Source organism: Paenibacillus sp. BK720 (assembly GCF_011761545.1).
Classification (GTDB): Bacteria; Bacillota; Bacilli; order Paenibacillales; family Paenibacillaceae; genus Pristimantibacillus.
In genome coordinates this window covers 584,334-642,004 of record NZ_JAASRQ010000003.1, presented here as the reverse complement: position 1 = coordinate 642,004, position 57,671 = coordinate 584,334, and the positions used below count along the sequence as shown (strand labels likewise).

General features: G+C 53.5%; 42 protein-coding genes (2 of these 42 cut by a window edge). 10 read left to right on the top strand and 32 right to left on the bottom strand.

The window, feature by feature from the left end; translation table 11 throughout:
- From FHT67_RS14890 to FHT67_RS14875, 4 genes are all read right to left on the bottom strand, one after another.
- A protein-coding gene (locus FHT67_RS14890) for a hemoblobin-interacting domain-containing protein (RefSeq protein WP_167199389.1) crosses the window boundary here: on the bottom strand, positions 1–6,945 show its 5' portion. It extends 1,698 nt beyond the left edge of the window; only the first 6,945 of its 8,643 coding nucleotides appear in the window; it begins with the start codon at positions 6,943–6,945; its stop codon lies off the left edge, out of view.
- 149 nt (positions 6,946–7,094) lie between these two features.
- On the bottom strand, positions 7,095–8,864 hold the full coding sequence (locus tag FHT67_RS14885) for an extracellular solute-binding protein (protein WP_243867164.1): 1,770 nt from the start codon (positions 8,862–8,864) through the stop codon (positions 7,095–7,097).
- A gap of 148 nt (positions 8,865–9,012) precedes the next feature.
- Positions 9,013–9,891 (bottom strand): carbohydrate ABC transporter permease, encoded by an 879-nt coding sequence (locus FHT67_RS14880; RefSeq protein ID WP_132310072.1) that lies wholly within the window; start codon positions 9,889–9,891, stop codon positions 9,013–9,015.
- A gap of 18 nt (positions 9,892–9,909) precedes the next feature.
- Positions 9,910–10,875, bottom strand: a complete 966-nt coding sequence (locus FHT67_RS14875; RefSeq protein ID WP_481856706.1) for an ABC transporter permease — start codon at positions 10,873–10,875, stop codon at positions 9,910–9,912.
- Positions 10,876–11,036: 161 nt separating this feature from the next.
- Here FHT67_RS14875 and FHT67_RS14870 point away from each other — a divergent pair, with 161 nt between their 5' ends.
- Positions 11,037–12,764, top strand: a complete 1,728-nt coding sequence (locus FHT67_RS14870) for a sensor histidine kinase (protein WP_167199387.1) — start codon at positions 11,037–11,039, stop codon at positions 12,762–12,764.
- A 70-nt stretch (positions 12,765–12,834) separates the two neighbouring features.
- Positions 12,835–14,460, top strand: coding sequence for a response regulator transcription factor (locus tag FHT67_RS14865; RefSeq protein WP_167199385.1), 1,626 nt, complete (start codon positions 12,835–12,837; stop codon positions 14,458–14,460).
- Positions 14,461–14,522: 62 nt separating this feature from the next.
- Here FHT67_RS14865 and FHT67_RS14860 read toward each other — a convergent pair whose 3' ends face one another.
- From FHT67_RS14860 to FHT67_RS14830, 7 genes are all read right to left on the bottom strand, one after another.
- Entirely contained in the window at positions 14,523–18,947 is a 4,425-nt protein-coding gene (locus FHT67_RS14860; protein ID WP_208403292.1) for an InlB B-repeat-containing protein, read from the bottom strand.
- 261 nt (positions 18,948–19,208) lie between these two features.
- Entirely contained in the window at positions 19,209–20,066 is an 858-nt protein-coding gene (locus FHT67_RS14855; protein ID WP_132310062.1) for an inositol monophosphatase family protein, read from the bottom strand.
- Between the two features lie 177 nt (positions 20,067–20,243).
- Positions 20,244–21,062 carry a sulfite exporter TauE/SafE family protein gene (locus FHT67_RS14850; protein WP_132310361.1) on the bottom strand — a complete coding sequence of 273 codons (819 nt, stop codon included), beginning with the start codon at positions 21,060–21,062 and terminating at the stop codon, positions 20,244–20,246.
- 210 nt (positions 21,063–21,272) lie between these two features.
- Positions 21,273–22,289 (bottom strand): UV DNA damage repair endonuclease UvsE, encoded by a 1,017-nt coding sequence (gene uvsE, locus FHT67_RS14845; protein ID WP_132310359.1) that lies wholly within the window; start codon positions 22,287–22,289, stop codon positions 21,273–21,275.
- A gap of 6 nt (positions 22,290–22,295) precedes the next feature.
- Positions 22,296–22,613, bottom strand: a complete 318-nt coding sequence (locus tag FHT67_RS14840; RefSeq protein WP_132310060.1) for a hypothetical protein — start codon at positions 22,611–22,613, stop codon at positions 22,296–22,298.
- A 45-nt stretch (positions 22,614–22,658) separates the two neighbouring features.
- Positions 22,659–23,786, bottom strand: coding sequence for a D-alanine--D-alanine ligase (locus FHT67_RS14835; protein WP_132310058.1), 1,128 nt, complete (start codon positions 23,784–23,786; stop codon positions 22,659–22,661).
- 24 nt (positions 23,787–23,810) lie between these two features.
- The gene (locus tag FHT67_RS14830) at positions 23,811–25,172 is read right to left on the bottom strand and encodes an amidase domain-containing protein (RefSeq protein WP_167199381.1); all 1,362 of its coding nucleotides are present in this window, start codon (positions 25,170–25,172) and stop codon (positions 23,811–23,813) included.
- Between the two features lie 211 nt (positions 25,173–25,383).
- On the opposite strand from FHT67_RS14830, the gene acnA reads away from it, so the two are divergent.
- Positions 25,384–28,086 carry an aconitate hydratase AcnA gene (acnA, locus tag FHT67_RS14825; RefSeq protein WP_167199379.1) on the top strand — a complete coding sequence of 901 codons (2,703 nt, stop codon included), beginning with the start codon at positions 25,384–25,386 and terminating at the stop codon, positions 28,084–28,086.
- Between the two features lie 292 nt (positions 28,087–28,378).
- Here the strand turns inward: acnA and FHT67_RS14820 are convergent, their stop codons facing one another.
- Positions 28,379–29,122: an IclR family transcriptional regulator gene (locus FHT67_RS14820; protein WP_132310052.1), complete on the bottom strand. Its 744-nt coding sequence runs from the start codon at positions 29,120–29,122 to the stop codon at positions 28,379–28,381.
- Positions 29,123–29,358: 236 nt separating this feature from the next.
- On the opposite strand from FHT67_RS14820, the gene FHT67_RS14815 reads away from it, so the two are divergent.
- Positions 29,359–30,453, top strand: coding sequence for an alpha/beta hydrolase (locus FHT67_RS14815; protein WP_167199377.1), 1,095 nt, complete (start codon positions 29,359–29,361; stop codon positions 30,451–30,453).
- A gap of 98 nt (positions 30,454–30,551) precedes the next feature.
- Here the strand turns inward: FHT67_RS14815 and folE are convergent, their stop codons facing one another.
- The 7 genes from folE to FHT67_RS14780 form a co-directional block, all read right to left on the bottom strand.
- Entirely contained in the window at positions 30,552–31,142 is a 591-nt protein-coding gene (gene folE / locus FHT67_RS14810; RefSeq protein WP_116394087.1) for a GTP cyclohydrolase I FolE, read from the bottom strand.
- A gap of 38 nt (positions 31,143–31,180) precedes the next feature.
- Positions 31,181–31,396 (bottom strand): YneF family protein, encoded by a 216-nt coding sequence (locus tag FHT67_RS14805; protein WP_132310048.1) that lies wholly within the window; start codon positions 31,394–31,396, stop codon positions 31,181–31,183.
- A 110-nt stretch (positions 31,397–31,506) separates the two neighbouring features.
- Positions 31,507–32,694 carry a tRNA epoxyqueuosine(34) reductase QueG gene (gene queG / locus FHT67_RS14800; RefSeq protein ID WP_167199375.1) on the bottom strand — a complete coding sequence of 396 codons (1,188 nt, stop codon included), beginning with the start codon at positions 32,692–32,694 and terminating at the stop codon, positions 31,507–31,509.
- Between the two features lie 27 nt (positions 32,695–32,721).
- Positions 32,722–33,156, bottom strand: a complete 435-nt coding sequence (gene rnhA / locus FHT67_RS14795; RefSeq protein ID WP_132310044.1) for a ribonuclease HI — start codon at positions 33,154–33,156, stop codon at positions 32,722–32,724.
- A 35-nt stretch (positions 33,157–33,191) separates the two neighbouring features.
- The gene (lepB, locus tag FHT67_RS14790) at positions 33,192–33,776 is read right to left on the bottom strand and encodes a signal peptidase I (RefSeq protein WP_132310042.1); all 585 of its coding nucleotides are present in this window, start codon (positions 33,774–33,776) and stop codon (positions 33,192–33,194) included.
- 7 nt (positions 33,777–33,783) lie between these two features.
- Positions 33,784–34,341, bottom strand: a complete 558-nt coding sequence (locus FHT67_RS14785; RefSeq protein WP_167199371.1) for a DUF402 domain-containing protein — start codon at positions 34,339–34,341, stop codon at positions 33,784–33,786.
- Positions 34,342–34,512: 171 nt separating this feature from the next.
- Positions 34,513–34,935 (bottom strand): GNAT family N-acetyltransferase, encoded by a 423-nt coding sequence (locus tag FHT67_RS14780; RefSeq protein WP_015842428.1) that lies wholly within the window; start codon positions 34,933–34,935, stop codon positions 34,513–34,515.
- 355 nt (positions 34,936–35,290) lie between these two features.
- Between FHT67_RS14780 and FHT67_RS14775 the strand changes: the two genes are divergently transcribed.
- Together FHT67_RS14775 and FHT67_RS14765 are read left to right on the top strand one after the other, a co-directional pair.
- Positions 35,291–35,905 (top strand): superoxide dismutase, encoded by a 615-nt coding sequence (locus FHT67_RS14775; protein WP_132310038.1) that lies wholly within the window; start codon positions 35,291–35,293, stop codon positions 35,903–35,905.
- A gap of 576 nt (positions 35,906–36,481) precedes the next feature.
- Entirely contained in the window at positions 36,482–36,823 is a 342-nt protein-coding gene (locus FHT67_RS14765; RefSeq protein WP_165930750.1) for a hypothetical protein, read from the top strand.
- A 653-nt stretch (positions 36,824–37,476) separates the two neighbouring features.
- Here FHT67_RS14765 and FHT67_RS14760 read toward each other — a convergent pair.
- The 5 genes from FHT67_RS14760 to FHT67_RS14740 all read right to left on the bottom strand — a co-directional run bounded on the left by FHT67_RS14760 (position 37,477) and on the right by FHT67_RS14740 (position 43,114).
- Complete coding sequence (locus FHT67_RS14760) at positions 37,477–38,631, bottom strand: S1C family serine protease (protein ID WP_167199369.1); 1,155 nt, start codon at positions 38,629–38,631, stop codon at positions 37,477–37,479.
- Between the two features lie 12 nt (positions 38,632–38,643).
- The gene (locus tag FHT67_RS14755) at positions 38,644–39,894 is read right to left on the bottom strand and encodes an FxLYD domain-containing protein (RefSeq protein WP_167199366.1); all 1,251 of its coding nucleotides are present in this window, start codon (positions 39,892–39,894) and stop codon (positions 38,644–38,646) included.
- A 262-nt stretch (positions 39,895–40,156) separates the two neighbouring features.
- Positions 40,157–41,041 carry a UTP--glucose-1-phosphate uridylyltransferase GalU gene (gene galU / locus FHT67_RS14750; protein ID WP_167199364.1) on the bottom strand — a complete coding sequence of 295 codons (885 nt, stop codon included), beginning with the start codon at positions 41,039–41,041 and terminating at the stop codon, positions 40,157–40,159.
- 19 nt (positions 41,042–41,060) lie between these two features.
- Positions 41,061–42,443 carry a sensor histidine kinase gene (locus FHT67_RS14745; RefSeq protein ID WP_132310030.1) on the bottom strand — a complete coding sequence of 461 codons (1,383 nt, stop codon included), beginning with the start codon at positions 42,441–42,443 and terminating at the stop codon, positions 41,061–41,063.
- Positions 42,440–43,114 (bottom strand): response regulator transcription factor, encoded by a 675-nt coding sequence (locus FHT67_RS14740; RefSeq protein WP_167199361.1) that lies wholly within the window; start codon positions 43,112–43,114, stop codon positions 42,440–42,442. The genes FHT67_RS14745 and FHT67_RS14740 overlap by 4 nt, the downstream gene beginning before the upstream one ends.
- A gap of 153 nt (positions 43,115–43,267) precedes the next feature.
- On the opposite strand from FHT67_RS14740, the gene trxB reads away from it, so the two are divergent.
- Positions 43,268–44,209 carry a thioredoxin-disulfide reductase gene (gene trxB, locus FHT67_RS14735; protein ID WP_116394066.1) on the top strand — a complete coding sequence of 314 codons (942 nt, stop codon included), beginning with the start codon at positions 43,268–43,270 and terminating at the stop codon, positions 44,207–44,209.
- A 185-nt stretch (positions 44,210–44,394) separates the two neighbouring features.
- Positions 44,395–46,146 (top strand): alpha-glycosidase, encoded by a 1,752-nt coding sequence (locus FHT67_RS14730; RefSeq protein WP_167199358.1) that lies wholly within the window; start codon positions 44,395–44,397, stop codon positions 46,144–46,146.
- A gap of 37 nt (positions 46,147–46,183) precedes the next feature.
- On the opposite strand, the gene FHT67_RS14725 is transcribed toward FHT67_RS14730, so the two are convergent.
- The 5 genes from FHT67_RS14725 to FHT67_RS14705 form a co-directional block, all read right to left on the bottom strand.
- Positions 46,184–46,666 carry a hypothetical protein gene (locus FHT67_RS14725; protein WP_132310024.1) on the bottom strand — a complete coding sequence of 161 codons (483 nt, stop codon included), beginning with the start codon at positions 46,664–46,666 and terminating at the stop codon, positions 46,184–46,186.
- A 293-nt stretch (positions 46,667–46,959) separates the two neighbouring features.
- The gene (locus FHT67_RS14720) at positions 46,960–48,615 is read right to left on the bottom strand and encodes an alpha-amylase family glycosyl hydrolase (protein ID WP_167199355.1); all 1,656 of its coding nucleotides are present in this window, start codon (positions 48,613–48,615) and stop codon (positions 46,960–46,962) included.
- A gap of 9 nt (positions 48,616–48,624) precedes the next feature.
- Complete coding sequence (locus FHT67_RS14715) at positions 48,625–49,473, bottom strand: sugar ABC transporter permease (protein WP_132310021.1); 849 nt, start codon at positions 49,471–49,473, stop codon at positions 48,625–48,627.
- Positions 49,470–50,777, bottom strand: a complete 1,308-nt coding sequence (locus FHT67_RS14710; RefSeq protein WP_167199352.1) for a carbohydrate ABC transporter permease — start codon at positions 50,775–50,777, stop codon at positions 49,470–49,472. Before FHT67_RS14710 ends, FHT67_RS14715 begins: the two co-directional genes overlap by 4 nt.
- Positions 50,778–50,860: 83 nt before the next feature.
- Complete coding sequence (locus FHT67_RS14705; RefSeq protein WP_132310018.1) at positions 50,861–52,186, bottom strand: sugar ABC transporter substrate-binding protein; 1,326 nt, start codon at positions 52,184–52,186, stop codon at positions 50,861–50,863.
- A 436-nt stretch (positions 52,187–52,622) separates the two neighbouring features.
- On the opposite strand from FHT67_RS14705, the gene FHT67_RS14700 reads away from it, so the two are divergent.
- The gene (locus FHT67_RS14700; protein ID WP_167199349.1) at positions 52,623–53,657 is read left to right on the top strand and encodes a LacI family DNA-binding transcriptional regulator; all 1,035 of its coding nucleotides are present in this window, start codon (positions 52,623–52,625) and stop codon (positions 53,655–53,657) included.
- A gap of 57 nt (positions 53,658–53,714) precedes the next feature.
- A complete protein-coding gene (locus tag FHT67_RS14695) occupies positions 53,715–54,149 on the top strand; it encodes a Dps family protein (protein WP_132310015.1) in 435 nt (144 codons plus the stop codon).
- Between the two features lie 78 nt (positions 54,150–54,227).
- On the opposite strand, the gene FHT67_RS14690 is transcribed toward FHT67_RS14695, so the two are convergent.
- The 3 genes from FHT67_RS14690 to FHT67_RS14680 form a co-directional block, all read right to left on the bottom strand.
- A complete protein-coding gene (locus FHT67_RS14690) occupies positions 54,228–55,745 on the bottom strand; it encodes an MFS transporter (protein WP_167199346.1) in 1,518 nt (505 codons plus the stop codon).
- Between the two features lie 136 nt (positions 55,746–55,881).
- Positions 55,882–56,511, bottom strand: coding sequence for a fumarylacetoacetate hydrolase family protein (locus FHT67_RS14685; protein WP_132310011.1), 630 nt, complete (start codon positions 56,509–56,511; stop codon positions 55,882–55,884).
- Between the two features lie 58 nt (positions 56,512–56,569).
- Positions 56,570–57,671, bottom strand: partial view of an ABC-F family ATP-binding cassette domain-containing protein gene (locus FHT67_RS14680; protein WP_132310010.1) — the 3' portion only. 848 nt of this gene lie beyond the right edge of the window; 1,102 of the gene's 1,950 nt are visible here — the last part of the coding sequence; its start codon lies off the right edge, out of view; it ends in the stop codon at positions 56,570–56,572.

Below are 57,671 nucleotides of genomic sequence, written 5' to 3'. Positions count from 1 at the left end.
GCTCCATTGCGGGTCCAAACCGCCGTTATAGTTGATTTGGATTGCAGCCTTCTCGTCCTCTACCGAAATCGAAGAGTAGTCATCGGCTCCTTTCCACGATTCCCAGTTAGCCGTACCGTTCGTAAAGCTGCCGTTTAATACAAGGTTGCCATCGCCGGAGAAAACTAGCTGCGTCAGGACAGCATCGCCATACCCGGTCGCGGCTACCTTCACCGGATAGTTGCCGTCAACGGAGAAGACATCCGAATGAAGCGTCAGCATCCCTGCTGCTACTGCGTATTGCGAGACATTGAGAGCCGCACCGTTTACGGACACCGACGTAATAGCGCCTCTCCAGGCAGCGTCATCCGCAAAAGGAATCGCGATCTCTTGGCCGGCGAGATTATCCGTGCTGTCCGCTACCATCGTTGGCGGACGCTTCACCGGCGCATTTTCCACCTCAAGCACAACGTTGTCGATCCAGACGGTACCCACTGCTCCACCCGGCGTTTTGCCGAGCATGATCTTAAGCGCAAGCAGCTCGTCGGCCGTAGGGCGAACGGTAAATGTCATATGCGTCCAGTCCGTGCCGACGGCTTGCACGCCGGAATCCAATCTCCGGACGTACGAGGCGTTTTCCAACGTAGCCTGCAGGTCGCGGGCAACGGAGGCTTTTACGTCAAACTCCAGCGTATAGGTTAGGCCCTTCTTGAAGCTCATGCCGCCTTGAATCAGCATATTGCTGTATGGCTGATTGCCAAGGCTTGTTATGTTGATTTTTGCGGCGCCATCCTCCGTGAAGAACTGTGCAGCCCCGCCATCCTGCGTATTCTGCTCCCAGTTCAGAAGGCCGGCGAAGAAATCGCCATTCTTCAGCGGGAACAGGTCAACGCCCGTGAAGTCGAAGTTGTTATTCGTCGTCCGGATCAGGGAAACGTTGTCGATTGCAACATCCGCGTCATTGCCGCCAAGTCCGAAGACCAGCTGGCCTTCCTCATCCGTAACGCCAATCGGCATCGTAAACGCAAGCTCCTGATTGCCCATTGCCGTGCCGATCGTAAAGTCTTTTGATGCATAGACTGTATGGCCGTCCTTGCTTACGAATGAAACCTTAATGGAACGCTCCGCTTCCCCCGAAGCCTTGAAGTCCAGCTTATAGGAATCGTTTTGAAGCAGATTGATGCCCTTCTGCGTAAGCGTAATGTCCGATGGACTGTCTCCGCCGTTTGCGATGGCGGCTTCAAGCTGTCTTGCCTCTGAGTCAACCGAAGCAACAGCGTTCGCGCCGCCCGAAGTTTCAAAGTTCCAGTAGGTCATACGGTTCATCGATCCAAGATCGAAATTGCCGTTGTACACATGCTGTCCGTTGCCAAGCGGCGCTTTTGCCCCGTTTTGCTCGGATACCGCGTCAACCTCTTCGATCTTAATATTGCCGATCCATACCGTATTGGTATTAAGACCGAGATTAAGCTCCAGCCGCGCGGCAAGATCGGTATCGTTATTCATCAGGAAGCGGTACTCGTAATGCTTCAGATTGGTTGTCAGCGCGGCATCGAAGTTATCCGAATAAGCGCCCCAGCCGTTATCCGCATCGCCGCCGACCTTCAGGCTCATGTTTCTTGGTGCCGATGCTTTGGCGTCAAAGCTGATTTTGTAAGCGTGGCCTTTCGTTATCGTTGCGTACTGAATCAATTGCAGTGCGTAATTCTGGTTGCCCCCGCCGGTAATCGACACTTTGGCGAACTTATCGTCGCCGATGGCGTCTACGACCGCAGAGCCTGCCCCGCCAAAGTCCGGCGTATGCAGGAAGCTCCAGTAGTTCGCGTCAAGCGCCTGCGTGGAGTCCGTAATATCGGTCAAGCCATGCTCGAAGTCCTGGTCCACAATCGCTTTCGCGTTAGCCGGAATCTCGTCCTTCGAATCCGGTTCTACCGGCGTACGGTAAGGACGGCCCGTCAGTTCGTAGGCACGAACATAGTCCACTTCCATTTTCGCCGGCAGATCGCTGTCGGCCGGAAGACGGTTGCCGTCAAATTGACCGCCAACGGCCAGGTTTAGAATAATATAGAACGGTTTATCAAACGGCGCGGGATATGCGTATTTATCCGGCTGATCGGCTCCCCAGCTGTTCCAGTTGTTAACCGTCTGATAGAGATTGCCGTCCACATACCAGCGGATCTCGCCCGGCTCCCACTCTACCGAATAGGTATGATAACCGGAGATCGATTCGCCTTCGGGGAAGTTGTAAGCCGCACCCGTTGCTTTATTGTTCGGAGCATTCTTGCCGTAATGAATCGTTCCGCCGACTTCATGCGGCAGACGGCCTCTCGCTTCCATAATATCCAGCTCGCCGGAAGCGGCCCAGCCGCCGTATTCGCTATCCTTCGGCATCATCCAGAAGGCCGGCCAAATGCCTGTGCCTTCCGGCAGCTTCATCCGGGCTTCGAATTTGCCGTAGGCCTTCGTAAACGTATTGCTGGTCCAGAGACGGCCGGACGTATACGGCTTGCCGTTAAACGTCTCTTTTTTCGCGGTAATAACGAGGTTGCCCGTTGCCGGATCAACGGCGATATTTTGCTTGCGGTAGTATTGCTGCTCGTTATTGCCCCAGTCCGCAACGCCGTATTCGGAGCCGTTGCCTTCCTGGTAGCCCCATTTCGTCAAGTCTACGCCGTTTGTATCGGGAGTGACGGCATCGCCGTTAAACTCGTCGGACCAGACAAGGCTCCACATTTGCTGCGCTTCAATCGTTTGCGTGACTTGACCCAGCTCGTACCCGGATGCCGCAACGACGATAACGTGATCGCCCGCTGCTGCAAATACGCTCGCTTTGATCGTAATGCTGTTTGTTCCCACCGTGTAATCTTCTGCAGCCAGCGCTGTTCCGTCCACGGTGATCGCGTTAATCGAGCTGCTCCAGCCCGGTTGGGAAGCGAACGTCAGCGTAATGTCCTTGCCCAGACTGTTGTCCGACACATCAGGCGTAACGATTGGAGCCGAAGGAAGGCGGATATCGTTCACGAGCGATACCTTTTCTCCCAAGGCTTCCTTGGCGCCCTTCCGCTCGAAGCGGACGTTGTCGATTAAGACGTCATGCGCTGCCAGAACATCGCCGTTCTTGCCGAGCAGGTACTTCAAGCCTACCGTATCATCCTTAGGCATCGTAAACTCGAAGGCGTAGCTCTTCGTTGTTTCGCCTAGCGTTAATTTTTGATTCAGATAACGGGTATAAGTGCCATTTTCCGCAATAACCTCAATGGTTTTGGCTGCGGTTGATCTTGCGTCAAAGGTGACGATATAGGTGTTATCCTTCTTTACCGGAAGCGGCTCTTGGAAGAGCATCACATCCCAAGGATTCGCGCCTGCATTCTCGATATTGATCCTTGCTCTGCCGCCCGTAAAATCAAACGTTCCTTTCGAAGTACCGTCATACACGCCTTGAATATGCTTTGACCAGTTGGCTTCGCCGTCCGTAAAGTAGCCGTTTTTTAATAGGAAGGCTTTCTCGCGGGCGCCTTTGATTTCCACGCGTACGTTGTCCGCGTACACATCATGCGCGCCTGCCGGATTGGTTGCTTGCTTGCCAAGCAGTACTTTAAAGGAGGCTAACGTATCTGCCGTAACGGGCAGCTCATACGTAAACGTCTGATAATCTTCCGTCAGGTGCTCCATCTTCGAAAGCAATCGTCCGCCGGCATTATCCACGACAATCTCCACGTCGCGCTCCGCGGTTGATTTGAGATCCACGGATACAACATAAGTATTGTCCTTCCGGAGAGTAAAATCGTTCTGCATCAGCATGACATCCCAAGGATTGTTGCCAACGCTGCTTACGTTAACCTTCATGCTTCCTGCTTCTTCGTTATAGCCGGTCACTTTATCCCAGCCGTCATAAAAGCCTTGCACATGCAGGTTCCACGATGCTTTGCCGTTCGAGAAGTCGCCGTTCTTCAGCGGGAACTGTTCGGAGAGCGGCAAATCGCCGATACCATTGTTCGTCAGACGGGTCATAACCACATGATCAATGATCACATCCGCATCGCTGCCGCCAAGCATAAACACTAGAATCGCCTTGTCATCTGCTGCTGCCGCAGAGTTGAAGTTCACCGTCTGTACAGCGGATGTTCCGGTCAGGTTGACCTCAATCGGATCGACCACATTCGTGCCGTCCTGCTTCCGAATGCCAACCTTGATTGTACGGTCGGAAGCTGCGCTTGCGTTAAACGTCACTTGATAGTCGTTGCTTGGAATCAAGTTAACGCCTTTTTGAAGCAGGGTAACGGAAGAAGCATCCGCTCCGCCATTCGTAATATTCGCCTTGAATTCGCGGTCTTCCGGATCAACGGAGGCCGTTGCCGCCGCACCGTCCGCCGTATTGAAATGCCAGTAAGTCAGACGGTCCAATCTTCCGAGGTCAAAATTGCCGTTGTATACATGATTGCCGTTAATCGGCTCTTTCGCCGCATCCTCGTTATACGGATCGGGTGCGTCCACTTCCTCCAGCTTCACGTTGCCGATCCAGACGGGGTTCGTATTCAGGCCGATATTTAGCTCAAGGCGAGCCAGAACATCCGTGTCGGCAGCCATCTGGAACGTCATGCTGTACGTCTTGAATTCATCGGTCAAACTAGCCGACAAAACATCGGAATAGGTTGCCCAGCCGCGGTCGGCGCCGCCGCCAATCTTGGCGGACATGGTCCGGTTCGCAGTGGATTTGGCATCAAAGGAAAGCTTGTAGTATCGGCCTTTGCCTACGGTAACATTCTGAATGAGCTGCACGGCATAGTCCTGCGAGCCTCCGGCCGTAATGTCCGCTTTGGCATACGTTTTGCCGCCAATAACGTCGGTTCCGATGGAGCCGTTGCCGTTATAAGTAGGGACATGCACAAAGTTCCATTTTTCCGGATCCAGCGTATCCGCGTCCGTCGCTACCGTCTTAAAGCCATTCGCGAAATTCACGTCATGCACATAGTTGCCGTCAATGGCCGGTTTATGATTGTCGGGCAAAGCCTCTTGTTCAACCTTTGGCTCTTCAAGTCCTTCAGTGGTGTATCCGCCCTTCTTATCGTAGACGCGGACGTAATCGACTTCCATCGTCCTGGCGTTGTCGTCGAGCGGCATCTTGCCTCCGTCGAAGTTGCCGCCAACCGCCAGGTTCAAAATCATATAAAACGGTTTATCAAACGGTGCCGGATAAGCGTATTTCGCCGGCTGGTCGATTCCCCAGCTGTTCCAGTTGTTTTGCGTTTGATAGACTTCGCCGTCAACGAGCCAGCGGATTTCGCCCGGCTCCCATTCAACGGCATAGACATGCTCGCCGCTGAAATCCGTTCCGTTCGGAAAGTTGTATTTGTTGCCTGTGTAGCGGTTGCCCGGGGCGGCTTTGCCGTAATGGATCGTTCCGGAAACCTCGCCCGGCAGTCGGCCGACCGCTTCCATGATATCGATCTCGCCGGAGGATGCCCATGTGCCGTATTCGCTTGCTGCAGGCATCATCCAGAAGGCTGGCCAGAAGCCTTGCCCCTTCGGCAGCTTCAGCTTCGCTTCGAACTTGCCATAGGCTTTGGTAAACGTATTTTGAGTGAAAATTCGGCCGGAAGTATAAGGCTTATTATTGCTGTTCGCTTCCTTTTTCGCCGTAATGACAAGCTTGCCGTCTTCTACCTTCATATTGTCCGCTTCATAGCTTTGCTGTTCGTTATTGCCCCAACCGTCAAGGCCGTATTGCGAGCCCGTGCCAAGCTGATAACCCCACTTGTCGAGGTTTACGCCATTCGTATCGAGGTTGCTGCCGGTTCCGTCAAACTCGTCATTCCAGACCATCTGCCACTCCTCGGTTGGCGTTGGAGTTGGCGACGAAGAAGGTGGATTGCTGCCTCCGCTGCCGCTGTTGCTAGACTGATTATCTACTTGAGATTCGCCTTTGCTAAGCTTATTGCCGTTTAACGTAGAACCGTCCGTTTGATTGTTTAAATGGTCGATATCCGAGTTATTCGTTTCCAGTACCGTCTCGGAATTCAAATTCATCGTTCCGACCTCCGAGCCGTCAACAACGACGCGTACCGGTCCTTCCTTCTTATCCACAACGATATTTGGCGTCTGCACGTTGTTCAGATGGATACTATGCACACCGCCGCCGCTTATAAAGATGGTTCCTTTTACTTCCGTGTTTTTCAGCGTAAAATCGCCTTCGCCAATCCCCGCGGCCAAGTAAAGATTCCCGCCGATTGCCGAGTTCTCGATCGTTACGCCGTCAAGGTTCACCAGCCCGTTGCCCGCCAGCTTCTGATCCTTGTACGTCTGCGCTTTCACGTAAACTTCGCCTGCTAGGCGGCTTAATAGAACAACCGCTTCCGCACGGGTAATGGACTTAAGCGGTTGAACCGTCCCGTCCGGGAAGCCCTTCAAATAGCCCCCGCTTACCAATTGGCCCAGCGGCTCTGCCGCAAATGCGCTAACCTGTGATTTATCCTGAAAGGCTTCGAGCGGATCAGCGCCTGTTACTAACGGCAATTTGAACAGTCCTGCAGCCATTTTTGCCGCCTCTTGTCTTGTAATGGCCTCATTTGGTTTAAAGGTTCCATTCGGATAACCGTTAATAAAGCCTGCTTTCTTCCCGATCGACACCGAATCGGCATACCATGCTTCAGCCCCTACATCCGAGAAGCTGTTCTCTCCTTTTGCCGTAAAACCAAACAAGCTGTTAATCAGCTTCGTAAATTCCGCGCGCGTAATGCCTTGCTCCGGCTTAAACGTTCCGTCCGGGTAGCTGTTAACGATGCCCTTGGAGGTCCAATCCGTTACCTGCCGCGAAGCCCAATGCCCCGCGACATCCGGCGCTGCTGCAGCCGTTGCTGCCGCCGCTGTATCCGATGCCGCAAATACGGCTGAAGGCACGTAACTTACCGCAATAACGACCGACATCGCTAACGACAATAACCTTCTTGTTCTTTTTCTAGTCAACACTGTTTTCCCCTCTCAAGCAAGATGACCAGGGTGACTGCACTAGTTGTGACGTTTTCAGAATTTTCAAAAAAAGGGTAACCGGCAAAAGAAAAGGAACGCCTGGCGTAAATAGGGCGTTCCTTATCCTGTTGCTAGCAGCTATTGCTGGATTACTTCGAAGCCGAAGCGTACCAATCGTTTACTTCTTTCGTTACTTGGTCGCCGCCGGATTTCTTCCAGTTCTCAACCATCGTATCGAACGAATCAAGCGGTGCTTGACCGTAGATGATTTTGGAATACGATTCGTTAACCAGCTTGTTCAGCAATTCGTTTTTGGACTTCATCGTTTCGGTCAGAGGACCTTGGAAGTAGTTCTTCATGCGAATATCTTTTTGATCCATAACGATCTTCATCGCTTCCAGGTTTTCCGGTTTACGAACGGCTTTCGTTTGCTCTTCGTATGGCGTAGTTGGAGCTTCGCCGTTGTATAGCTTAATCATCGTGTCTGCATACAGAGCCGGTTGACGTGCGCCTTCAAAGGTCAGCGAGTAGTAGATTGGCTCCACGAGATGCGTGCGGTCCGCATAGTTCGGGAACAGGTCCGGATATTTTTGCGGATCCTTCGTGATGGTGCCGTCCGGCAGTTTCGCCCAGTCATAGCCTTCCGCGAAGCCGTTTTCGAACTCGCTTCCTTTTTGCGGGTTCGCCCAATTATCGAAGAAGAAGTTGTAGTAACGGAGCAGCGCTTCAGGATGAGCCGCTTTCTTGTTGATCAGCATCCAGCCGTTAACGGACGGGTTGCCGCTTTGGGCACCGATTTTACCGTCTGGACCGGCAGGGATCGGGTAAGCTTTGTATTTCGCGCCAGGAACATTGTTGATCAGATCGCCAAACGGCCAGTCCGGCAGCCAGTTGCGGCCTACGATTGCACCCGCTTGACCTTTCGTGAAGAATTCGGAGCCGGAAGTGTCATCCTTCAAACCGGAGTCTTTCGAGATCCAGCCTTTATCCATCCAGTTTTTCAGCGTTGCCAGAGCTTGCTTCGCAGCAGGATCCACGGAGCCGAAAGCCAGCGTGCCGTCAGCCGCTTTATTCCATTGGCCCGGCATTGTGCCGTAAGCGCCAAACAGCCAGCTTACGTCCGTCATCCAGTTCAGGAAGCCGTTCTTGAAGCCGAGAGCCATGCCGAATGTATCCGGCTTGCCGTTGCCGTCCGGATCCTTGTTTGTGAATGCATCCATGATGGCTTCAAGGTCGGCAACCGTTTTAGGAGCTTGAAGACCTAATTTATCCATCCAATCCTGACGGAGCCAGAGAACCATATCGTCATTGTAAGCGTAGTCGAGAACCGGCAGCGCCATTTTCTCGCCGTCGCGCGTTACCGGAAGGAACGTATCCGGGTTCAGCGCAGCGGCTTTTTTGTACTCCTCGCCCGCATACTTGTCGAACAGCTCGTTCACAGGCATGAATTGACCGGAGTCAATCAGCATGTTAACCGTTTCCATGTCGCCGCGGTACGTAATGACGTCAGGCATTTTCTCGCCGGAGGAGAGCATCAGGCGAAGCTTCGTTTTGTAAGCATCGTTTGTATCCGTTACAACCCAGTCGTATTTCACGTCGATGCCAAGGTTGTCTTTCATATACTTTTGCAAAACGTTGTTTTCCATCGTTTCGCCCGTTTTGAAGAAGTAATTCGTTCCTACGCCTTTAACCGTTGTCAGAGTGATCGGCTCTACGTATTTTTTGCCGTCCCAGCCCGTCTCGTCGACGCCGCTGCCCGCGTTGTCCGTACCCGCATTGTTTGTTGCCGCCGCGTTGCCGGAGTTCGTTGCCGCAGGATCGTTCGACGGCTTATTCCCGTTATTATTATTGTTCGATCCGCATGCCGCAAGACTTGCCGCAAGCACGCCCGTCAACGAAACGAGCATTAGCTTTTTCATTGAATTACGCATTTTTTTCCCCCCGTAAAATGATTATTATAGCATGAGAGCGCTTTATTTACTCTCAAGTAATACTATAGTCTTGGTTATTAATGATAGAAATACCATAATTTTGAGTAACATGCCATTTTGTTATCCTCTTAAATATTTACTCTTTCACCGCGCCAAGGACAATCCCTTTGACGAAAAACCGCTGCAGGAACGGATACACAACCAGAACCGGAAGCATCCCGATAAAGATCTGGGCCGCCTTCACCGTACGCTGGGAAATGTTCTTGAGCTCATTGACGTCCGGGTTCAGCTTGCTGAAGTCCTGCTGTACGATAACCGTCTGCAGGAAGGTTGCGAGCGGATAGTTGCGGTAGTCGTTAATATAGAGCAAAGCGTCAAACCAGGCGTTCCAGTTGCCAACGATGGTGAACAGCGACATCGTCGCGATCGCCGGCATGGCCAGAGGCAGATAGACGCGGAACAGAATCGAGAAATGCCCCGCTCCGTCGATGAAGGCTGCCTCCTCCAGCTCCTTAGGCGTAGCGCGGAAGAAGTTCATCAGGAGAATCATGTTGAATACGGCAACGGAGCCCGGAAGAACAAGCGCCCAAATCGTGTTCATCATATGAAGATTGCGAATGACGATATACAAAGGCACGATCCCGCCGCTGAACCACATCGTAAACACGAAATACCAAGCGTATCTCGAGCGGGCCTTAAAGGCGGTATTATCCTTCGACAAAGCATAGCCGCCCAGCGTAATAACCGCCAGCGTAATGGACGCGCCGAGCGCCGTACGCCCGATCGAGATCCAGAACGCCCGGAGGAAGTTCGGGTTGTTCATCGTTTTCGTATACGACTCGGTATTGAAATCAACCGGCCACATGCCCACCAGATGCGCATTCGCAGGGGCACTGGCGCTAAAGCTGATCGCTAGAATATGAATGATTGGTATAATGCACAGCAGACCCGCCAGACTCAGGAGAACGTAGTTGAAGACGGAGAATGCCCGGTAGCCGAATGTTTTTTGATACATGTACGCTGGTACCCCTTTCTAGAAGATTTTATAATCCGCATATTTTTGAGCGAGCTTGTAGCCGATGATGATAAGCACGAATCCGATCAGGGATTTGAAGATGCCCACGGCCGTTGCCAAGCTGTACTGCCCGTTCAGAATGCCCGTACGGTACACGAACGTATCGATGATATCGCCTTTACTGTAGACAAGCGGATTATACAAGTTGAAGATCTGATCGAAGCCGGCGTTCAGGATATTGCCAAGCGCGAGCGTGCCCACTACGATAACGATCGGCAGAAGCGATGGAATCGTCACGTGCCGCGTCTGCTTCCAGCGCGTCGCGCCGTCTACTTCAGCCGCCTCATACAAGGAAGGATTAACCCCTGCCAATGCGGCAAGGTATACGATTGTGCCGTAGCCAAACTGCTGCCAAATGTCGCTGAGCACAACGACAAACCGGAACCAGTTGCCATCGCCCAGGAACAGAATCGATTCCTTTACGCCAAACCAGTTGTGAAGCACCGAGTTAATGATTCCGTCCGATGCCAGCATGTCATTCAGAATGCCGCCGAGAAATACCCAGGAAATAAAGTAAGGCAGGTAGACCAGCGTCTGCACCGTACGCTTGAACGGATTATAATTCACTTCGTTCAGCAAAAGCGCGAATATAAACGGCACGATAATGCCGCATATAATTTTCAGGCCGGCGATCAGCGCCGTGTTCGTAATAACCTGCTTAATGTCCGGATAATCGAACATGAATTTGAAATGCTCAAGCCCTACCCACTTGGAATGGAAAATGCCATCGTACGGTTTGTAGTCTTGAAAAGCGATAACCAATCCTCCGAGAGGCACGTACACGAATATGAATTGCAGGATGACCGCCGGAAGCAGCATGACATGAAGAGGCCAGGTCCTCTTCAAAAATCCTCTCGTTTTCGATTTGTCGGTCTCCTGCCGCAAGACCTCATTGCCGGCTATCGCCTTTGTCGTTGTCCCCATCCCCATTGTCCTTTCCGCTATTCTATTTGTCGATTGACAGAGTTTCATCATGATGTATAGTAAGTATATCAATCGGGGAATCGCGAAGTCTGCGCCAATGATTTTAGAACGATACCCCATTTTTTTGTTTTTATCGACTTTGATGCGGGGAGACGGACACCATGTCGCTGCGATTGAATACGTTTACAAAAATAGTCGGCATCATCGTTTTGCTGCTTATTCCGATTATCGCGCTCTACTGGTTTTCGAATAAGACAAGCATGGACGTCGTCATGAACGAAGTGGAAATTTCCATGCACAAGGACTTGTCCTACTTTGCCGCCGAGACCGATGAAACCGCGGAGCAGCTGGCGAAGAGCGGCCTTATGATAACCGAAGACATTAACGTCCGTACCCTCGAATTTCTGGAGATAGCCACCCTATACGAACAAACGGATCAGAAGATTCGCATTGCCGACAAGCTTCGGCTCATTAATGCCTCCTCCGATTGGGACACAACGATCAGCATCTATGCGCCGGCCACCAACACCTTCGTTTCAACCGACTTCCATCTGGAATACGATAAGGATCTCGTAGCGAAAAACTATTCCAAGGTCTGGAAATATACCGAGAACGTTGCCCCTTATTATCAGAACAATCCAAGGTTCGTAAGGTTTCTCAGCGAGCCCTACGACAGCACCTCCGGCAATGCGGGAGTTATCGTTGAAGTCAGCTTTGCGGCCGACGAATTAGTAAAAGCGCTTGAACGCTTCAAGGCGGGAAGCAAGGGAGATGTCTTCTTCAGCTCGCCGAATCAGGAGATTCTTGCGGTTAACGGCTCCGATACCGAGCTGCAGAAGAAGCTGCTTGCCAAGGTAAACCTGGAAAAGCTGTCGGAATCGCAATATACCCGCATTAAGCTCGACGGGGTCGAATATACCGTCAACAGCGTGTACATGCCCGAGCTTGGCTGGTACCTCTTCGACTACCTGCCCATCGATGATGTCGTCAGGCCGATTACGGCGAACAGCAATCTCTTTTACATCTGCATCGTCTTCCTTCTTATCGGCAGTACGATTGCGGCCTATGTGCTGTATACCAACGTGCAGGTTCCGATCCGGGAGCTGATCCGAGGCGTGAAAAAGCTGAAGAAAGGCGAATATCCGAAGCTGAAGGTGTTCCATCCGAACAATGAGTTCCACTTCCTGCTCGTCAGCTTTAATGACATGGCCTCCCAGATCGAGCAGCTCATTCAGAACGTGTATCTGGAGCAGATTCGTTCCAGGGATGCCAACCTGAAGCAGCTGCAATCGCAGATTAATCCGCATTTTCTCTATAATTGCTTCTCTCTGATCCGCAGTCTTACGAGACTTGGGGAAAAGGAATCCGTTATGGAGCTTGCGCTGCATCTCAGCCGGTATTACCGGTATACAACAAGGTCCGAAAGACAGCTGGCCTACCTGCGCGAGGAGGTGGAGCTGGTGAAGAGCTACCTGGCGATTCAGGCGATGAACGTCCAGGATATGACTTATGTCATTACGATTCCGGAGGCTATGGAGGAGCTTGAAATTCCGAGGTTAATCCTCCAGCCGATCGTCGAAAATGCCGTTCTGCACGGCCTCGAGCCGATCGGCGGCGGCGAGGTGCAAATTGTCGGCTCGCAGAATGACCGGTACAACATTATAACCGTCACCGATAACGGAGTTGGCGTGACGGAGGAACAGCTGGCCCAATTAAAGCTGCAAATGTCGATGCCGCCAACGGAGGATAAGGGCTGCGCCCTGTGGAATACGCGCCAGCGGATGCTTCTGCAATACGGACAGGAAGCCGGCGTCCGGCTGTTCCGCGGCGATGACGGCGGACTTACCGTCGAGCTCTATTGGCCAAATGACAGTGAAGGAAACCAATGATGCAAGCCATTTCATAAGCATATCCTTACGAAGCAGAATTGCTTCGCAATTCTTTTAGGAGGAACAAGAGATGCGCCAACTTCTTATTGTAGATGACCAATCGATACTTGCCGACGATCTGGCAGATATGCTGCCATGGGAGGAAGCCGGCGTGGATGTTGTCCATAAAGCCTATTCCGGCCCGGAAGCCATTGGTCTGTTGCATGAGCATGCAATCGATGTCGTCATTACGGATATCCGGATGCCGGGTATGACGGGACTGGAGCTTATTCAGGAAATCAAGCAGAACTGGAAGCATACCAAATGCATTCTGCTCTCCGGTTACTCCGACTTTGAATATACGAAGCAAGCCTTGAAGCTGAAATCCAGCGATTATCTATTGAAGCCGGCGTCGGACGACGAGCTGCTGACCTCCGTTCGCCGCGCAATCAAGGAGCTTGAGCAGGAGTGGCTGGAGATCAGCTCGATGCAGCGTGCGATGTACTCCTTGCGGGAGCAGCTCCCGAAGCTGAGAGAATATTTGCTGCTGGATATGCTGAGCGGCAAGCAGTCGCTGTCCCCGCAGCGCCTGTCCAAAAAACTAGCCGCCTATTCGGTACCGTTCCAAGAAAACGACAATTTCCATGTCATGCTGCTCCGGATTGATGACGGAGAACATCTCTACGATGACGGCGAGAGCGAGGCTTTAATCGATTACGCGCTGGCCAATATCGCGGAGGAAGTGTTTGGCGATCAATTGGACATGTGGCATTGCAAGGATTCGAACGGTTTTATCGTATGTCTCCTGAAAGCCAAAGCCGGTTCAACCATCCCAGGCGACCTGGATGAATGGATTGAGAGCCACGCCTTCCAGCTCCAGCATGTCGTGAAGTCGTATCTCAAGGTCGGCATCTCCATTCTCACGAGCAAAAGAGGAGCATTCCCGCAGGATGTCGGCCCTCTCTACCAGACCTCCATTACGAACTTCCGCCAGTTTATCGGCAGCGAACAGGAGCTGTTCGTGTCGCTCGCGAAGGAGCCGACGCGCGGCACGCCGCAGCTGCTTGGCGAGCTGTACCGCCCGCCTTCCGTGCTGCAAATGCTGGAGCTTGGCCAATGGGATGCCGCCGGCGAGAAGCTGGAAGCGATCTTCCGCGAGATTGAGGAGGAATGGCGGGGATCGCAGGAGCATGTGCTGGAGGCCTACTTCTCGATTGCGGCAACGCTTGCCGCCCTGGCGCACAAGAACAAGAAATGGCTGTCCGATATGATTGGCGAAGACTTCCACGCGTTTGCGAACGGCAGCCCGATACATAAGGTTGACGACCTGCGCGCGTGGACAGCCCGGACGATCGCTTCCTACCGGAAATCGGTCAATTCGGAGGATAAGGATTCCCGTTCCAGCATTATCCGCAAGGTTCAGGAGTATATTCACAATCATCTGGAGCAAGCCTCCCTTCACTCCATCTCGGCGCATGTGTATCTCAACCCCTCCTACCTGTCGAAGATTTACAAGACAGAGACGGGAGAAGGCATCAGCGAATACCTGCTGCGCGCAAGAATGGAGAAATCGGCTGACCTGCTTGCCCAGACGGATGAGAAAATCTATGAAATCTCGGTCATGCTAGGCTATCAGAAGCCAAGCTACTTTATCCAGCTGTTCAAAAAGCATTTTGGCATCACGCCTCAGGAGTACCGGAATAAAGTGACAAATTAGATGTACAGACATACAAAAGACGCTTCCTGTCCGCGTGGACAGGAAGCGTCTTTTTCGTTTCTTTAGATCAAATCCGATTTCGATAGAAGCCTTTGAATCATAACGACAGCTTCTGCTCTTGTAATATTCGAGGCGGGAGCAAGAATCGATGCGCTTTGTCCCGATACGATTCCGGCTTGCAGGCAAGCGGCGATACCGCTTGTCGCCCAAGCCGAGATTTTCGATTTATCCGAGAACGCGTTGATCAAGGCATTTACGCTGCTCTCTTGAAGATCGGTTTGAACGCCCGTCACTGTCATCGCTTTGGCTATAATCGTCATCGCTTGTTCACGGGTAATGCTGTCATTCGGATGGAAGCTGCCGTCCGGATAACCGTTAATGAGCTGAAGCGAGTATGCCGTCTGAACATCATCGGAATACCAGGCCGATGCTTTTACGTCCTGGAAGCCGCTTGCGCCGGCATCCATGCGAAGTCCCAGCGCGCGAACGATAATCGCAGCGAACTCGGCACGGGTAATCGCTTTGTTCGGGTAGAACAACCCGTCTCCCGCTCCGCCGACAATCAAGCGGGATGCCATATCATTCACCGCGTTTTTGGACCAATGATTCCCTATATCAGAGAAGGAAACGGTCTTGCTCACGAGCGCATACAAGCTGTTCGTAAGACTGCTGATGACGGCATACTGCTTGCCCTCAATGGTAACCAGCTTCGTTGGCACAGGCCGGATAGATCCGTCCGGCTCTACGACGATTGCCGTTAACCCCGGATTTGGGGCATTGTTATCCGGAATGGCAATCATCCGTTCCACATAGGAAGCAAACGTCGATAGCTCGACCTTTTTGTCCCCATAAGATACAGTTACCGAGAACTGAACAGGCGATCCTGCCAGATTAAGCTGATTCTGCTCGACCGCCTTCTGCGTCCATGCTGTCATTGCTGCAGACGGTTTGCCGACCTCCACGTTCACCGTAACATCCTTGGAGTTTACGCTGCCGCCAAACAGCTTTGTCAGATTAATAAGCCCGGCAGGCAAGTCGTATACGGCATACTCCGTTTCAATCCGCAAGGTTGCTTGCTTCTCCATAAGCAGCTGCAGGAGATCGCCTGGTATCTCGCCAATCGCAACAACGGCCCCTGTTTTGATTGGAAGCACAATCGTAGCCTTTTGGCCGGAGGAAGCAAGGATTTCCTTCATTTTATCCGCGCTCAGATGGATGGTCGATACCGCTTGCTCTCCCCGGATGGAAGACTTGAGCTCGCCTGAGCGGTAAGCCTTCCCGTTAATGAGGATCTCGAAGCCGGAGGCCGGATTCGAATTATTGCTGCCGCTGTTGCTGCTGATTACGGCGAACGCAGCCGTTACGGTCAGATTGCCGCTGACGCTGCGATCCGTTCTTGTTGCACTCCCCACTCCGTCGCTCCAGCCGGCAAATTGGTAACCGGCATCCGGAACAGCCGTCACCTCCTTGCCATCCGAGCCGTGTGCCACCGTTTGGAGCTTATCGCCGGTCAATGTTCCGTGATCGCCTGCCGCATAAGTTAACGTATATTCGTTCATCGCGAAATGGGCCGTTACGTTCACGTCAGCCACAATTCCGGTATCCTGACGGGTATCGGTCTGAACGCCGTCGCTCCAGCCGATGAAATGATAGCCAATCGCAGGCTCTGCCGTTACTTCCGTACCATCGGCTCCGTAATTGACGTCCTGCGCTGCCGCTCCGGTCACGCTCCCTCCCACTCCCGCGGAATAGGTGAGCTTAAACGTATCGATCGCGAATTCCGCCGTGACGATCAGATTGCCGGTCACGTTCAAGTCCGTACGACTAGCCGTCGTTACGCCGTCACTCCAACGGACAAAATGATAGCCCGTATCCGCCGTCGCCGTTACTGCCGTGCCATCCGAGCCGTGTGCCACCGTTTGGAGCTTATCGCCGGTCAATGTTCCGTGATCGCCTGCCGCATAAGTTAACGTATATTCGTTCATCGCGAAATGGGCCGTTACGTTCACGTCAGCCACAATTCCGGTATCCTGACGGGTATCCGTCTGAACGCCGTCGCTCCAGCCGATGAAATGATAGCCAATCGCCGGCTTTGCCGTTACTTCCGTACCATCGGCTCCGTAATTGACGTCCTGCGCTGCCGCTCCGGTCACGCTTCCTCCTGCTCCCGCGGAATAAATGAGCTTAAACGTATCGATCGCGAATTCCGCCGTGACGTTCAAATTGCCGGTCACGTTCAAGTCCGTACGACTAGCCGTCGTTACGCCGTCACTCCAACGGACAAAATGATAGCCCGTATCCGCCGTCGCCGTTACTGCCGTACCATCCGAGCCGTGTGCCACCGTTTGGAGCTTATCGCCAGTCAGTGTTCCGTGCGCTCCTGCGGTATAAGTTAATTCGTATTGGTCAATCGCGAATTCCGCCGTTACCGCAACGTCAGCTTGGACATTTTTCTCTTGGCGGGATGCCGTCAATACGCCATCGCTCCAGCCTACAAAATGGTAACCCGTGCCCGCTACCGCCGTTACCGTCTTGCCGTCTGTTCCGTAATCGACGGCTTGAGCAGCATCCTGGTTAATGCTTCCCCCGGTGCCTGCCGTGTAGGTCAGCGTATATTTATTAATGGTAAAAGCTGCCGTTACGCTTTTGTTAGACACCACTGCGAGATCTGTCCGGGATGCCGTCGCAACGCCGTCGCTCCAGCCGATAAAGCTGTAACCCGGGTTGGGTACTGCCGTTACTTCGCTGCCATTGGAGCCATGCGTGACCGTCTGGGAAGTCTGGCCGTCCAAGGTCCCGCCTGCCTCAGCTGCATAAGTCAGCGTATACTCGTTAATCGCAAAGCTGGCCGATACGCTTTTGTCCGCTTTCACATCGCGGTCCACGCGAGTGGCAGTCTCTGCCCCATCGCTCCAGCTTACGAAATGATAACCCGTATCCGGCATTGCCGTTGCGGCTTGACCGTCGGAACCGAAATCGACGGTCTGCACCTGCGATGCTTGCCCGTCAATGCTTCCACCCGTGTCTGCCGTATATGTAAGCTTAAACGTATCGATCGCAAACTGCGCGGTGACGTCCAAATTCCCCGTCACATTGCTGTCCACCCGGCTAGCATTCGTATTGCCGTCGCTCCAGCTTACGAAGTGATAGCCCGGGTTCGCTACGGCCGTTACGGTTGTGGCATTCCTGCCATGCGTGACCGATTGGGATACCTCCCCCGTAAGGCTGCCGTTTGGGCCAGCCGCATAAGTGAGCTCATAGACGTTGATTGCAAAACTAGCGGCTACGCTGACATCCCCGGTTATATCGTTTTCCTTCCGGTTTGCGTAAGCATAGTTATCGCTCCAATTGACGAAATGGTAACCGGTATTTCCTACGGCCGTTACCTCAGTCCCGCTTCCGCCCGTCCTTACGCCTTGCGCCGCATTGCCGCTAATCGTACCGTTCGAGTCCGCCGTATAGGTGAGCTTATGCTGCGCCATAAGAATCGTGCCGTTCGAGCCAAGCGCCATAAACTCACCGTTGACGTACGCGGCTCCGTACAGGACAGCTGTCGTGCCGCTTGCGCGCTGCTGCCAGTTCTGCCCGTCCGGCGAGCTTAGAATCGTACCGTTGCCGCCAACGACTACAAACGTGCCATCCCCGAATGCGGCTCCGTAGAACGTGCCGCTAACCGGCGGAGTAACGGAAGTCCAGTTCGCTCCGTCAGGTGACGTAAGCATTTTGCCGCTGCTTCCGACCGCAACGAATAGTCCGTTGCCGTATGTAACTCCCCGCAATGCCGTTGCAACACCCGAGCTTTGCGGCGTCCAGTTTGCGCCATTGGATGAACTCAGTATCGTCCCTCCGCTGCCAACCGCGACATAGGTCCCTCCGCCGAATGCTACCGCATTAAGCGCCCCGCTTGTCAGCACTTGCTGGCTCCACGAATACCCGTTGCTTGAGGTCAAAATCGTTTGCGTCTGATTGAAGTTGATGTCGTTGCTCGCGCCAACCGCTACGTAACCCGCGCTGCCGTAAGCTACGCCGTACAGCGTTTCTCCCGACTCGCCGGGAGGCGTAATCGAACTCCAATTCACCCCGTCATTGGAGGTCATTATCTTCCCGTGATAGCTCTGTTGACCGTACATTATGTACTGGGAATAACCCACTCCCACAAAATTAGCGGGGCCGCCGTATACCAGGCCTCTAATCTCGTGATTGCCCGTAGACAGCGCCGTCCATGCCGCGCCCGTTGTTGAAGTGCGGTACAAGCTTCCAGCGTGCATATCCCCTTGATTGCTGCTTATAAACGGCATTGGCGGGGTACCTGTTGCAACGATCGTTCCGTTGCCGTAAGCCGCCGTACGGAATGAATCCGTAGAATCGGTCGAGCCCGACGGCTTTGCTACCCAGGACAAGCCCTCCAGCGCGTCCGTCCCCCCGCTTGCGAGGGCTTTACCATATGCCGACAGCAGACCTGCTACTATTGCGAAGATTAATACCATTGCCATCTTCCTGTTTAATGCATGACGACTGATTGCATTTCCCCAGTTGTTCCTACCCATCGCCTGACCCATCCCATCCTCAAATATGACAATATACGATAATGCTAAACAGTATCATATACCATACCAACGAACTAATATATTATACCTACGACCTATTCTATCATTTATAGCGCTATAGTACTGCCACGCGCACGAAAAGAACCGGCTATCGCCGATAGCCGGTTCTTTAACAAACTCTATTTACGAATAAAATGCCTGTTATTTCACGGCATCCGCTGCCGCAAGCGCGTCAAGGAAGGATCGATGCACCTTGCCGTTGGAGGCTGCGACGTTGCGGACGCCCAGATTGTACGGCTGCCCTAGCGTATCGGTTACGATGCCGCCGGACTCCTGAATGAGCAGCGCGCCTGCCGCAAGATCCCAGCTGTTCAGGCCAATCTCCCAGAAGCCGCTTAACCGGCCGGCCGCGACATACGCCATATGAAGCGCAGCCGAACCGCCCGAGCGGATATTGCGGACCTGCGGCGCCAGCGCCTGCAGCCCTTTCATGTTAAGCGGCAGCGCATAACCCGCGTCTGCCGGGAAGCCCGTAGCAATAAGACTCGTCTTCAGACTATCCTCTTGGGATACGCTCATCCGCTTGCCGTGCACGTAAGCTCCTTTACCCTTCTCGGCAATAAACAGCTCGTCGCGCATCGGATCATAGACAACGCCAAGAATAACCTCGCCTTTATGGGCAAGCGCAATGGATACTACAAAGAACGGAAAGCCGTGCACGAAATTGGTCGTCCCGTCAATCGGGTCGACAATCCATAAATACTCGGCCTCGCTTACTTCCTCCAGCGCGCGCGCGGATGCTTCCGGCCCCGGCTCAACGCCTTCCTCCCCGAGGAAGGAATGATGAGGGAAATGCGTCAGCACAAGACGCTTGATCAGCGTCTCCGAGCCTTTGTCCACTTCCGTCACCAAATCGTGAGCGGAATACTTTATATCAAGCTTCTCATAGTTTCCTAGCTTAGACTTAATCCATTCTCCAGCCTTAGCCGCGCAGTTAATCGCCACGGCGGCGAAGCTTTTGCCTCCGACGACGGTGCCCTGCTGATCACTTACAGTCACAGTCCATCACTCTACTCTCATCATAATTTTACTAAACCCAGCCTCTAGCTTTTCACAATGCTTTTTTAAAAAAATGGCATGTTCATATCTTATACGAATGACTTCCTCTGCAAGTTTCGCGCAAGTTGTTATAGAGGTAATGTATACTTCGTATATTTTTAAAATATTACCGTAGTGTTAAAGCTTCGTCAAACCCTCGTAGATTAATTGGGCGGCCAGCAGGAGCAGCGTAACCCGCAACAGCCAGAGCAGCCCTTTTCCGCTCATCCGACCCGCGATGATGGCTCCAAGCTTGCCGCCGATCCAGGCGCCAGGCACCAGCGCCAGCACGATCCAGTAATTGATTTCCCCCAGCCAGCCGTGCATCCCGCTCCCCAGTATCGAAGAAAGAAAAATGACAAACATAGACGTTGCGGTCGCCGTATGCGGCGGGAAACGGAACAGAAGCACCATAAGCGGAACAAACAGGGAACCGCCGCCTATGCCAAACAAACCGGATATGAGACCCACGGCAAACCCGATAGCCAGCGCGGGAACAATCGCATAACCGTACGTATGCTCCTGCCCCTTCGCATCTATAATCGTACGCTCGATCGGCCATTCCCGGTTGATGGGCTTCAAATAATCGCGCGCTACGAGCAGACCGGCCATAAGCAGCATAAAAATACCGAAGGACAGCGAAAAGGCAGCGCCTTGAAACCGGCTGGTCAGCGCGGAACCGATCATGGCGGCAGGCCCGCTTGTAATAAAGAACAGCCAACCGCTCTTGAAATCGACCAGCTTCTTCTTCGCATAGCTCAGCGTGGAGGCAAGCGCCGTCACGATAAGCATCGTCAGCGAGGTGCCCACTGCCGTGGCATGGCTGATCTCGCCCCCCGTCAGCTGCGGTCCCAGCAGCATAAGCACCGGTACGATAATAATACCGCCGCCTAGACCTACTATACTGCCAAACATCGCTGCAACAACGCCAAGCAGCACAAGAAGAATCCATTCCAACACGATACCTTCACCGCTTTCCGGCTCAATGTGACCCCAAAAATGATGTAGTTGCACAAGATGAAAAGGGTCTCCCTCTGCCCTATTGGCGGGAGAGCGCGTTTCAATCCGGAGAATTCTAAGCCCTGTTGTAAACGCTCAAAATTCAAAAATAACACCGCCAAGCAACTTCCGCTGTCCTGTTGCGGCGGTACTTGACGGTGCTATCGCTTAAGGTTCAATCTCCACGGTACCGCCGTCCAGAATCCGGATTCCGTTTCCTTGGGCGGCCATTTCCTTTAAGTCCTCCATCAGCTGGAGCAGCGCGGCATCCTTGTTTTTCGCCTCCAGCATGCAGTCAATCCGCGGCGTTGCAGCGGCAACGCTCCGGAGGAATTGCACCAGCGGCTCCGGCTCCACGCCATCGGCATGCCCCCGGGGATCGGATAAGCTTTTTGGACTCGAAGCATGGATTTTGGGCGGAAGCCCTCCTTCTTCCAGGCCAAGACGCTGCTCCTCCAGCGTCCACGTTCGGGCAATCCTCGGCCATAGACCGGCGGAAAGCTCGTCCATCGTAACATCCCCGCTGTTCACGGCATGATGGTGGATGTCGAGGACCATGGGAACGCCAACAGCTTCGGCAGCGGCAATCGTTTCCCTGGCATCAAACGTTTTATCGTCGTTTTCGAGTGTAACCCGATGCTTGTACCGGTCAGACAATGCGCCAAACTGCCGGATGAAGCGCTCGCCGGACAGCTTCTTATCGCCATAGGCGCCGCCCATGTGGATATTGCATTTTACCGTTTCCGGCAGCTCCATCCCTTCAAGCATCCGTATATGATAATCGAGATCCCGTTCCGATTTGACCAGAACATCGGGCCGATTCGTGCTGAATACGCAGAAATGATCGGGATGGAAGGAAGTCCTCATTCCCGTTTTTTTCGCATAGTCGCCAATCTCCTTCATCGACGGACGAAGGACGGGGAACGGATCCCAGTCCAAGAGATCTTCATGCGTTGCCAGCGGTATCAGCTTGGAGGAGAAGCGGTACATATGAATATCATGGGCATTGGCATGCTTCATGATCCGGAGCGTGTTATGCAAATTTTCCTCGGCAATCCGCTCCAATTTCCTTATGCCGGCTTCTCTGTCATTCAGCTTGCTGAAATTCGCGAACGTCATCGTCCGAGACGGCGAAGCATTCTCTAGAATCGTGCTCATGGCGACAAATCCGAACCGGACGATCATAATCAATTATACCCTCTCTCCGAAAAACATCTCGTATGCGAGAGCCGTCTGAATGCGCGCTTCCTCCTCCGTCAGCTTGCGCACCAGCTCCATCTCCACCTCCGTCACTTCTTCGCCCTGGAAATTGATTTCCGCAATGGACGCGAGAATGCGAACGATCGCAATCGCTTCGTTGTCAGGCGTATACGCGATTACTTTCTGGCCGGTCGGGAAGACGCGGAACCCGCTCTTCACCATTTTGCCCCTGCCGTATTCAAGCAATTCATACAGCTCTTGCTCCGATTTGAATTTGCATACGGAATTAAACTCAGTTGCAAAGCCCATCTCTATCCCTCTTTCCCTGTAGTCCGATTTTTTGCATCGTTTCGTTTAGTTGCCTCCGCTGCTGCCGTAATCGATCGTTTGTCTAACCGCGTAGCGCTTAAACGCCAGCTCGATCAGCTTATCCAGCAACTCCTTGTACGGCATGCCCGACTCCTTCCACATCAGCGGGTACATGCTGATTGGCGTAAAGCCCGGCATCGTGTTCACTTCGTTAATGAACAGCTGGCCGTCCGTCTTGCGAAGAAAGAAATCAACCCGCGAGAGCCCTGCCCCGTCAATCGCCAAGAATGCCCGAAGCGCCATATCCCGCACCGCCTCCGCGGTCTTGTTCGGGATATTCGCCGGGATATGAATAGTGGACTTGCCGTCCACATACTTGGCCTTGTAGTCGTAAAACTCGTTGGACGGAGCTATTTCCCCGGGTACGGATATCTTCGGATCGTCATTGCCGAGAACGCTCACTTCGATCTCCCTGGCATCGACGAATTCCTCCACGATAACCCTGCGGTCGAACCGGAAGGCAAAATCGATTGCGGCGATCAGCTCATCGCGGTTCTTGGCTTTGGATATGCCTACGCTGGAGCCCAGGTTGGACGGCTTTACAAAACACGGGTAACCCAAGGCGACTTCGCATTCCATAATAAAAAAGGAGGCGTCCTTCTCCCACTGCGCCCGGTTGAAATACCGGAAGACGCATTGCGGCAGACCCTCGTAGGCGAATATCTTCTTCATCGTAATCTTGTCCATCCCTGCGGCGGAGGCCAGAACCCCCGCCCCGACATAAGGGATGTCCGCAATTTCGAGCAGGCCTTGAATTGTCCCGTCCTCGCCAAAGGTACCGTGGAGCAGCGGGAAAACAACATCGATCGGCTGTCCCCCGCCCGCCAGCGTTCCGCCGGCCAAGCGGTCCAGCAGCGGGGCAAGCGGAAGGTCCGGCACAACCGGCACCGGAGCCCCGTCCACAGGCGCAAGGCGCAGCTCGTCAATGGCTCCCGGCTGCCCGCCTAGCATCGAGCCTACTCTCCATTCGCCCAGCCTGGTAATATAAAACGGCGTTATTTCATATTTTGCGTAATCAAGCTCCCCCATCACCGCAAATGCCGTCCGCAGCGATACGTCATGCTCTCCCGACTTCCCTCCGTAAATCAACCCTAAGTGTACTTTCTGCCCCATTAGGTATCCTCCGGTATGTTATTTTTAGAAGTGGTCCGCAATATGAAAAAAACGGTATCTTGTTTGCTCGGTCCAAGCATAGGAGTCCCGGTAATCCCAGAACCGGTGCCGGCTAGGAACCGTATTCGCATTTACAAGCGGCATGCCCGCCGCATCGAAGGCGGTTATGATGGTGCTATGCTGGTACCGGTTGTCGCCGTTCCAGTCGTACGTGATAACATCGCCGAGCTGAAGCTCCTCCACCGATTGAACGACGGTCGCGTGCAGGCCGGAATTGCGTTTGCCGGATAAATAATGGGTCAGCGCATTGGACACCGCCCAGCTGTAGCTCCACCATTCCTTGCCGCCGCTGCGGCCTTTGTACCACCAGCCGCTTTCTCTTTTACCAGTATAGTTCATAGGCGCGTGGCCTGCAAAGAGACACTGGGAAATATAGTTAGTGCAGTTCACCTCGAATTCCTCGTAAGCCGGATTCCCCTCGTTCCACCACCTGTCGGCGTATGCCGCCGCCAGCTCGCGGCGATAGGGAATGCCTTTTACCCTTTGCTTCAGCTGGGGATATTGGTCCAGGTTCAAAAAAGGAGTTGACCGGAAGACCGATGCTTCGCGGATTTGATCCAGCTCCTCCTCCACCGCCGCGGTATATTCGGAAGCGCCAAACCGCGGTCTCCGCTCGGCAATGACGGGCTCGATCCGGAAGATGCGCCAGGCGCCCCCCGACTGATTCAGCCATAACCGCTCGATTTCGGTCCGTTCCTCCAGATAATACAGCCCCGACTGCTCCATCTGCCTTTTGATATGAAGCTTCACTAGCACGGATACTTCGGCAGCGGATTCATTCACCTTGATGAGCTCCGCCTTGGTCTCGCCCCTGGCGGGAAGCACGCCGCGGTACAGATCCCTTTCCCGCAGCCGTTCAAGCCGGTAACGAAGCCTCAAGCAATGGTCTTTGTCTTCTATATAATCATCGAGAGCGGCATAATGCTGATCCGTCTCGGCCTTGTTATATAAGTTCACGTACTTGGATATCACGGACTTCCATTCGCCTGCCTTCTCCCTTTTTCCGGAGCCTTCCTGCTCGGCGGAGCGAAGCAAGGAAGAAAGCTTCGCCACCTGTTTCCCGGCGGTATGTCCGGCGGAAGGCTGGGCAGACTTTGTAGGTGCGGATTGGACGGGTAGCCCAGCGGGCGGCGTTTGGCTGCCCCGCTGCCCGCGGTCGGCATTCTCCCGCGTCACGCCAGAAGGACGCTGCGTTTCGGGCTCATCCGCCTTCAGTAATAATTCGGACGGCTGACTTGTTCGCACCGCCGCCGGTTGGAGCACTAAAGCTTTGCTTGGCCGCTGCTTGTCGGGACGATTCCTCGTTTGATCCGATCGCGTAGACATGGCTACCCCTCCCATTCCTGTATTTGCTGGTTCATTATATGAGCAAATGTAAGATTTCATGTAACAATCACCAGGGGGCTTGGGAACACTACCTGAGGTAAACAGGAGATATGAGCGTTTAAGCGGAGGCTTTCGAAGCGATGCTTCGCAAGCTTTAAGCGGATGCTTTCGAAGCGAGATTGCTTCCCAAACTTTTAGGAGGTTAGTAAGTATGTCCAAGAACAACCCTTTTGCCGAGCGCAGCACGCTGGAGGCTGCCGGCAAAACCTATGCGTATTACCCGATCGCGGGGCTGGAGAAGCAAGGGCTGGGCCCTGTATCGAAGCTGCCGTTCTCGATTAAAGTGCTGCTCGAGGCCGCCGTACGCCAATTTGACGGCCGAGCGATAACCGAGGAGCATGTGAAGCAGATTGCTTCCTGGGCGAACGGCAGGATCGATAAGGAAATCCCTTTTATTCCAGCGCGTATTCTCCTGCAGGATTTCACCGGCGTCCCCGTTGTCGTCGACCTGGCCGCGATGCGCGATACCGTCAAGCGTGCCGGCGGCGATCCAAAAAAGATCAATCCGCTCGTACCGGTTGACCTTGTCATCGACCACTCGGTTATGATCGATTCCTTCGGTACGCCGGAAGCACTCGAATACAACATAAAGCTTGAATTCAAGCGCAATGAAGAGCGCTACCGGTTTCTGCGCTGGGCGCAGACTGCCTTCGATAATTTCCGGGCAGTCCCGCCCGACACCGGAATCGTTCATCAGGTGAATCTGGAGTACCTGGCTTCCGTTGCCGCAACCAAAAGAATCGGCAATGACACGGTCGTCTTCCCGGACTCCTTGGTGGGCACCGACTCCCATACCACGATGATCAACGGTCTTGGCGTTGTGGGCTGGGGCGTAGGCGGGATCGAGGCGGAAGCCGGGATGCTGGGGCAGCCGCTCTACTTTGTGATGCCGGAAGTTATCGGCTTTAAGCTGACCGGTAGCTTAGCCGAAGGCTCCACCGCAACCGATCTGGCTTTAACGGTTACTCAAATGCTTCGAAAAAAAGGCGTTGTCGGCAAATTTGTCGAGTTTTACGGATCCGGGCTGTCTAACATCAGCCTGGCTGACCGCGCAACGGTGGCGAATATGTCGCCTGAATACGGCGCGACTATCGGCTTTTTCCCGGTGGATCAGGAGACGCTCCGGTACATGCGGGATACGGGACGGGATGAAGAACAGATTGAGCTGGTTCGGGCTTACTATAAGGCACAGGACATGTTCCGCACCGATGAAACGCCGGATCCGGTGTTTACGGACACGCTGGAGCTTGATCTGTCCACGGTCGTGCCGTCCCTTGCCGGACCAAAACGTCCGCAGGACCGCGTTGAACTCACTCATCTCAAGGAAGCTTTTAACGATATTATCAACCTGTCCGTCGAAAGAGGCGGCTATGGCTTAAGCGAAGAAAATAAAAATCAAAGAGTGAAGGTTCACCATAAAGACGGCCGGGAGAGCGAAATGGGCACCGGCGCTGTTGTCATTGCCGCCATAACCAGTTGTACCAATACGTCTAACCCAAGCGTTATGCTTGGCGCCGGGCTTGTCGCCAAGAAAGCTGTCGCACTTGGACTAAAGGTACCGGCATACGTCAAAACCTCCCTCACCCCAGGCTCGCTGGTTGTAACGGAATACTTCAACCGCGCGGGACTGATGGAACCTCTGGAGGCACTTGGCTTCCACCTTACCGGTTACGGCTGCGGCACTTGCATCGGCAACTCCGGGCCGCTTCCTGACGAAGTGAGCAAAGCGATCGCCGACAATGATATGACGGTGGCGGCGGTGCTTTCCGGCAACCGGAACTTCGAAGGCCGCATTCATGCCCAGGTCCGGGCCAACTATTTGGCGTCGCCGCCGCTTGTCGTCGCTTTCGCTCTTGCCGGCACAGTAAATATCGATCTGTCAAAGGACCCGATCGGTACGGGCTCAGACGGCAAGCAGATTTTCTTGAAGGATATTTGGCCGACCAATGAAGAGGTGCACGAAGCGATCAAATCCGCTGTCCGTCCTGAGATGTTCCGGGATAAATATGCCAATGTCTTCACGCAAAATGAACGCTGGAACGCACTTGAAGTAGCTAAAGGCGAAAGCTATGAGTGGGATCCGGATTCGACTTACATTCAGAACCCTCCATTCTTCGAGAATCTGAGCGGAGATGTCGGCGATATCAAAGATATTCCGTCATCGCGCATTCTGGCCTTGCTTGGCGATTCCGTCACGACGGACCATATCTCACCCGCGGGCAATATTAAAGCCGACAGCCCGGCAGGCAAATATTTGACCGACCACCATGTTGAACGGGTGGACTTCAACTCTTACGGCTCCCGCCGCGGCAATCATGAGGTTATGATGCGCGGCACGTTCGCGAACATCCGGATCCGCAACCAAGTAGCGCCGGGTACGGAGGGCGGCGTAACCACCTATCTGCCGACTAACGAAGTGATGTCCATCTATGATGCTTCCATGAAGTATCAAAAGGACGGAACGAGCCTCGTCGTTATCGCGGGCAAGGAATACGGCACGGGCAGCTCCCGCGACTGGGCGGCAAAAGGCACCTTGCTGCTTGGCGTCAAGGCGGTCATCGCCGAAAGCTTCGAACGGATTCACCGTTCCAACCTGGTCGGCATGGGCGTGCTTCCGCTTCAGTTCCTTGAAGGTCAAAGCTGGAAGACAATCGGTCTGACCGGCCGCGAGACGATTGATATTTCGGGCCTGTCCAATGACGTGAAGCCCGGACAGAAGGTCCGCGTGAAAGCGACCGGCGAAGACGGCAAAGTAACCGAGTTCGACGTAACCGTGCGTCTCGACTCCATGGTCGACGTTGACTACTACCGCAACGGCGGTATCCTGCAAACCGTGCTCCGTCAGATCATGTAACTTATTTAATTAAAACAAAAGCGACTGTGCTAAGTATAATCAGCACAGTCGCTTTTCTTTTCTCTAAAATAGGTTAATGGCAAACGGAGCATTTTGAATGATTCTGGAGAAACGAAGTGGTCGCTTTTGTGAAGGGATTCCTACATTGTTAAACGTAATTCCAAGGAATCCCTGAGCAATGGCGATCGGAAGAACATTCAAATGCGGAGTTTGCCACTTAACCAGAACCCCATTCAAATGCGGAGTTTGCCACTTTAACCTGCACTATGCGGAGTTTGCCGCTTAACCTTACCTACTTAATCATGGTGCCCATACGCTTCGCGAACTCGATCAGAACCGGCGAGTATTCGCGCATCGTCTTCAGCGTTAGACGGCTGGACGGTCCCGATACGGACAAAGCCGCGGCCACCTGGCCATGCCGGTTAAAGATTGGCGCCGCCAGCGCCGCTACTCCCGGCTCGCGTTCCTCGAAGCTGGTCGCGTAGCCCTGCTGCACGATTTCCTCCAGCTGCTGCTTGTACAGGTCGAGATCGATCGCCAGCAGCCAGGCCGGGTCTCCGAAAATCTGCTCCTGCACAAAACGGTCGGAATAAGCAATCAGCACCTTGCTGGACGCACCGGCATACAGCGGCAGCCTTGCGCCAACCGGCGCTACCCGGCGAACGGGCTGATTGCTCTGGACCGCCTGAATCCGCACCCGCTCCGATCCGTCGCGTACATATATACTAACCGTCTCCCCGAGCCGGTCGCGCAAGCGTTCCATCTCCGGCTGCCAAATGACGGCTTGGTCATCCGAGCTGGATAGATGCGCCGACAGCTCCCACATCCGCATTCCGAGGTGATAACGCTCGGACGACGGATCCCGTTCCACGAAGCCACGGTCCTCCAACGTTGCCAGCATGCGGTGGACGGTGCTTTTATGCAGGCCTACCTTTTCTGCGATTTCGGACATTGCCAGATCCGTTCCCTCCGTGAAGCAGAGTAAAATATCCAGCGCCCGTTCTACCGCACGCACATTTGATTTGCCTTCCTCCATCCAGTCCGCCCTCCCTTAATCCGCTCTTATTTTGGTTTCGTACAATGAAACTTATTATCACTCAGTATACCTCAATTCAGCGATAATGGTAAAGAAAAGATCTTTCATTACAGCCTGATTACAAATGCTTAACATTACATCGACATCAATTGACAGGCTTACCCTGCGGGTCTACGATAAAAGTACTAGATATGTAATAGCGCTTACATCGTTAGCAGTGAGGGAGGGACTACGCGATGAGCACAACCATGATGACACCAATGCCGCTTGAAACCGGCTTTCCTCAAACGCTGCAGCCATTTCCGCTTGACGGCGGACTGCAGACAGGGCGACCGCAAGCAAAGACGCGCAAGCATTTCTTCATCGCGCTGGTTGCTTCATTCACGGCGCTATGCCTGCTGCTTGTTCTCGTATTCTACGGATATGTCGCCTGGATGCTGACTTATCCTTATGTAGCACCGCTTACTTCCAATCCGAAGGCCGCTGCCGGCCTTGATTACGAAGATATCTTATTCCCGAGCGCCAGCGGAAAAACGACCGTCAGCGGATGGTATGTACCGGCCTCGGACAATGATTCCGACGCCGTTCTGGCAAGCTCCGCCGCAAAGTCGGAACGCACCGTTATTTTCAGCCACGGCTACGGGGCGAACCGCGAAGAAGATTGGGTGCCGATGTATGATCTGACGAAGCTGCTTCACGGGCTTCACTATAATGTGGTGCTTTTTGACTACGGCTATGCCTCGCAGAAATACAAAGCGCCGGCTACCGCGGGGATTGAAGAATCGCAGCAGCTGCTCGCCGCCGTCAACTTCGCCAAGTCCCGCGGCGCCCAGGAGATTATCGTATGGGGCTTCTCCATGGGAGCAGGCACGGCTCTCCAAGCCGCGCTTCAGACGAAGGATATCGATGCGATGATTCTGGACAGCACCTTCCTGGCAACGGCCGATACGATGTTCCATAACGTGACTCAAATTCTGCCGCTTCCGAAGTTCCCGTCCAAGCAGTTGATCGAAATGCTGCTCCCCACCTGGTCTGGCACAAGCCTGAAGCAGGTACCGGTCGATCAAATATTAACGAAATCCTTTGATATACCGCTGTACATTATGCATGGCACGAGCGATGCCAAAGCGCCTTACCAATTAGCGGAGCAAATAGCCGCGGATCAGACCAATCCGCTGTCCCGCTCCTGGATCGTACCTAACGGCCAGCACGAAATGCTCTTCCGCGCTTCGCCAACCGAATACATCCAGCGCGCTGCCCTTTTCCTCGGCCAGGTTGATCAGCAGTTCCAGGAAATGCATCCTTCCAAAGATCATACGCAAGCCACTTAGAGCATACTGCCCTTATATATTTCAATTAAAAAAGCCACCGCGGCATCAAGCGATCTGACAACGCCTGATGCCGCAGTGGCTTTTTGTTGTTAATCCTGCTATTGCTTGAGCAAAGACAGAAATTCCGAACGCAGCGCACTGTCCGAGAACACGCCGCGGACTGCCGACGTAACGGTCTTGCTTCCCGGCTTCTTCACGCCGCGCGCGCACATGCACAGATGCTCGCCTTCCACGACAACCATGACGCCCTGCGGCTTCAGCACTTCTTGCATAATGTCCGCGATTTGCGTCGTGATCCGCTCCTGCACCTGCAGCCTTCTGGAAACCGCTTCAACCAGTCGCGCAAGCTTGCTGAGACCGGCGATTTTGCCGCTTGGAATATATCCGATATGCACCTTCCCGAAGAACGGCGCCATATGATGCTCGCATTGGCTGTAGTAGACAATGTCTTTCACAATAACAAGCTCTTCATGCTGCTCGTCGAAGGTAACGCCCAGCACTTCCCGCGGATCTACCTCGTAGCCCGCGAAAATCTCCTCATACATCCGGGTAACGCGAGCCGGTGTCTCCAGCAGACCTTCTCTTTCAACGTCCTCGCCAACGAGCTTCAGTATTTCTTTGACATGATGCTCGATTTGCTCCCGGTTGCGCGATACCGCCGAATTGACGTAGTCTTTCATCCCCGCCATTTCGTACCACCTCTCCGGCTACTTTCAACTAACCGCATTTATTTTCGTGGAAACTTCTGATTTTTCATCATTTGCTGTGCACGATTCATTTGCTGCTTGTTCAAGTTGTAGCCCATTTGTTTGGCCATTTTTTGGATCATTTCAGGGTCGCTTTGCATCTTCTCAAGCTGCTTGCGCAGATAGAATACCCCGATAAAAAATCCGCCTGCAACCCCTACGATTAAAGTTACAATCGGAATAATGATGTTCCACATAATAACGAACTCACCCGGCCCTTTCTACTAATCCAGCCTATAGTCTATAATGACCCCTATAATAGCATGTAAAGCAGGCATTCGCAAACGTCCCTCGGAAGTAAATTTTCCTAGCTTTCACGCGGGATCGAAGCTCCTTCCTCCGCTCTGCCGAGGTCGGCCTGCAGACCGGCAATCGCACGCTCCAAATAGACTCTCGCTTCCTCGTCCGACTCCTTGGACAGCGCCTCTATCAAGGCCTCCAACGCTTCGTCGCCGCCTATCCGGGAGAGTGCCCAAGCAGCCGTTCCTCGCAGCACCGGGCGCGTATCGTCCTTCAGCACGCCAATCAGATCGGGTACGGCGCTTTTATCTTTGAAATTGCCGAGGCCGATAACCGCGTTGCGCTGGATCGGCTTCTTGCCGCGCCATGCCGAGGAGGTGTGACCGTAGCGCTCCTTAAATTCCCGGTTGCCGATCGTCAGCAGCGGCACAAGCAGCGGCTTGACCAGCTCCGGATCCGGCTGAAGCTCGGGCTGATGGGTCCAGTTCTTGCCCCGGTTCACCGGGCAGACCGTTTGGCACGTATCGCAGCCATATAACCGGTTGCCGATCTTGCGCATGTATTCATCGGAGATAAAGCCTTTGGTCTGCGTAATAAACGAGATGCACCTATTCGAGTCCAGCTGTCCCGGACCAACCAGAGCATCCGTCGGGCATGCGTCGATGCATTTGGTGCATTCCCCGCACCCTTCCGTTACCGGCGTGTCCGGCTCGAACGGAATATTCGTAATCATCTCGCCAAGGTAGATCCATGAGCCCAGATCCTCGCTCAAAATCGAGCAGTTCTTCGCGCTCCAGCCGATCCCGGCACGCTCGGCAACCGCCCGGTCGGACAAAGCGCCCGTATCAACCATGCTCTCGAACCTCGCTTCAGGGACGCGTTCCTTCAGCCAAGCCTCCAGCTTCGCCATCCGGTCCCGCAGCACCTTATGATAATCCTCGCCCCAGGCGGAGCGCGATAAAATACCGCGCCGGGCTCCCGGCTCCGACTTTGGCGGATTAGGCAGCTTCGCCGGATAAGCGACGGCAATCGCGATGATCGATTGCGGATTATCAAACAGCAAAGCCGGATTGGTCCGCTTGTCCAAATCCGGCTCCTCGAAGCCCGACTCGCGGCCTAGCTCACGATGCCGGATCAGCCTTGTTTTCAGCTCGGTAAACGGATCGGCGGAAGCAAAGCCAATCTTGTCGATGCCAAGGCTTCCCGCCGCTTCTCGCAATTCTTCTTTTAACAATATCCAGCGGCTGCCGTCCATCAGTACCTGGCTCCCTTCCTCCTAAAATTACAACCGTTTAATCGCTTCGCGGGCAAGCTCGTCGCAGCGGTTATTCCACTCGTTGTCGCTATGTCCCTTCACCTTGATGTATTCCACCTGATGGCGCTTCATCAGATCCCATAGGGTTTTCCACAGATCCTGATTCTCCACCGGCTCCTTCTTGCTGTTCTTCCAACCATTCTTCAGCCAGCCGTGAATCCAGCCCTTCTGAAAGCAGTTCACGACATACGCGGAATCGCTGTAGATCTTTGCTTTGCACGGCTCCTTCAGAAGGCTCAGCGCTTCAATAACCGCCTGAATCTCCATCCGGTTGTTCGTCGAATGCTTTTCGCCTCCGGAAAGTTCTTTCCGGTGCGCGCCGTAGAACAGCACGGCTCCCCAGCCGCCCGGCCCCGGATTGCCCGAGCAGGCGCCATCCGTATAAATGGTTACTTCTTTCATTCTTTCATCTCCTAAAAGAAGCAATTCTTTAAAGGCTATAACACCTTTACCTGTTTGAACGGCCATAATATAAAATCCGCTCTACCGTGAATCATGGAACGCGGTACGGTGCCAAAAATCCGGCTGTCCTTGCTTGCTCTCGCATGGCGGTTATCCCCCATAACGAAATATTGCCCTTTCGGCACAATAACCGGCATAAAATCCAGGTCCTCGATTTCGACGTCGGTATAAGCCTCCGATACCTTTTCCCCGTTACGGTAGAGCTGTTTATTGTAAATTTCAATGCGGTCGCCCGCCACGCCAACGACCCGCTTCACCAAATAGTCTTTTTCGGTGCCGTAAGCGGAAGGGTCTTCGAGAATAACGATATCCCCCAGCTTGGGATTGCCGATCAGGTAAGCGGCCTTATTCACGAACAGCCACTCCCGGTCCCGAAGCGTCGGCTCCATGGAATGCCCTTCGACTGTCGAGAGGTTAAACACAAACAGGTGCAGCACCATAACGATCAGAAAAGAAATCGTAATGGTCTTCGCCCACTCCAGCGCTTCCTTGAACCAATGAGGCTTCCCATGTACCTCTCGTGGGGCGGTTTCGTTCCAATCCGAAGGGGATACACTCATCTTTAGCCTACCCCTCGCTTTCCCCGCAGGTGCTATGCCAGTCTGCATAGTAGCTTTGGACAATGTCATCCTGGAAAGGCACGGCTCCCTCGTCCATTCGTTTGAGCAGCGCAGCCACCCCTTGCTGAACCTTGTCCTCTACCATCTGCGGATAATGATAAGCCAGCTTGTGCATCTGGTACTCGTCCTGATCCACGACATAGCGGTTGCCTTCCGTCGTGCGGATCACATCCAGATCGTAATCGATATAAGTAAGCACGTTCCCCTGCAAATAAGGAGGAGATGCGATGTTGCAATAATAACGGATGCCGCTGTCTTCCAGCAGCGCTACGACATTAAACCATTCACCCGGAATAAAGAACGATACCGCCGGCACGCGGCTGATCCATTGCTTGCCGTCGGATTCCACAATAGGCGTCTGGCGATTTATAAGCACAATGATTTGGTTATCCCTGTGCTCCGGCGCAAGCCGTTCCGCCGGCACAAGGTAGTTGCGCTGCCATGTTCGGTGAATATGACCGTCGTGCTTGAAGCTTTTGATAACGCAGTGCCGATAAATGTCCATGACGCCTCTCCTTACTTATTGTGAAACGGGCCAAGGGCGGCATCAAGCGCCCCGTTCGTATGTTCCAAACAATAGTCCTTTTAAATAGAAAAGCATATCTGACCGCCAAAAGCAATGGCGATGCAGATATGCCCTGCACAATATGGCTATTAGGCTGAATTTGGCAGCCGTTTAGCCTGCTACAATACTTAATTTCTGGAATGAACGGAAAAAGTCGTTCGAAGCATAACCCATCGCTTCGTATAACGGCAACACCGGTTCATTATGCTCGTCGGCGGTAATTAATATTTTGGAAACGTTGCGCTGCTCGAAGCGCTGCCGCAAAGCTTGTATAAGCGCCTTGCCAATTCCTTGGCGACGATATTCCGTATGAACAGCGATACGATAATAATAACCTTTGTTATTATCAATCGTGCCGATGATCATACCTACAATTTCCGACTCTTCGACAGCGACAAGTACAAGCTCACTGTCCCATGACAATTGACGCGCAAAAGCTTCCATCGTTTGTTCGTAACACTCTTCAGACAATACTTCCTCAAGGAGTGTAGTGACAGGTCTGTAGTCAGACAACTGGAAGGAACGAACGTTCATTAATTATACACCTTCTATACCTTGTCATAGTGCTGCATTTATATATTTTACGACATTTTTTAACGAAATCCTCTTTTTGTCTTAAAAATAACTTAAAAATTTTAAAGAAATTTGCTGTATTCCGTTGAAAACGCTTTATTTTAAGCGCTTACATGTATTTATTAGCGGTTTGCTCTGAATTTGGCTCGTTTTCTAATGTTTTTGCATATTTCCGCGACTTCCGTGACACTCTACAACTCGTACGACTTTGTCCGCCACCATTCGACTTTCGCAACATTAATGTTGATTTATGTACTCGGATAAGGGATAATATGAGAAGAGTTTTACATAACCTATTTATGGGAGGCTGTTAATCATGGCTCATCAATTACCTGCTTTGCCTTACGCTAAGGACGCTCTTGAACCGCATATCGACGCGCTGACAATGGAAATCCACCACGGCCGTCACCACAACACTTATGTAACAAACCTGAACGCTGCTCTGGAACAAGCTCCTGAGCTGCAAGACAAGTCCCTGGAAGAACTGCTGGCTAACAACCTGGCAATCGTTCCGGAAGCAATCAAAACGGCTGTCCGCAACAACGGCGGCGGCCATGCAAACCACTCCCTGTTCTGGGAAGTTATCGGCCCTAACGGCGGCGGCGCTCCAACTGGCGCACTTGCTGCGGCAATCGACAGCGAACTGGGCGGCTTCGACGCGTTCAAAGCTGAATTCGCGAAAGCAGCTACAACTCGCTTCGGCAGCGGCTGGGCTTGGCTCTCCGTTAAAGACGGCAAGCTGAAAGTATCGAGCCTGCCTAACCAAGACAGCCCGATCTTCGAAGGCGAAACGCCTATCCTTGGTCTGGACGTTTGGGAGCATGCTTACTACCTGAACTACCAAAACAAACGCCCTGACTACATTGCAGCGTTCTGGAACGTTGTAAACTGGGCTGAAGTTGGCAAACGTTACGAAGCAGCTGTTAAATAAGCAGTTGGTTGAATGCAGACAAGGCTGTCCCTTTGGGGCAGCCTTTTTTTATTTTTGTCGCAATAAGCTCCCGAAGCAGCTGCTTCGTGCACACGGATAGGCATCCGCCGCATAAGATGAATCAGGATGATTGCCTAATCTGTCATACGAAGGAGTCTGACAAAACGCATGAGCAGCTATACTTATAAGTATATCGAAGGGAAAGGCAACAACACCGTTGTGAGCAACTGCGGCTGCGGGGGCACGCGGACGTTAATGCCTGCACCGCCTCCGCCACCTCCTGGTCCGGGCCCAGGTCCTGGACCAGGACCGTTCCCGCCGGGGCCAGGACCGTTCCCGCCGGGGCCGGGGCCATTTCCGCCAGGACCAGGGCCGTTCCCGCCGGGACCAGGACCGTTCCCGCCGGGACCAGGACCGTTCCCGCCGGGGCCAGGGCCATTCCCGCCGGGGCCGGGGCCGTTCCCGCCGGGGCCATTTCCACCGTTTTTCCCATTCCCGCCGTTTCCTCCATTCCCTCCACAACCGGGGCCGGCATATGTAACTGTCGTCATTAACGGGGGACGTTTCTTCCCGAACGTGACGAATTCTTATCGTGTAAGGTTCTGGCCGGGCATGAGCATTCGCGATTCTCTTGCGGCAACCGGCGTTGTACGTTTCTCGTTTAACGGCCAGATTGCTTCGGTAAGCGGCATTCCGATCGGCGGACCAATTCAGTTTGTTCTCCGCTTGAATGGCCGCGTCATACCGCAAACGCTGCTGACTTTCCCGGTACAACGCTTTGATACGGTTGCAATCGAGCTGTTTTTCTCCGTAACCGGAAGGGCTGACGAAGAGGATAAACTGCAGCAGGAACTGACGGATATTGCCCATCTGAACGTTGCCGAACACTTTGCCACTTACGATCCGGAAGAGGTATAAAGAATAAAACCGAGCTGGGAGGCCGATACGGACTCCCAGCTTTCTTTTGGGGCGATGCGCCATGCCGTTCTCCCGCCTATAGGCTGTTTCCAGTCTTTCAGCTCCATATTCTTGTGCCGATTCTCCCCCCTGAAAGGCGGATAACCGCCTATCGAAATCATAATTTCACCGCACAACCGGGTATGCCTAGATGCACGTTGCACGAAATGCAGCATATTCAACCAATAAGGCAGGGCTGAGCGAAATATGCTGCACATAGTACACTATATATCTCCGAATCGAGGTAATATGGCTACCCCCAAACCAAATATCCTGAACTCCGTGCAGGATATTTGGCGTTACGTCACTCAAAGACTCCATTATGATGCAATACGTGCAGCGTAGCGGACCAAGTTCTTTAGCTAACAAGTTTTTTTAGCCGGAGTTCACCATCGCTATATTACGGGAATGGAGCGCGTGCATCTTCAGAATCGCCATTGCGGCACGCAATGCTCAGTCACACTTCGGCGGTCAAGCCTCAACTCGAGCCGGGAGGCGCATGCGGTGATGAGGAAGCTGGAACTCTAACGCTAGTAAACAGGCGAGCCGCTCCTTCCCTTATAGGGCATGCAAAAAAAATGACCGCGGGGCTGTGCCCGCGGCCTTTCCTTCGCTCATTTAGCCTTGGTAGGCTTATCTTGCTCTTCGCCTTGCTTGATGACTTTCCCTTTGCCGCTGATCAGCTTCAGCTGATCGTTCTCGTAGCCAACGTCATAGGTAACCTGATACTTGCTGAGCCGGTATTCCCCGTCCACCCGCTCATCAACCGAAATGATTGCCGTAACGATCGCTTCGTCGTTGCTTTCCTTCGTGACGTGAATGTTGTCGATAACCACGTTCCGGGTCATCATGTAGCCCTGACGGAACACCTCGTAGCTGGTGCCCAGCTTCCAGTTGCCGCCAAGCAGGGAGTACGCGTAAACGTAGTCGGCATTATTAAGACTGTCGTAAAAGTGCGTAACCAAATATTCCGCATACTCGGTAATCGATGCGTCCTTCTTCACGTTGCTGTCATCCTCGGCCGGCTTCCATTCGGGCAGCGTCTTCATCGGATGCTCCGACCAGGCCTCGGCCATGTCCAGCACGTTAACGATAGGTATGCTGAAGCCTATGGAGCTTTGCTCGATTCCGGCAGAGTTGATGCCCAGAACCTCGCCTGTCTTCTTGTCGACCAGCGGTCCGCCGCTGTTGCCCGGCGCGATCGGCGCCGAGATCTGGTACAGATCGTTATACGTGTAAGGCTTGATCTCGAAGCTCCGGCCTAATCCGCTGACAATGCCGGTTGTAACGGTATTCTGGAAGCCAAGCGGACTGCCGATCGCGATAACCTCGTCGCCAATCTCCGCTCTTTCCTTGCGCACCATCGCAAGAGGCTCTACTCCCGCAAGTCCTGCAACCCGTACGACCGCAACGTCGGTCTCCGTGCTGATGCCAATGACATCTCCTTCGAGCTCTTTCGCGTCCGCCGTTTTCACCGTAACCTTGCTTGCCCCGGCAACCACATGGGCATTGGTAATCAGGTCGCCCTTATCGTTATAGACGAAGCCGGAGCCCTGCGTGCCGTCCTCGGTTTCGATCATGACAACAAGCTTTTGCGTTGCGTAAATAATATCCTTTAACGACTTGGGCGCACCAGCGTTAGCATCAGCGAGCAGAGGCAGGCCGCTTAGCTGCTTCGGCACCCCCGCATGGATATACGCAGCGGTGCCCGCTCCCGCCAAAAGAACCGCCACAGACGCGATGAGACTAATCCATGTTCCTTTTTTCATGACGAATTTCCCCTAATCCAAATACCAAGTCATATGATCGATAGCCACTGTTGCATTCTCATCCTGTACATGATGAACCACAAAGGAGAAGCTGAACGTCTCGCCCGCCTCAATGTAAGAAGGGGTTGCATCCACTTTGCCCGTTGTAATCGCTTTTCCTTCCGAGTCATGAACCGTATACTCAATGACTACGGAGTAAATCGGCCGGGTGGCTGCGTTGAGCAGTTCTCCCTTCACGTTAAAATCGCCAAAAAGATCAAGCTGCGCATCGATATGCTTCACCTTAACCGCCGCCGTCTGATTGATCAGATCCTCTTCCGCCGCCTTCTGCATGGCCTGCTCGATCCGCTGCTGCTCCGCGTCTTCGAAGTTTTTCTTCTCCACGACTATCCGGTCGTACAGCTTAGCCAGCTTATCGTTGTCAGACGCGTAGATGAGTCCCTTTTGCGCTGCCGTAATAGCCGCCGAGAAATTCTTCTTCTTCCGCATCTCATCGGCCTCATCATAGCTGATAGCCGCAATCTTCGCTTCAATCTTCTGCCGCAGCGCAAGCGCCTCGTCGCCGGACAGGCCCTTCACCTGGTTATATTCGCCGGCAAGGTCGTCAATGCCGTTCATGCTCTCATACTCCGCCGATACTTGAAGCACCGTCACCTTCGTTGACATTTCGCCAACCTGATCCCGCACTCTGCCAAAAATCGGCTCCTCGCGGCCGCGAAGCTTCGACTTCACCTGCTCCAGCTGAATGGAGGCTTCGCCCAGATCCTGGTCGTCCAGACGCTGCTGAATTTCCGTCAACGTGCGGTCAAGCGATAAAGCTTCCTCCACAACCTTCAAATCCGCCTGCACCGGCTTAAAATCCGGACGCGCATCCGCCGCTTTGTTCAGCTGCCGGAATGCCTCCTCGTATTTACCCGCCAACGCCTCTTGTCTGGCCGTACTCTGCCAATCCAGCACGCGGTTATTTAATCTGGTTTCATATAAATAATAGGACAACAGCACCGCCGCAATACCAACGAGTAAAATGACGGGAATCAGTCCAATGAACAAATTGTCCCGGCCAGTCTGCTTTAACGGCGGTTGCGACGTCTCCAATGCCGAGCTTGCTTGGTCCTTTGCTATATCCCATTCTTCCAATGCTGCCGCCTGATCCTCTGTTCCTTGCTGCAAATTTCGCTGTGGCTCCAGCAGCCTGCCGCACCTGCTGCAGTATACGGCATCCGCATCATGCTCCCTGACGCAATGATGGCAATACAATTTCATTCTCCTCCAGCTTGAGTTGTTCATCTCTTTATATCTCTTATCTATTCTATATGAAAAAATAAATGATCTCCATTTTTCCTTTACGGAAAATAAAAAAAGTTTCTCCAGCCCTTTCCATAAAAAAAGCCGGAACCTGCATAACCAGGAACCGGCTCATTCTTTTCCGTTATTTTACTCCAATCGGCACCATATACATGCCGTTCGTTCATCGCGCTGCGCAGGAGGTTTCCTCTTCACAGCAGCGTGCTTTTCCGTTCATCCCTCAACCGAGACGCTCTCGCAAATATTTGCGGACCTCCTCCGACAGATCCTCCCGCTCCAGGGCGAAATCAATCGTCGCTTTCACGAAGCCCAGCTTATCGCCGACGTCATGGCGTTTGCCCGTAAAGCGGTGTGCCAGAATCGGAGCGATATGATTCAGCTGCTGAAGGCTGTCCGTCAGCTGTATCTCCCCGGCCTTGCCCGGCTTGGCATTCTCCAGCAGCTCGAAGATCGCCGGATCAAGCACGTAGCGCCCAACGACCGCCCAATTGGATGGCGCCTGACCTGGGGCCGGCTTCTCGATCAGGTCTAGAATGCGGTTACGGGAAGGATCGGCGTTATCGAAAGCGGCAATGCCGTATTTATGCGTCTGATCCCAGGGCACCTCCATAAGGGCAATAACCGAGGAGCCCGTATCCTCGTACTGATGGATCATCTGCTGCAGGCAAGGCGGCTCGGAACGCAGGATGTCATCGCCAAGCAGTACCGCAAACGGCTCGTCTCCGATAAAACGACGTGCGCACAGAACCGCGTGTCCAAGCCCAAGCGGTTCCTTCTGGCGGACATAATAGATGTCGGCCAGATGCGAGATATCCCGGACGATGGCGAGCATTTCTTCATTGCCGCGTTCTTCGAGTTCCTTTTCCAATTCGTAAGACTTGTCAAAATGATCCTCGATCGCCCGCTTATGGCGTCCGCTCACGATTATCATGCTGTCGATGCCGGACTGCACCGCTTCTTCCACGATATATTGAATAGCCGGCTTATCGATAATCGGAAGCATTTCCTTCGGCTGTGCCTTGGTCGCGGGAAGAAAGCGCGTACCGAGCCCTCCCGCCGGAATAATCGCTTTGCGTACCTGCTGCCTCTTCTTCTCATGAAACATGGCCGTCACCCTTTCGGTCTCAAATGTCAGGATCGGGACTGAGCGGCAGACGGACGACAAATACCGTCCCCTGCTCCGCATCCTCGATCTCGATTGCCCCGCCGTGAATGTCGATAATCTTCTTCACAATAGATAAGCCAAGCCCGCTTCCGCCTTGGGTACGGTCCCTCGACGGATCGATTTTGTAAAACCGCTCAAATACCCGGTCCCGCTCCTCTTCCGGTATTCCGCACCCCGTATCGGAGATCCGGACGACGGCATAGCCGCTTTTCTCCGACAGCTGGAACGAGATTTTACCTTCCTCGGGCGTAAATTTCATGCTGTTGGTAAGCAGGTTGATCCACACCTGACTGAGCTGATCCTCGTCGGCTTTAATGACGGTCTCTTCCATTAACAGCTCTACCGTCAGCCGCTTCGCAAGCCAGGTCGGCTCGCAGGACAAGACGACGTCGCGAAGCTGCTTATCCAGCCGGTAAGTGACCGGCTTATACGGATGATGCTCGGAATCAAGCGATGCCAGCTTCAGCAGATTTTCGCTGAGCCGGGATAAGCGGCTGCTTTCCTGCTTAATAATACCAACATAACGATTCCGGTCCCCTTCCGTCAAATCCTCGCTGCGCAGCGCCTCCGCAAAGCCGCCGATCGAGGTGAGCGGCGACTGGATTTCGTGCGATACGTTGGATACGAAATCGCGGCGCATCGTCTCCAGCTGCGACAAGCTGTGCGCCATCTTGTTAATGCTGTCCGCAAGCTCGCCCAGCTCGTTCTTGTGGGACATCGGAAGCTGTACGCTAAAATCGCCCTTGGCGATGCGAGTGGTGGCAGCGGTCATCATTTTGAGCGGCTTCACCAGATAACGGGCAGCGAACAGGATAAGAATACAGCCGACGACCAAGAGCGTAATCAGAATGGTGAAGGTATTTCGCTGGAAGCTGCGAACCTGCCGGACATGATCCGGAGTAATAAAGACGGCCCATTCCGTATTGCCGAATTGAGCCAAGCGGCCGTATGCCGGGGGCGAAGGAGGACCGCTCTCATGCTCGTCCGCATACTTCACCCGTTCCGTTTTGCCTCCGAAGATGTTCTCGACCGTCTTGTACGTTAAATGATTTACAATGGCCCGGCTTGTCCGGCCGACTTGAATAACAAGCCCTTTCCGATTGACCGCGACGATCGACATTTCCTGAAGGCTTGAGACCTGCTCGAGGAACATCGGCAAGGACCGCGGAGACGAATCGTTGTAAAGCCGCTCCAGCCGGGTAATCATCATGTCCTCCAGACCGTTCTGCCCTTGCAGATCCCGCCGGAACAGCTGGTTCGCCGTATAATAGGCAATACTAATACTTACTAATACGATGACCAGAAAAGTCACCGCTATTCGCACATACAGGCTGCGGATCATGCCCGCTCCTCCAATCGGTAGCCAAGACCGCGGATCGTAACGATGCGGAAGCCAAAATCCTCCTCCGGAAACCGTTCGCGTAGCCGCTTAATATGTACATCTACCGTGCGCTCGTCCCCTTCGTAGTTCATTCCCCACAGCTGCTCGATCAGATGCTCCCTGGTGAAGGTTTTGCCCGGATAGCTTGCCAGCTTGAAGAGCAGCTCGAATTCCTTCGGCGGCAGCAGGATTTTCTCTCCGTTCGCGACAAGCTGGAAGTCCGAACGGTTCATGGACAGCCCGCCAAGCTCCACAACCTGCGACGACGCAATGCGGTATCGTTTGAGCAGCGCCTTGACCCGAACGATCAGCTCCGGCGGATCGAACGGCTTCACGACATAATCGTCGGCGCCAAGCTCAAAGCCTTTTACCTTATGAGCCGTCTCGCCCTTGGCCGTCAGCATCAAGAGCGGCATGTCGAACGACTCGCGCATAGCCGAGCATAAAGCCCAGCCGTCCATTTTTGGCATCATTACGTCAATAACCGCAAGATCCGGCTTCACCGCCTCCAAACGGGTTAAAGCATCCTCTCCGTTGGCTGCTTCGATCACTTCATAGCCTTCTCTCCGCAAAAACAAGCTGACCAGCTCCCGTATATTCGGATCGTCGTCCACGACGAGTATTTTCGGCATTATAGAGCACCTCCTGTATACTGTCTTTCTACAATAATACAACTAGATGAAATTAAGATGAACTGTATTGACAAAGTTTACAGATTGTAATAATTTTAAACTAGAAAATGCGACATACATCAACAACATATAGATGGAGCGGAGGAATTCTTCATGTACAAAACAGTCATTATCGGTACCGGCCCTGCCGGATTAACGGCGGCGATTTATCTGGCGCGCGCAAATATGGAACCTCTCGTTATCGAAGGCTGGCAGCCAGGCGGTCAGCTTACAACAACAACGGAAATCGAGAACTTCCCTGGCTTCCCTGAAGGGATTCTCGGCAGCGAGCTGATGTCCAACATGCGCAAGCAAGCGCAGCGGTTTGGCGCATCCTTCCGCAACGGCTCGGTAAAAAGCGTCGACTTCAGCAAACGCCCTTACACGCTTGACGTAGAAGGCATCGGCGAAATTCAAGCAGAGTCCGTCATTATCTCGACAGGCGCTTCCGCGAAATACCTCGGCATTCCGGGCGAGCAAGAAAACATCGGCCGCGGCGTCAGCACTTGCGCAACCTGCGACGGCTTCTTCTTCCGCAACAAAAAGCTGATCATCGTGGGCGGCGGCGACTCCGCCATGGAAGAAGCGGTGTTCCTGACTCGCTTTGCGTCCGAAGTAACGGTTGTTAACCGCCGCGACGAGCTCCGCGCTTCGAAAATCATGCAGGACCGCGCGCGCGCGAACGAAAAAATCAGCTGGAACCTGAACAAAACCCCGCTTGAGATCGTTCCCGGCGAAATGGGCCTGAAAGGTCTGAAGGTTCGCAACAACGCAACCGGCGAAGAAGAATTCGTGGAAGCGGACGGCGTGTTCATCACCATCGGCCATACGCCTAACACGAAATTCCTCGGCGGCCAAATCGACACCGACGAGCAAGGCTACATCATCGTGAAGCCCGGCACTTCGGAGACCAACATTCCTGGCGTATTCGCCTGCGGCGACGTGCAAGACCGTCAATACCGCCAAGCGATTACGGCGGCAGGCAGCGGCTGCATGGCAGCTCTGGATGCGGAACGCTTCCTGGAAGCGCAAAGCCACGACGCGGTGCATGCTTAAGATTTTATGAAATCGGAATTGCTTGTGGCTCGTTCGGAAAGATCATAGTATAATGAAGGATGTTCGAACGACAATTTAAAGGCAATGCTACCTATAAAGGTACAACCTCGCTGATTTTTATAATTAGCCGGTTGTGCCTTTTTCTGTTTTGTACCCCATTATCCGATTGGAGTGATCTTACCTTTATGCTGCTGGAAGCGATCTATCACAGACCCAAGCAAAATTGGGCTTACGCTTATGACAAGACGACGTTGCATATTCGAATCCGCACGAAACGAAATGACGCGAAGCGCGTGGAGCTTATTGCCGGAGACAAATACAACTGGGCCGGAACGTTTACCGTTGCCCGGATGAGCGTGCTCTCCTCGGATTCGCTTTTCGATTATTGGGAAGCTTCGATCCAGCCTCCCTTCCGCCGGCTGCGGTATGCGTTCCGCCTGACGGATGGCGATGAGACGGTTATTCTGACGGAAAGCGGCTTTCCCGCCGATCTGCCGGATAATCCGAATACGTTCTTCGACTTCCCTTACATCAATCCGGTTGATGTCTTCTCTCCTCCGGCTTGGGTGAAGGATGCGGTGTTCTATCAGATCTTCCCGGAGCGTTTCGCAAACGGCGATCCTACGCTGAACCCCGAGATAACGGAAGCCTGGGGCGGCAAGCCAACGCCAACGAACTTCTTCGGCGGCGACCTGCAGGGCGTGCTGGACCATCTGGATTATTTGGCCGAGCTAGGCATTAACGCGGTCTACTTCACCCCGCTGTTCGAAGCAACAACAAACCATAAGTACGATACCGAGAATTATATGCAGGTGGACCGTCATTTCGGCACCAACGAGAAGCTGAAAGAACTTGTCGGGGAATGCCATAAGCGCGGAATCCGGGTGCTGCTGGATGCGGTATTCAACCATGCGGGCCGTACGTTCCCGCCGTTTGTGGATCTGCTGAAAAACGGCGAGAAGTCCGTCTACGCGAACTGGTTCCACGTGCGGGAATGGCCGCTTCGGGTGGAGGACGGCATCCCGACTTACGAGACGTTTGCCTTTGAACCGATGATGCCTAAACTCAATACGGAAAATCCGGATGTGAAAGCCTACTTGTTCAATGTGGCGCGCTACTGGATTGAGAAAATCGGAATCGACGGCTGGCGGCTTGACGTGGCCAACGAGGTGGACCACCAGTTCTGGCGGGAGTTCCGCCAAGCGGTGAAGGCCGTAAATCCGGATGCTTATATCCTCGGCGAGATCTGGCATGACGCGATGATGTGGCTGGAGGGCGACCAATTCGACGCGGTCATGAACTACCCGTTTACGAACGCGGTGCTGGACTTCTTCGGGCATCAGACCATCGGAGCGAAAACTTTCGCCGATGCCATTGGCCGGCAGCTTGCCGCTTATCCGCAGCAGGTAACGGAGACGGCGTTTAACCTGCTGGACAGCCATGATACGCCGCGTCTTCTGACGATCTGCGGCGATGAAACGGATGCGATGAAGCTGGCGGCTCTGTTCCAGCTGACCTATCCGGGCACGCCGTGCATTTATTACGGCGATGAAGTAGGCATGAACGGCGAGGGCGATCCCGACTGCCGGAAATGCATGGTGTGGGAGCCGGAGCAGCAGGACCGGGAGCTGCTCGCGTTCTATAAGCAGGCGCTTGCGCTTCGGCGCAAGCACGCCGCGCTGCGCAGCGCGGACATCCGCTTCCTGCAGGCAGCGGATGTCGAGGACGGCGGCGTTATCGTGTACGAACGCCGCGATGGGGCTGAGCGCATCCTCGTCGCGATGAATGCGCGAGGACGCGAGGCTGTTGCCGCCGTGCCAGCCGGCGGCAGCTGGGTGTCGCTGCTCGGGGATGAGCAGCGGCTTGAGCCGGCAGCCGGGAAGCTGCGGCTGCGGCTCCCGGGGTACGGCTACGGCATTTGGAAGCAGCTTGTTTAAAAACGAAGAGACGGACGCAGCGCAAGCTGATCCGTCTCTATTTTTTATCAAGCCTGTCTCCCCGATAAAAGCGATTGCGAATTAATGTAATTGCCGTCTGAATCAAAAGCAGCAGCAGGATGCCGCTTAGGAACGAGTAAAAATTGATGTATATCGTGTTGGTATATGGGTTCAGCCAGCCGTAATCATTCGTTCGGCCGTCGATCCGATCATGAATCCGCTGGGCATTATCAACCTGAAGCAGCACCGATACCGCAAAAAAAACGAGAAGAATAAGCAGGACCCGGATTCTATTGTATTGAACCAGATACCGTTCCCTATGTACGATTAAAGCGACACCGGCCAATAACAGCAGATACATCGGCAGCTCAATAAACCAAAGGATAACCGCAGGATTTCCGTCGCCGGAAATTCCTTTATCCGGGAGCATCTCGACCGTAAACCAGTCAACAAGAAAAATAAGAATCACATTAATCAAGAAAATTATAAGCGTCGCAATCCGCAGAGACTTCGTACTCACTCCCGTCACACCACCCGTCAATCGTAAATATCCATATACCTACTCAAGCCATAGACAACTAGTTTACCGCATTTCTCCATTTTTCAGTCACCTGCCCCTCGTTCCCATGCTTGCCCCGCTGTAGCACGGTTTTTCCGTCTTATTCCGTTACTCATGCCCCTCATCCCCACACCTAGCGCGCTGTAGTACGGTTTTTCCGTCTTAGGGGGACATTCCGCTTCAATCGGAGAGAAGCGAGGGAGAGCCTGCGATCCCCAAAACAAAAAATCCGGCGCCTCAGGCACCGGATTCGTCTACTTCAATATAACGCTGCTGTACGGCGGCAGCGTAACGACGCCGCCGCTCAGCTCGGCGGCGTTGTCGCTCTTGCGGCTCAGCTTCGCGAATGAGCCGTACTCTTCGGCCAGCTCCGACATTTGCGGCTGGCCGGACAAATTGTGCAGCACGAGCACGCGCTCGTCTGCTGTTTCCCTCACATACGCGGATACCTGTGGTACCGCGTTCTTCAAGCTGTACGCGATGATTCCCCCATCGCGCAAAGCCGGCTCCTCGCTGCGCCAACGGAGCAGCATCCGGTACCAAGCGAGCAGCGAGCCTTTATCCCGCTGCTCGCTCTCCACCGATGCGGCCGAGCCGGCCGCATTGTACTTGCCCCGCTCCCAGCTAGTCTGCCCCTCCCCGCCAGCGGGATCAGCATACCAGACCATCGGCTCGCGCAAATACTCATCCGGCTTGGCGCCGGCCATGCCTATCTCTTCGCCGTAATAAATAAACGGATTCCCCGGCAGGGTCAGCAGCATGGCCGCAGCCATCTTGGCATGCGACACGTTGCCGCTCAATGCGGTCATCACCCGCGTCTGATCATGGTTGCTCAGAAACGGCGCATCTACATACGATCCGCCCGAGGACTTCTCATATAACCCGTACGCCTTGCCAAGCGTAAAGGCCAGATCCGAGTCCCGCTCCCGGTCAGCCGCGCTGATCAGCTTGCCGGCGAGATCGAAATCAAAAGCCGAATCCAGCGCTTTATCCAGATAAGGAGCGATAACAACCGGCGAATCCCATACCTCGCCTACCAGGTAAGCATCCGGCTTCACGCCGGACAAGCCGCTGCGGAACTCCTGCCACCATTTCTGATTCGCGCCTTGAATCTCCGCGCTATTGATCATTGAAGAATAGTCTCCATAGATATGCTTGGCCGCGTCGAGCCGGAAGCCGTCGAGCCCCTGCTCCAGCCAATATCGGCCGATGGACGCAAGCTCTTGGCGTACGTCCGCATTGTCGAAATTCAAATCCGGCATGCCTTCCCAGAACACGCCTAAATACTTGCCTTTTCCGTCAGCGGCCAGATGCCACGGGTTGCTGCCAACCGCGCCGTCCGCCTTCAAATCTTCATCGGCCCCGGCAAAATGATACCAGCTCCGATACGGACTATCCGGATCCGTAAGCGCCTCCTTAAACCATGGATGTTCCGTGCTCGTATGATTCACGACCAGATCCATAATGACCTTTATGCCACGCTTATGCGCTTCATCCGTCAGCTTCTTCAGATCATCAAGCGTACCGTAATCCGGATTGACCGCCCGGTAATCCGTCACGTCATACCCGTGATAGCTTGGCGAAGGGTTAATCGGCATAAGCCAAATTCCGCCGACGCCGAGCTGCCGCAAATAGTCCAGCTTCGCCGTTACGCCGTTCAGATCGCCAATCCCGTCCCCGCTTGCATCATAGAAGGACCGGACAAAAATCTCGTAATAAACGGTGCCCGGCTGTTCATCCACCGGCAACGCAGAAGCTTCCTTCGCGGCAGCGGCAGCCGTCGGCGCAGCCGACGAAACAGCCTCACTTACCGCCTTCCCGCCACCAGCGTTATCGACCGAGCAGCCCGCAAGCGAAGCTGCCAAAGCGGCAGCAATCGCAGCACGGGCGCACCAACCTCCATAAGCCATAATCGCCCTTTATCCTTTCGAAGCGCCTGCCGTAAGCCCTTGAACAAGGAACTTCTGCAGGAAGACGAAGAGCAGCGTGATCGGAACCGCAATAAGCACGGCCCCGGCGGCAAACATCGTAAAGTTTGAGTTCTGATACGAGCTGACCAGATCCCACATGCCGACGGCAAGCGTCCAATTCTCTTTCGAGCGAAGCACCAGCCGGGCGAAAATAAAGTCGACCCAAGCTCCCGCGAACGTCGTCAGCGCGACATAAATCAGAATCGGACGCGCAAGCGGCAGCATGATCCGGTAGAAAATCTGCAGATGGTTCGCGCCGTCAATCCGCGCGGACTCGTCAAGGCTGCGCGGAATCGTATCGAAGAACCCTTTGATCACAAACCCGTTCATCAATACCGAGCCCGCGGAATACACGATGATAATCGCCGTATGGGTATCGAGCAGATTAAGCTGAAGCAGGAAAATGTAGACCGGCACCAAGCTCATAAAGCCAGGGAACATGCCAAGGACAAGCAGGGTCGTCAGCAGGGTTTTCCGCCCCTTGAACCGGAAGCGCGACAACGCGTACATGCTCATCGTCGATAGAATCGTCGAGAAGACCATGGACAGGAAAGCAATTTTGAGCGTATTCAGATACCATCTGCCATACAGGAATACCTTCGAATGGAACAGCTCCGTATAATGCGACAGCGTAAACGTCTTCGGAATAAACGAATCGCTGTACAGCGAGGTGCCCGGCCGGAAAGAGGACAGCAGCACCCAAAGAGCTGGATAAAGACAACAAACCGCAAGGACGGTCAGCACCACGTAGCTGAGCGTCAGCCGAATATAACGGCTTCTCGATTGACCAGCCTTCATTGGATCATATCCTCCTCTTTGAACGACTTCGTGCGACGGTAGTTAATAATCGAGAACGTTGCGATAATGATGAAAATAATAATGCCAATCGCCGAAGCCATATTGAATTGGCTGTTGTTCAGCGTGAGTTTGTACAGCCACGTTACAAGCAGGTCCGTGCTGCCCGCATATTGATATTCACCGTTCAGCGGTTCGCCGTTCGTCAGCAGGAAAATCAGGTTGAAGTTGTTGATGTTGCCCGCAAACTGCGTGATCAGAATCGGCGCCGTCGCGAACAGGACAAACGGCAGCGTAACGATCCGGAACTTCTGGTAACCGGAGGCTCCGTCCACGTCCGCCGCTTCGTAGAGATCCTTCGGAATGGCGGTAAGCACGCCAAGAATAAGAACCATCGATACCGGAATGCCCACCCACATATTAACGAGAATAGCGGTTGCCTTCGCCCAAGTCGGATCCGTCAGCCAAGGCAGCTTGCCAAAGCCGAAGTACGACAGATACTGGTTAATCGGTCCAAACTGTCCGTTGAACAGATTACGCATAACGAGCAGCGAGATCAACTGAGGAATCGCGTAAGGCAGGATGAATAGCGTCCGCCACAGCTTTTTAAACTTCACATCCTTCTGTTCGATAAGCAGAGCGACAAGCAGGCCGCCGAAATAGCAGGTTGCGGTCGCAAGCACGGCCCAAATAATCGTCCACGTAAAGACGCCAAAAAACGTTCTGCTCCAGGATTTCAGCGTCAGCAGGTCCTTAAAGGTGTTAAAGCCAACCCAATCGACCAGCTTCGCCGGCGGAATATGTTGAGGCAATGAGTAGTTCGTGAAGGAAAGCAAAATCATGAAGACAATCGGCATAATCGTCAGGAACAATACGCCGAGGCCCGGAATGGTGAGCAGCAAATGAGGGAATTTGCGGTCCCACACATAGCCGATGGACTCCCGGAAGGTCGCGGCCCGAATGCCTTGCTCTCTTTTCGCCCCCGTACGGTACGCATCGCGGATATTCATAATGTAAATGGTGATAAAAAGCGCCAATACCAGGACCGTAATTAGTCCGTTAATCATCAGAAAGACCGAATGATCCCCTTTTACCGTCTGATAAACCTTGCCTACCTTCACCATCTTGGATGGCGTATCGCCAAGCGTCCAAATCCCCCACAGATCATGCACAAGGCGAGGGATAAAATAAACAAGCGCTGCCGCCTCCGTCAGGAGCAGCAGTATTCCCTTCATATATTGCCGGTTGTACAGTTGGCCAAGCCCCATAGATACGGCGGACAAAATAGCACTGCGACGACCATTCATACCCGTGTACTCCTTCCATAGCTTACGCCCGCCGAAACATGCTTTCGGCGGGCGAGCCATCTGTCTCTTATTTCGCTATTTCGTTATTTTGTCGTACCTTTAGCCGCATCTTGGATTTGCTTCACCGCATTGTCGAGAGACGCCTTCGGATCTTTGTTCTCGTTCCAGATATCAGCCAGAGCCGCGCCGATCGGATCCCATACCTTGCCCATTTCCGGAATGGAAGGCATCGCCTGCGAGTTTACGAATTGAGCAGCAAAGCCGCTCGAGATCTCATCGGCTTTGAACGTTGGATCTTCCATTGCTTCTTTGTTCGCCGGAATCGCGCCGGTCAGCGAGTAATCTTTCAGCTGGCCTGCTTTGGAAGAAATAAAGTTGGCAAACAGACGGGAAGCATTCGGGTATTTCGTAAACGAGTTCACGTACCAAGCTTTAACGCCGGAGAACGAAACAGCCGGTTTGCCGTTAACGGTCGGGATTGGCGCTACGCCAAAGTTAATGCCCAGGTTCTTGAAGTCGCCGACTTTCCAAGGACCCGTAATGGTCATCGCCAGCGATTTGTCCGCGAATTTGCCTTGAATAATGTCCGCGGAAGCGTCGCCGGACTTGATCGGCAGAATTTGCTTCAAGGACTGGAAGTACTTCAGGCCTTCAACCGCTCCGTCGTTGTTCAGGCCGATATCGGCAGCGTTTGTGCCGTTCTCGCCAAACACATAACCGCCGGTTGATGCGAAGAAGATGTAGTTGAAGTAGAAGTTGCCCATTTCCCACATGAGAGCGTATTTATTTTTTGCAGGGTCATTGAATGTTTTGGAGAAGGTGACGATGTCGTCAAACGATGCCGGAGGCGTCTGTACCAGGTCTTTGTTGTAGAACAAAGCGTACGTTTCGACCGAACGCGGGTAACCGTACAGGATACCGCCCGAAGTTACCGCATTAACCGCAGCTTCGGCGTTTGCTGTTTTGGTCTCTTCTTCGAAGAAATCGTTAGGAAGGATAAGTCCGGCCGCTACCGCTTGGCCAAGGTTGTCATGCGGGAACGTTACGATGTCGGCACCGATGCCTGCAGGACCGTCGGTTGTCAGCTTTTTCACTTGGTCCGGCGACTCTACCTCTTCGATTTTGACCGGAATATTGTATTGCGCCGTAAATTCCTTCGCCATTTCTTCCACGAAGCCGCGTTCGTTCTTCGAATCCCATACGGTAAGCGTTGCGCCTTCTTCCGGCACGATTGCTTCGTCTGCCGGCTCCTCGCTTGCGCCTCCATTGCCTGCGTTAGCCGAAGCTTCTTCCGTTGCCGCAGGAGCGTTTGTTGCCGCGGAATTGCCGTTGTTATTGCTGCCGCCGCCTCCGCAAGCCGACACGATGAACAATGCCGTAATCATCGTCGTTACAAACCATTTTTTCATCCTTAATGATCCCCTTCCGTATTGTATGACTTGGGATAGCCGCGCCCGATCTTACCCGCTTTCCATGCCTGCAGCAGGAATGCTGCTATTCGTCGATTTGTGCAAACGTTTGTGCAAATGGCAATAGAAAAGAAAGGGCATCTGTCGTTTTCGTCTGTTTTTGGCCCTTTTAACGCCAAAACTCATCATGAAAGCGTTATATCCACGGATTCATCATACAACAGCCTATTGCGTTTGTTAAAACGTTTGCACAGATGATCTGTGCAAGTAATTTTATGGTTATCTCCCATTTTCTTCGGTTTTCTTGCTTTTACCCAATATCTCACTTATTGCATGGCCAAGTCCTGACTTGCCCGTTTACTTTAAAGAACCATTCAAGTAACATGGATGCATAGAGTTCAAACGATTGCATAAGAGTAAGGGGATCACGATAACGATGGTAACCATAAAAGATATTGCGAAAGCCGCAGGAGTTTCCCCTTCGACCGTGTCGCGGGTGGTATCCAATCATCCTCGAATCAGCAAGGAAACGTCCGCGAAAGTTAAAAAGATCATGGAGGAAATGGGCTATCACCCGAACGTCATGGCAAAAAGCCTGGTCTCGAAGACAACCAAGACGTTAGCCATCATGCTCCCCCGCCCGGCGGAAGAGCTGTTCCAGGACTTCTTTTTCGGAGAACTGTTAAGAGGAATATTGACCCACTCCACCAGAGCGGGCTATGATATGCTGCTTACGACGGCAACAAGCGCGCATGACGAGACCGAGACGATCTCCCGGCTTGTGTTCGGCAGACGCGTAGACGGGGTCATCCTGCTGTCCGCAAGGGTGAACGATCCGCTTATCCGTTATTTGAACGAGCAGGATTTCCCGAGCATTCTGATCGGCCGCGCCGGCGAAGAATACAGCCGGGTGATGACGGTCAACAACGATAACGTACAAGCTGCATATGACGCCACCCAGCATCTGATCAAGCAAGGCCATGCCCGAATCGGCTTTGTGAGCGGACCCACCAATCTGACCGTCTCGAATGACCGGATGGAAGGCTATAAAAAAGCGATGCGCGAAGCAGGACTGCCCCTGCAGTCGGAGTGGATTGTGGAAGGCGAATTCCTGCAGGAAAGCGGCTTCCGCGCGATGTCGTTTATCATGGGACTGCCGGAACGCCCGACAGGGCTTGTGGTCATTGACGATGTGGTGGCGTTTGGCGTGCTTCGCGGCTTAACGGAAATCGGCTATAAAGTGCCCGATGACATCAGCCTTGTCAGCTTTAACAATATTGCGTTGTCGGAGCTTGCCACGCCGCCAATCAGCTCGGTAGATATCGGCACGTACCAGCTTGGCTATACAGCCTCGCAGCTGCTGATCCGCCAGATCCAGGGCGAGCCGATCCATCAGGCGAATGTCATTATCCCGCACCGGCTGATCGTTCGCGAATCGTCCGTCCGCCTTGCCGCCAGCCGCGGTTTTTAAGTATGCAAAACCTTTCCTTGACGCACACTACTGCCTAGGAAAGGAATGTGAAACCCTATGACACAAACAAATGACGTTCTCAATAAACAAATCGCCAACTGGAGCGTCCTGTACATCAAATTGCACAACTTTCATTGGTATGTCAAAGGCACTCAGTTTTTCACCCTGCATGTCAAATTCCAGGAGTTCTACGAGGAGGCGGCTCTTCATGTCGATGAGCTTGCCGAACGGCTGCTGGCGTTAAAAGGCGCACCGGTTGCGACGATGGCGGAATACCTGCGAATCGCCAGCATCAAGGAAGCCTCCGGCAGCGAATCGGCCCACCAGATGGTCGAAGCGCTGATTAACGACTTCTCTATTATCATCAGCGAGTTGAAGGAAGGCATGGATATCGCGCAAGACGCAGGCGACGAAACCACCGCCGATATGCTGCTTGCCATCCACACCACCCTCGAGAAGCATGTCTGGATGCTGACCGCGTTTAACGCGTGATTTCCCGCCCTAAGACCAAACACCCCCGCTTCAGGCTACCGGCCTCGGCGGGGGTATTTGTTAGGATGCCGGAAAGTTTCAAGCAACCGTTTGTCCAGCTGCCTCCTCTTCTGACTCCTCATGTTTCGTGAGCACTTCCTTCTTCAAGAACCAGGTGATGACAAAGGAGACCGCCGCGAATCCAAGCGCGATAGCGAAGATATGGTCGAAGGAATGGGCAAATACCGTTTGGATCTTCAGCACGAGATCAGATGGCAATCCGGCCGGAATCCCGCCCGTCTTGATCGAATCGACCGTCCCCGGATCCATTCCGCTCGACAAGCTGTTTACGCCGTCTTTAATACTCTTGGCGAGAACACTGCCGAATACGCTGAGACCAACCGTAGCGCCAAGCGACTGGAACAGCTGTACCGTGCCTAGCGCTACGCCGCTATGCCTTTTCTCTACGGACTCCTGCACGATCAGGTTATCTCCGCCAAACAACGCTCCGATGCCTAGTCCCATGACAAAGAAGGCAATGATAACAAACAGCGGAACTGTGCTTACGGCCAGCTGCGTGAGCATGAATATTCCCACAAGCGGCAGGAGGAAGCAGGTAATAAACAGGTTGCGATAAGCGACACGGGTAATTAAAAATCCGTTTACGATACTGGACGGGATGGCTCCCGCCATAAAGGCGAACATCAGATAACCCGCTTCGGTTGGCGTAAGTCCCATCACATTTTGCGCAAAGAACGGGAAGGTTGCGATTCCGCCCATTAGCCCAAGCATTAACGTAAAGACAAGAAGGGATAAGACAACGACATTCCGGTTGCGGAACAGATGAAGCGGAATGATCGGCTCCTTCGCTCTCGACTCAATCCGAATAAACAGGGCGATCAGAGCGGCAGATAAAACCAGCAGGCCGATGATGATCGGAGACGACCAGCTTAATCCCTGATTATCGATCAATACGGGCGCAATCAGGAAGGACAGCAGCGCGGCGACAAGCGTTCCCGCCCCTGCCCAGTCGATGGCATGCTTTTCTTCCCCTTTGGACTCATGCAGTCCTTTGAACAAGAAGGCAACCGCGATAACCGCTACGGGAATATTGATCAGGAACAGCCAATGCCAATTGAGATTTCCGACAAAATAACCGCCGATGGTTGGTCCGATTAGCTGCGGCAGAATCATCAATGGACCAATGAGGCTTTGCACCTTCGCGCGCTGCTCCAGCGGGAAGGATTCACCGATAATAACAAGCGCGATAGGCATTAATCCGCCGGCGCCGATGCCTTGAATGCCTCTGCCGATAAGCAGCTGGGCCATGGAGTCGGCGGAGCCGCATACGATGGAACCGAGACAGAACAAGGCCATACAGCTCATGTATATTTTTTTCCGGCCAAATACATCGGCAAGTCTGCCCAATATCGGCATAGCAATCGTCATTGCCAGCATATACACGCCGGCTACCCAGCCGTACAGCGATAACCCGTGCAGCTCGCGGATAATCGTTGGCATCGCCGTTGAAACGACGGTCTCATCCATCTCGGCAAATATAAGGCCAAGCAGCAAGCCGATCAGGATGAGCGTTTTATTGTTTTTATTCACAGTCACCGTTAAGCACCTCTCTACTTCGTTGATCTGGAATCATCATACCCGCCGAATTTAAACGGAATTTAAACCGAAGCAGAATAAAAAAAAAGACTGTCGATCATCTTGATCTCGACAGTCTAGTTCGGTTTATGGGGCGCTAAACCAGCTTCACCGTACAGCTGGCTGCTTTTTCGCCGTTCCACAGCGCTTCAAGCACGTCGCCGTCATGCAAAGCGGCTACGCCGGCAGGCGTGCCGGTGAAGATAATGTCGCCTTCGCCAAGGCCGTAACGCGAATCGATATGGCGCACCAGCTCGGAGATGCTAAACAGCATATCCTTCGAATTGCCAAGCTGCGCTTGCTCCCCGTTGCGCATCAGGGCAAAATCGAATGCTTTCAGCCCTTCCTCGCCCGGATAAGCCATCCATTCGCCAAGCGGCGCGGAAGCTTTGAAGCCTTTGGCATCCAGCCAAGGCTGGCCTTTGGCCTTGAGCTTGCTTTGCACATCGCGGAGCGTCAGGTCGAGTCCAAGCGCCAATCCGTCAATAATCTCGTCCGGCGACATGCCCGGCTCAAGCGGACGCGCAATGCGAAGCACAAGCTCCAGCTCGAAATGCACTTCCCCGCGCCCACCCGGAATTTCGACGACGTTGCCGTTCATCGGCGCTACCGCATGAGAAGGCTTCGTAAAGACAAGCGGCTCCTCCGGCACTTCGTTGCCAAGCTCAAGCGCATGCAGCCGGTAGTTCCGGCCGATGCAGTAGATGTTGCGAATTTCGTTTGCCATGAATGGGGATCCTCCTAGAAAAGAATTGCGAAGCCATTCTTGCTTCGTATGCATAAACTTATTTCTTCTGCGCCTCGATCTTCTCGGCCAGCTCGTTAAGCTCCGCCCAACGGTCCATCAGCTCTTCCAGCTTGGACTCCAGCTGCTGCTGCTCTTCCACTAATTGCTGCAATAGCGCTGAGTCGCTGCCCGCGTTGTTCATTTTTTCCGTCACGGCCGCCAGCTGCTCCTCCGCCTTGGCGATCCAGCCGTCAATCTGCTCGAAATCCTTCTGGTCCTTGTACGACATGCGCAAACGTTCGCCGGATGGCTTGCTTCCGCTGTCCGCGGCTGCCGCAGAAGGTTCTGCTGCAGGCTTAGCTGCCGCCTGTGCCGGCTTTACGCTGCCCGCCATTTCCGTAGAGACGCCGAACTTCTCCACATACTCCTGGTATTCGGTGTAGTTGCCGACATGCTGCGTAATCACGCCATTGCCTTCAAAGGCAAAGATTTTATCTACGGTCCGGTCAAGGAAGTAACGGTCATGGGATACCACAAACACAACGCCCGGGAAATCGTCGAGGTAATCCTCGAGCACCGACAGCGTCGCGATATCGAGATCATTGGTAGGCTCGTCGAGCAGCAGCACGTTAGGCGCGTTCATCAGGACGCGCAGCAGCTGCAGACGGCGCTTCTCGCCGCCGGACAGCTTGCCGATAATCGACCATTGCATCGCAGGCGGGAAAAGAAACCGCTCCAGCATCTGGCCGGCGGAGATCGTAGTGCCGTCTGCCGTTTTCACCTGTTCCGCTCCTTCGCGGATATATTCGATGACGCGAAGCGATTCGTCCATCTCTTCATGCTCCTGCGAGAACCATCCCAGCTTAACCGTCATGCCAAGCTCGATCTTGCCTTCATCCGGCTGCAGCTTGTCCGCGATGAGCTTCAGCAACGTAGATTTGCCTTCGCCGTTTCGGCCAACAATGCCGACTCGGTCTTCCGGCACGGCGATATAGCTGAAATCGCGAATAAGCGTGCGGTCGCCAAACCGTTTGCTGACCGACTCCATCTCCACGATTTTTTTGCCGAGGCGCGTGGATGCTACCGATACGTCCATTTTGCCGCCTGCTTGCTTCGGCGCTTGCGCCTTAAGCGCTTCGAACCGGTCGATCCGAGCCTTC

Coding starts and splice junctions, on each gene's coding strand:
- FHT67_RS14695 (WP_132310015.1), top strand. CDS start 53,715: ATGACACAAACAAATGACGTTCTCAATAAACAAATCGCCAACTGGAGC.
- FHT67_RS14875 (WP_481856706.1), bottom strand. CDS start 10,875: ATGGGGACAACGACAAAGGCGATAGCCGGCAATGAGGTCTTGCGGCAG.
- FHT67_RS14740 (WP_167199361.1), bottom strand. CDS start 43,114: ATGCCGAAAATACTCGTCGTGGACGACGATCCGAATATACGGGAGCTG.
- FHT67_RS14780 (WP_015842428.1), bottom strand. CDS start 34,935: ATGAACGTTCGTTCCTTCCAGTTGTCTGACTACAGACCTGTCACTACA.
- FHT67_RS14885 (WP_243867164.1), bottom strand. CDS start 8,864: ATGAAAAAGCTAATGCTCGTTTCGTTGACGGGCGTGCTTGCGGCAAGT.
- FHT67_RS14830 (WP_167199381.1), bottom strand. CDS start 25,172: ATGTCTACGCGATCGGATCAAACGAGGAATCGTCCCGACAAGCAGCGG.
- rnhA (WP_132310044.1), bottom strand. CDS start 33,156: ATGAAAGAAGTAACCATTTATACGGATGGCGCCTGCTCGGGCAATCCG.
- acnA (WP_167199379.1), top strand. CDS start 25,384: ATGTCCAAGAACAACCCTTTTGCCGAGCGCAGCACGCTGGAGGCTGCC.
- queG (WP_167199375.1), bottom strand. CDS start 32,694: ATGGACGGCAGCCGCTGGATATTGTTAAAAGAAGAATTGCGAGAAGCG.
- FHT67_RS14785 (WP_167199371.1), bottom strand. CDS start 34,341: ATGGACATTTATCGGCACTGCGTTATCAAAAGCTTCAAGCACGACGGT.
- FHT67_RS14745 (WP_132310030.1), bottom strand. CDS start 42,443: ATGATCCGCAGCCTGTATGTGCGAATAGCGGTGACTTTTCTGGTCATC.
- galU (WP_167199364.1), bottom strand. CDS start 41,041: ATGTTTCATGAGAAGAAGAGGCAGCAGGTACGCAAAGCGATTATTCCG.
- folE (WP_116394087.1), bottom strand. CDS start 31,142: ATGGCGGGGATGAAAGACTACGTCAATTCGGCGGTATCGCGCAACCGG.
- lepB (WP_132310042.1), bottom strand. CDS start 33,776: ATGAGTGTATCCCCTTCGGATTGGAACGAAACCGCCCCACGAGAGGTA.
- FHT67_RS14865 (WP_167199385.1), top strand. CDS start 12,835: ATGCGCCAACTTCTTATTGTAGATGACCAATCGATACTTGCCGACGAT.
- trxB (WP_116394066.1), top strand. CDS start 43,268: ATGTACAAAACAGTCATTATCGGTACCGGCCCTGCCGGATTAACGGCG.
- FHT67_RS14815 (WP_167199377.1), top strand. CDS start 29,359: ATGAGCACAACCATGATGACACCAATGCCGCTTGAAACCGGCTTTCCT.
- FHT67_RS14720 (WP_167199355.1), bottom strand. CDS start 48,615: ATGGCTTATGGAGGTTGGTGCGCCCGTGCTGCGATTGCTGCCGCTTTG.
- FHT67_RS14700 (WP_167199349.1), top strand. CDS start 52,623: ATGGTAACCATAAAAGATATTGCGAAAGCCGCAGGAGTTTCCCCTTCG.
- FHT67_RS14835 (WP_132310058.1), bottom strand. CDS start 23,786: ATGGGGCAGAAAGTACACTTAGGGTTGATTTACGGAGGGAAGTCGGGA.
- FHT67_RS14805 (WP_132310048.1), bottom strand. CDS start 31,396: ATGTGGAACATCATTATTCCGATTGTAACTTTAATCGTAGGGGTTGCA.
- FHT67_RS14840 (WP_132310060.1), bottom strand. CDS start 22,613: ATGGGCTTTGCAACTGAGTTTAATTCCGTATGCAAATTCAAATCGGAG.
- FHT67_RS14775 (WP_132310038.1), top strand. CDS start 35,291: ATGGCTCATCAATTACCTGCTTTGCCTTACGCTAAGGACGCTCTTGAA.
- FHT67_RS14755 (WP_167199366.1), bottom strand. CDS start 39,894: ATGAAATTGTATTGCCATCATTGCGTCAGGGAGCATGATGCGGATGCC.
- FHT67_RS14705 (WP_132310018.1), bottom strand. CDS start 52,186: ATGAAAAAATGGTTTGTAACGACGATGATTACGGCATTGTTCATCGTG.
- uvsE (WP_132310359.1), bottom strand. CDS start 22,289: ATGATCGTCCGGTTCGGATTTGTCGCCATGAGCACGATTCTAGAGAAT.
- FHT67_RS14715 (WP_132310021.1), bottom strand. CDS start 49,473: ATGAAGGCTGGTCAATCGAGAAGCCGTTATATTCGGCTGACGCTCAGC.
- FHT67_RS14710 (WP_167199352.1), bottom strand. CDS start 50,777: ATGAATGGTCGTCGCAGTGCTATTTTGTCCGCCGTATCTATGGGGCTT.
- FHT67_RS14760 (WP_167199369.1), bottom strand. CDS start 38,631: ATGAAAAAAGGAACATGGATTAGTCTCATCGCGTCTGTGGCGGTTCTT.
- FHT67_RS14860 (WP_208403292.1), bottom strand. CDS start 18,947: ATGGTATTAATCTTCGCAATAGTAGCAGGTCTGCTGTCGGCATATGGT.
- FHT67_RS14820 (WP_132310052.1), bottom strand. CDS start 29,122: ATGGAGGAAGGCAAATCAAATGTGCGTGCGGTAGAACGGGCGCTGGAT.
- FHT67_RS14685 (WP_132310011.1), bottom strand. CDS start 56,511: ATGGCAAACGAAATTCGCAACATCTACTGCATCGGCCGGAACTACCGG.
- FHT67_RS14730 (WP_167199358.1), top strand. CDS start 44,395: ATGCTGCTGGAAGCGATCTATCACAGACCCAAGCAAAATTGGGCTTAC.
- FHT67_RS14880 (WP_132310072.1), bottom strand. CDS start 9,891: ATGTATCAAAAAACATTCGGCTACCGGGCATTCTCCGTCTTCAACTAC.
- FHT67_RS14870 (WP_167199387.1), top strand. CDS start 11,037: ATGTCGCTGCGATTGAATACGTTTACAAAAATAGTCGGCATCATCGTT.